Annotated in this window: 55 protein-coding genes and 2 pseudogenes (2 of these 57 only partly in view); 22 read left to right on the forward strand and 35 right to left on the reverse strand. The window is 52.4% G+C overall.

What is annotated here, in order from left to right:
• Both QFW87_RS21500 and QFW87_RS21505 read left to right on the forward strand, forming a co-directional pair.
• Window positions 1-703, forward strand: the 3' portion of a protein-coding gene (locus tag QFW87_RS21500) for an MFS transporter (protein ID WP_283188812.1). 503 nt of this gene lie to the left of the window's left edge; only the last 703 of its 1,206 coding nucleotides appear in the window; its start codon lies off the left edge, out of view; it ends in the stop codon at window positions 701-703.
• Between the two features lie 102 nt (window positions 704-805).
• Window positions 806-1,060 carry a hypothetical protein gene (locus QFW87_RS21505; RefSeq protein ID WP_283188813.1) on the forward strand — a complete coding sequence of 85 codons (255 nt, stop codon included), beginning with the start codon at window positions 806-808 and terminating at the stop codon, window positions 1,058-1,060.
• Between the two features lie 99 nt (window positions 1,061-1,159).
• Here the strand turns inward: QFW87_RS21505 and QFW87_RS21510 are convergent, their stop codons facing one another.
• From QFW87_RS21510 to QFW87_RS21555, 10 genes are all read right to left on the reverse strand, one after another.
• Entirely contained in the window at window positions 1,160-2,089 is a 930-nt protein-coding gene (locus tag QFW87_RS21510; RefSeq protein ID WP_283188814.1) for a PfkB family carbohydrate kinase, read from the reverse strand.
• Window positions 2,082-3,548, reverse strand: a complete 1,467-nt coding sequence (locus QFW87_RS21515; RefSeq protein ID WP_283188815.1) for a cytosine permease — start codon at window positions 3,546-3,548, stop codon at window positions 2,082-2,084. Before QFW87_RS21515 ends, QFW87_RS21510 begins: the two co-directional genes overlap by 8 nt.
• 159 nt (window positions 3,549-3,707) lie before the next feature.
• Window positions 3,708-4,706: an ADP-ribosylglycohydrolase family protein gene (locus QFW87_RS21520; protein ID WP_283188816.1), complete on the reverse strand. Its 999-nt coding sequence runs from the start codon at window positions 4,704-4,706 to the stop codon at window positions 3,708-3,710.
• On the reverse strand, window positions 4,703-5,416 hold the full coding sequence (locus tag QFW87_RS21525; protein WP_283181201.1) for a GntR family transcriptional regulator: 714 nt from the start codon (window positions 5,414-5,416) through the stop codon (window positions 4,703-4,705). The genes QFW87_RS21520 and QFW87_RS21525 overlap by 4 nt, the downstream gene beginning before the upstream one ends.
• A 301-nt stretch (window positions 5,417-5,717) precedes the next feature.
• The gene (araH, locus tag QFW87_RS21530; protein WP_283181202.1) at window positions 5,718-6,686 is read right to left on the reverse strand and encodes an L-arabinose ABC transporter permease AraH; all 969 of its coding nucleotides are present in this window, start codon (window positions 6,684-6,686) and stop codon (window positions 5,718-5,720) included.
• Window positions 6,687-6,695: 9 nt separating this feature from the next.
• Window positions 6,696-8,240 (reverse strand): L-arabinose ABC transporter ATP-binding protein AraG, encoded by a 1,545-nt coding sequence (gene araG / locus QFW87_RS21535; RefSeq protein ID WP_283188817.1) that lies wholly within the window; start codon window positions 8,238-8,240, stop codon window positions 6,696-6,698.
• A 64-nt stretch (window positions 8,241-8,304) separates the two neighbouring features.
• Window positions 8,305-9,309: a substrate-binding domain-containing protein gene (locus QFW87_RS21540; RefSeq protein WP_283181204.1), complete on the reverse strand. Its 1,005-nt coding sequence runs from the start codon at window positions 9,307-9,309 to the stop codon at window positions 8,305-8,307.
• A 122-nt stretch (window positions 9,310-9,431) separates the two neighbouring features.
• Entirely contained in the window at window positions 9,432-10,250 is an 819-nt protein-coding gene (locus QFW87_RS21545) for an SDR family oxidoreductase (protein WP_283188818.1), read from the reverse strand.
• A 198-nt stretch (window positions 10,251-10,448) separates the two neighbouring features.
• On the reverse strand, window positions 10,449-11,324 hold the full coding sequence (locus QFW87_RS21550; RefSeq protein WP_283188819.1) for an SMP-30/gluconolactonase/LRE family protein: 876 nt from the start codon (window positions 11,322-11,324) through the stop codon (window positions 10,449-10,451).
• A 24-nt stretch (window positions 11,325-11,348) separates the two neighbouring features.
• Window positions 11,349-12,065: a FadR/GntR family transcriptional regulator gene (locus QFW87_RS21555; RefSeq protein ID WP_283188820.1), complete on the reverse strand. Its 717-nt coding sequence runs from the start codon at window positions 12,063-12,065 to the stop codon at window positions 11,349-11,351.
• A 209-nt stretch (window positions 12,066-12,274) separates the two neighbouring features.
• Here QFW87_RS21555 and QFW87_RS21560 point away from each other — a divergent pair, with 209 nt between their 5' ends.
• Window positions 12,275-13,147, forward strand: coding sequence for a triacylglycerol lipase (locus QFW87_RS21560; RefSeq protein WP_283181208.1), 873 nt, complete (start codon window positions 12,275-12,277; stop codon window positions 13,145-13,147).
• A 58-nt stretch (window positions 13,148-13,205) separates the two neighbouring features.
• Here the strand turns inward: QFW87_RS21560 and QFW87_RS21565 are convergent, their stop codons facing one another.
• The 8 genes and pseudogenes from QFW87_RS21565 to QFW87_RS21600 form a co-directional block, all read right to left on the reverse strand.
• Entirely contained in the window at window positions 13,206-13,766 is a 561-nt protein-coding gene (locus QFW87_RS21565; RefSeq protein WP_283188821.1) for a DUF1285 domain-containing protein, read from the reverse strand.
• Between the two features lie 17 nt (window positions 13,767-13,783).
• Window positions 13,784-14,392 (reverse strand): DUF4823 domain-containing protein, encoded by a 609-nt coding sequence (locus QFW87_RS21570; RefSeq protein ID WP_102614828.1) that lies wholly within the window; start codon window positions 14,390-14,392, stop codon window positions 13,784-13,786.
• 87 nt (window positions 14,393-14,479) lie between these two features.
• Window positions 14,480-15,448 carry a radical SAM protein gene (locus QFW87_RS21575; protein ID WP_283181210.1) on the reverse strand — a complete coding sequence of 323 codons (969 nt, stop codon included), beginning with the start codon at window positions 15,446-15,448 and terminating at the stop codon, window positions 14,480-14,482.
• Between the two features lie 142 nt (window positions 15,449-15,590).
• Window positions 15,591-16,229: a TetR/AcrR family transcriptional regulator gene (locus QFW87_RS21580; RefSeq protein WP_008152317.1), complete on the reverse strand. Its 639-nt coding sequence runs from the start codon at window positions 16,227-16,229 to the stop codon at window positions 15,591-15,593.
• Window positions 16,230-16,571: 342 nt separating this feature from the next.
• Window positions 16,572-17,357: a TatD family hydrolase gene (locus tag QFW87_RS21585; RefSeq protein WP_283181211.1), complete on the reverse strand. Its 786-nt coding sequence runs from the start codon at window positions 17,355-17,357 to the stop codon at window positions 16,572-16,574.
• Between the two features lie 14 nt (window positions 17,358-17,371).
• Complete coding sequence (locus QFW87_RS21590) at window positions 17,372-17,728, reverse strand: PilZ domain-containing protein (protein WP_033056958.1); 357 nt, start codon at window positions 17,726-17,728, stop codon at window positions 17,372-17,374.
• An 83-nt stretch (window positions 17,729-17,811) separates the two neighbouring features.
• Entirely contained in the window at window positions 17,812-18,801 is a 990-nt protein-coding gene (locus QFW87_RS21595; protein WP_283181212.1) for a DNA polymerase III subunit delta', read from the reverse strand.
• Window positions 18,794-19,132 (reverse strand): annotated as a pseudogene (locus QFW87_RS21600) (dTMP kinase); the annotation flags it as partial. The gene QFW87_RS21595 and the pseudogene QFW87_RS21600, both read right to left, overlap by 8 nt.
• 96 nt (window positions 19,133-19,228) lie before the next feature.
• Here QFW87_RS21600 and QFW87_RS21605 point away from each other — a divergent pair.
• From QFW87_RS21605 to QFW87_RS21625, 5 genes are all read left to right on the forward strand, one after another.
• The gene (locus tag QFW87_RS21605) at window positions 19,229-20,083 is read left to right on the forward strand and encodes a deoxynucleotide monophosphate kinase (protein ID WP_283188822.1); all 855 of its coding nucleotides are present in this window, start codon (window positions 19,229-19,231) and stop codon (window positions 20,081-20,083) included.
• Window positions 20,084-20,484: 401 nt separating this feature from the next.
• Window positions 20,485-22,437, forward strand: coding sequence for a hypothetical protein (locus QFW87_RS21610; RefSeq protein ID WP_283188823.1), 1,953 nt, complete (start codon window positions 20,485-20,487; stop codon window positions 22,435-22,437).
• Entirely contained in the window at window positions 22,434-24,608 is a 2,175-nt protein-coding gene (locus tag QFW87_RS21615; protein ID WP_283188824.1) for a tyrosine-type recombinase/integrase, read from the forward strand. Before QFW87_RS21610 ends, QFW87_RS21615 begins: the two co-directional genes overlap by 4 nt.
• Window positions 24,605-25,594 (forward strand): TetR/AcrR family transcriptional regulator, encoded by a 990-nt coding sequence (locus QFW87_RS21620; RefSeq protein ID WP_283188825.1) that lies wholly within the window; start codon window positions 24,605-24,607, stop codon window positions 25,592-25,594. Before QFW87_RS21615 ends, QFW87_RS21620 begins: the two co-directional genes overlap by 4 nt.
• Before the next feature lie 8 nt (window positions 25,595-25,602).
• Window positions 25,603-26,877 carry a site-specific integrase gene (locus QFW87_RS21625; RefSeq protein ID WP_283188826.1) on the forward strand — a complete coding sequence of 425 codons (1,275 nt, stop codon included), beginning with the start codon at window positions 25,603-25,605 and terminating at the stop codon, window positions 26,875-26,877.
• A gap of 235 nt (window positions 26,878-27,112) precedes the next feature.
• Here the strand turns inward: QFW87_RS21625 and QFW87_RS21630 are convergent, their stop codons facing one another.
• Both QFW87_RS21630 and QFW87_RS21635 read right to left on the reverse strand, forming a co-directional pair.
• On the reverse strand, window positions 27,113-27,571 hold the full coding sequence (locus QFW87_RS21630; RefSeq protein ID WP_283188827.1) for a hypothetical protein: 459 nt from the start codon (window positions 27,569-27,571) through the stop codon (window positions 27,113-27,115).
• Between the two features lie 39 nt (window positions 27,572-27,610).
• Window positions 27,611-28,609: a hypothetical protein gene (locus QFW87_RS21635; RefSeq protein ID WP_283188828.1), complete on the reverse strand. Its 999-nt coding sequence runs from the start codon at window positions 28,607-28,609 to the stop codon at window positions 27,611-27,613.
• Between QFW87_RS21635 and QFW87_RS21640 the strand changes: the two genes are divergently transcribed.
• Together QFW87_RS21640 and QFW87_RS21645 are read left to right on the forward strand one after the other, a co-directional pair.
• Complete coding sequence (locus QFW87_RS21640) at window positions 28,601-29,008, forward strand: helix-turn-helix transcriptional regulator (RefSeq protein ID WP_283188829.1); 408 nt, start codon at window positions 28,601-28,603, stop codon at window positions 29,006-29,008. The genes QFW87_RS21635 and QFW87_RS21640 overlap by 9 nt on opposite strands.
• Before the next feature lie 240 nt (window positions 29,009-29,248).
• On the forward strand, window positions 29,249-30,202 hold the full coding sequence (locus QFW87_RS21645; RefSeq protein WP_283188830.1) for an HNH endonuclease: 954 nt from the start codon (window positions 29,249-29,251) through the stop codon (window positions 30,200-30,202).
• A gap of 151 nt (window positions 30,203-30,353) precedes the next feature.
• Here QFW87_RS21645 and QFW87_RS21650 read toward each other — a convergent pair whose 3' ends face one another.
• Together QFW87_RS21650 and QFW87_RS21655 are read right to left on the reverse strand one after the other, a co-directional pair.
• Window positions 30,354-30,716 carry a hypothetical protein gene (locus QFW87_RS21650; RefSeq protein ID WP_283188831.1) on the reverse strand — a complete coding sequence of 121 codons (363 nt, stop codon included), beginning with the start codon at window positions 30,714-30,716 and terminating at the stop codon, window positions 30,354-30,356.
• Window positions 30,717-30,771: 55 nt separating this feature from the next.
• Window positions 30,772-31,308 (reverse strand): hypothetical protein, encoded by a 537-nt coding sequence (locus QFW87_RS21655; protein ID WP_283188832.1) that lies wholly within the window; start codon window positions 31,306-31,308, stop codon window positions 30,772-30,774.
• A gap of 159 nt (window positions 31,309-31,467) precedes the next feature.
• Here QFW87_RS21655 and QFW87_RS21660 point away from each other — a divergent pair, with 159 nt between their 5' ends.
• Complete coding sequence (locus QFW87_RS21660) at window positions 31,468-31,917, forward strand: antitoxin Xre/MbcA/ParS toxin-binding domain-containing protein (RefSeq protein WP_283188833.1); 450 nt, start codon at window positions 31,468-31,470, stop codon at window positions 31,915-31,917.
• Between the two features lie 476 nt (window positions 31,918-32,393).
• On the opposite strand, the gene QFW87_RS21665 is transcribed toward QFW87_RS21660, so the two are convergent.
• The gene (locus QFW87_RS21665) at window positions 32,394-32,714 is read right to left on the reverse strand and encodes a helix-turn-helix transcriptional regulator (protein WP_283188834.1); all 321 of its coding nucleotides are present in this window, start codon (window positions 32,712-32,714) and stop codon (window positions 32,394-32,396) included.
• Window positions 32,715-33,056: 342 nt separating this feature from the next.
• On the opposite strand from QFW87_RS21665, the gene QFW87_RS21670 reads away from it, so the two are divergent.
• The 3 genes from QFW87_RS21670 to QFW87_RS21680 all read left to right on the forward strand — a co-directional run bounded on the left by QFW87_RS21670 (window position 33,057) and on the right by QFW87_RS21680 (window position 34,428).
• Window positions 33,057-33,431, forward strand: a complete 375-nt coding sequence (locus QFW87_RS21670; RefSeq protein ID WP_283188835.1) for a hypothetical protein — start codon at window positions 33,057-33,059, stop codon at window positions 33,429-33,431.
• 2 nt (window positions 33,432-33,433) lie between these two features.
• On the forward strand, window positions 33,434-33,913 hold the full coding sequence (locus QFW87_RS21675) for a hypothetical protein (protein ID WP_283188836.1): 480 nt from the start codon (window positions 33,434-33,436) through the stop codon (window positions 33,911-33,913).
• A 143-nt stretch (window positions 33,914-34,056) separates the two neighbouring features.
• The gene (locus tag QFW87_RS21680) at window positions 34,057-34,428 is read left to right on the forward strand and encodes a hypothetical protein (RefSeq protein ID WP_283188837.1); all 372 of its coding nucleotides are present in this window, start codon (window positions 34,057-34,059) and stop codon (window positions 34,426-34,428) included.
• A gap of 113 nt (window positions 34,429-34,541) precedes the next feature.
• Here QFW87_RS21680 and QFW87_RS21685 read toward each other — a convergent pair whose 3' ends face one another.
• From QFW87_RS21685 to QFW87_RS21715, 7 genes are all read right to left on the reverse strand, one after another.
• The gene (locus QFW87_RS21685) at window positions 34,542-34,904 is read right to left on the reverse strand and encodes a histone-like nucleoid-structuring protein, MvaT/MvaU family (RefSeq protein WP_283188838.1); all 363 of its coding nucleotides are present in this window, start codon (window positions 34,902-34,904) and stop codon (window positions 34,542-34,544) included.
• Window positions 34,905-35,197: 293 nt separating this feature from the next.
• Window positions 35,198-36,238: a diguanylate cyclase gene (locus QFW87_RS21690; RefSeq protein ID WP_283188839.1), complete on the reverse strand. Its 1,041-nt coding sequence runs from the start codon at window positions 36,236-36,238 to the stop codon at window positions 35,198-35,200.
• Window positions 36,239-36,500: 262 nt separating this feature from the next.
• Window positions 36,501-36,818, reverse strand: coding sequence for a hypothetical protein (locus tag QFW87_RS21695; RefSeq protein ID WP_283188840.1), 318 nt, complete (start codon window positions 36,816-36,818; stop codon window positions 36,501-36,503).
• A gap of 268 nt (window positions 36,819-37,086) precedes the next feature.
• The gene (locus QFW87_RS21700; RefSeq protein ID WP_283188841.1) at window positions 37,087-37,992 is read right to left on the reverse strand and encodes a DUF4352 domain-containing protein; all 906 of its coding nucleotides are present in this window, start codon (window positions 37,990-37,992) and stop codon (window positions 37,087-37,089) included.
• Between the two features lie 39 nt (window positions 37,993-38,031).
• On the reverse strand, window positions 38,032-38,469 hold the full coding sequence (locus QFW87_RS21705) for a hypothetical protein (RefSeq protein WP_283188842.1): 438 nt from the start codon (window positions 38,467-38,469) through the stop codon (window positions 38,032-38,034).
• A 280-nt stretch (window positions 38,470-38,749) separates the two neighbouring features.
• Window positions 38,750-41,860: a DEAD/DEAH box helicase gene (locus QFW87_RS21710; RefSeq protein ID WP_283188843.1), complete on the reverse strand. Its 3,111-nt coding sequence runs from the start codon at window positions 41,858-41,860 to the stop codon at window positions 38,750-38,752.
• A complete protein-coding gene (locus tag QFW87_RS21715) occupies window positions 41,850-42,662 on the reverse strand; it encodes a Hachiman antiphage defense system protein HamA (protein WP_283188844.1) in 813 nt (270 codons plus the stop codon). The genes QFW87_RS21710 and QFW87_RS21715 overlap by 11 nt, the downstream gene beginning before the upstream one ends.
• Before the next feature lie 385 nt (window positions 42,663-43,047).
• Here QFW87_RS21715 and QFW87_RS21720 point away from each other — a divergent pair, with 385 nt between their 5' ends.
• Both QFW87_RS21720 and QFW87_RS21725 read left to right on the forward strand, forming a co-directional pair.
• A complete protein-coding gene (locus QFW87_RS21720) occupies window positions 43,048-43,662 on the forward strand; it encodes a hypothetical protein (protein ID WP_283188845.1) in 615 nt (204 codons plus the stop codon).
• 262 nt (window positions 43,663-43,924) lie between these two features.
• On the forward strand, window positions 43,925-44,074 hold the full coding sequence (locus QFW87_RS21725) for a type II toxin-antitoxin system prevent-host-death family antitoxin (RefSeq protein WP_283188846.1): 150 nt from the start codon (window positions 43,925-43,927) through the stop codon (window positions 44,072-44,074).
• A 212-nt stretch (window positions 44,075-44,286) separates the two neighbouring features.
• Here QFW87_RS21725 and QFW87_RS21730 read toward each other — a convergent pair whose 3' ends face one another.
• Both QFW87_RS21730 and QFW87_RS21735 read right to left on the reverse strand, forming a co-directional pair.
• Window positions 44,287-44,655, reverse strand: a complete 369-nt coding sequence (locus QFW87_RS21730) for an antibiotic biosynthesis monooxygenase (RefSeq protein WP_283188847.1) — start codon at window positions 44,653-44,655, stop codon at window positions 44,287-44,289.
• 55 nt (window positions 44,656-44,710) lie between these two features.
• Window positions 44,711-44,866, reverse strand: a pseudogene (locus QFW87_RS21735) (NADPH:quinone oxidoreductase); the annotation flags it as partial.
• A gap of 81 nt (window positions 44,867-44,947) precedes the next feature.
• Here QFW87_RS21735 and QFW87_RS21740 point away from each other — a divergent pair.
• From QFW87_RS21740 to QFW87_RS21750, 3 genes are all read left to right on the forward strand, one after another.
• A complete protein-coding gene (locus QFW87_RS21740) occupies window positions 44,948-45,172 on the forward strand; it encodes a hypothetical protein (protein WP_283188848.1) in 225 nt (74 codons plus the stop codon).
• A gap of 295 nt (window positions 45,173-45,467) precedes the next feature.
• Window positions 45,468-47,381 carry an AAA family ATPase gene (locus QFW87_RS21745; RefSeq protein WP_283188849.1) on the forward strand — a complete coding sequence of 638 codons (1,914 nt, stop codon included), beginning with the start codon at window positions 45,468-45,470 and terminating at the stop codon, window positions 47,379-47,381.
• A 109-nt stretch (window positions 47,382-47,490) separates the two neighbouring features.
• Window positions 47,491-48,468 (forward strand): hypothetical protein, encoded by a 978-nt coding sequence (locus tag QFW87_RS21750; protein ID WP_283188850.1) that lies wholly within the window; start codon window positions 47,491-47,493, stop codon window positions 48,466-48,468.
• 136 nt (window positions 48,469-48,604) lie between these two features.
• Here QFW87_RS21750 and QFW87_RS21755 read toward each other — a convergent pair whose 3' ends face one another.
• Window positions 48,605-49,414: a hypothetical protein gene (locus tag QFW87_RS21755; RefSeq protein WP_283188851.1), complete on the reverse strand. Its 810-nt coding sequence runs from the start codon at window positions 49,412-49,414 to the stop codon at window positions 48,605-48,607.
• Between the two features lie 655 nt (window positions 49,415-50,069).
• Here QFW87_RS21755 and QFW87_RS21760 point away from each other — a divergent pair.
• A complete protein-coding gene (locus QFW87_RS21760) occupies window positions 50,070-51,407 on the forward strand; it encodes a DUF4041 domain-containing protein (protein ID WP_283188852.1) in 1,338 nt (445 codons plus the stop codon).
• Window positions 51,408-53,033: 1,626 nt separating this feature from the next.
• Entirely contained in the window at window positions 53,034-53,897 is an 864-nt protein-coding gene (locus tag QFW87_RS21765; RefSeq protein ID WP_283188853.1) for a hypothetical protein, read from the forward strand.
• 184 nt (window positions 53,898-54,081) lie between these two features.
• Here QFW87_RS21765 and QFW87_RS21770 read toward each other — a convergent pair whose 3' ends face one another.
• A complete protein-coding gene (locus tag QFW87_RS21770) occupies window positions 54,082-54,297 on the reverse strand; it encodes a DUF1214 domain-containing protein (protein ID WP_283188854.1) in 216 nt (71 codons plus the stop codon).
• 142 nt (window positions 54,298-54,439) lie between these two features.
• The gene (locus QFW87_RS21775) at window positions 54,440-54,904 is read right to left on the reverse strand and encodes a DUF1254 domain-containing protein (RefSeq protein WP_283188855.1); all 465 of its coding nucleotides are present in this window, start codon (window positions 54,902-54,904) and stop codon (window positions 54,440-54,442) included.
• Between the two features lie 511 nt (window positions 54,905-55,415).
• Here QFW87_RS21775 and QFW87_RS21780 point away from each other — a divergent pair.
• Window positions 55,416-56,785, forward strand: the 5' portion of a protein-coding gene (locus tag QFW87_RS21780) for a hypothetical protein (protein ID WP_283188856.1). 361 nt of this gene lie beyond the right edge of the window; the window shows 1,370 of its 1,731 coding nt (coding positions 1-1,370); its start codon is at window positions 55,416-55,418; its stop codon lies beyond the right edge, outside the window.

A 56,785-nucleotide genomic window follows, 5' to 3' on the forward strand; every position in this document is an offset into this window, starting at 1 on the left:
GTTTTACCTCGCGGCGCTGGCCAGCCTGATCGGCGTATTGCTGTTCTGGCGGTTGGATTCGCAGCTGAAAAAAGCGTCGGCCCACTCGGCAGCGGTGTCGCGAATTTCCTGGCGTGCAGCGGCGCAAGTGCTGTCGTCCAGAGCGGTGTTTCCGATCATCATGGTCGGGCTTGGCGGGTGCGTTTTCGGCGGTCTGTCGAGTTTTCAAACCAGCTACGCGGCGGCGCGTTCACTCGACTATTCATTGTTCTTCCTCGGCTTCATGAGCGCAGCGATCAGCAGCCGCATGCTGATCGCCGGTTTCGTGGTCAAGCGCGACCCGTTCCGGGCGTCCTGCCTGTTGTCGGGCTTGATGATGGGCTCAATCCTGATGTTCGCTTTTGTGGTCAATGACGGGTTCAGCTACGTGCTGGCGGCGGTGATGCTCGGGGTCGGTTACGGGCTGACCTATTCGGTGATCAATGGCCTGGCGGCCAACGAGGCGCCGAACGGCACCACCGCGCAATCCTTGCTGCTGTTCAGCCTGTCCTACTTTATCGGTGTGTTTGGTTTTCCGTTGCTGGCCGGAAAAATCATCGTGAAACAGGGGATGGCGTCGTTGTTGCTCACGGTGTTGGCGGTTGCTGTATTGAATTGGCTGATCAGCGTCGGCCGGCTGGTCTGGCGCCGAAGCGTTACCAGCAAAGCGCTGCAGCAGGCCTAGACCGTTCGTCGTTCATCAGGCACCAATCCAAATCGGGGGCGGACCAACATCAGGTAAGGATTCTAATTAAATGGACCTATCCACATCCATGAAGAGGTAACCATGAACGTCGATAAAAACCTTGAGAAAGAAGTCCTGACCCGTCTGCTGCATGCCCACCCAACCGGTTTGGGTAAAGAGGTCCTGGACAATTACCGGGGGGAGAGAGTCGTGGCCAGCACCCTCGCCACGCTGCAGGATCGTGGATTGATCCAGCACGGTCATGTGATCTGCAACGAGGCCGGTGAGCACTCGTTGAACTTGCCGATCAAACTCAGTGCCGCAGGGGTGGAGGCGGCGCGCAAGCTGGATATTTAAACAGCTGAGGACCCTTTCGCGAGCAGGGCTCGCTCCCACAGGGATCTGCGTACGCTGCAGATTCAATGTGGGAGCGAGCCTGCTCGCGAAGACGTCAGATCAGCCACCAAAGGTCTTGCGGATTAACGCATCCACCTCAGCAGTCCCCGGCGAAGTCGCCGGCCCCCACCGAGTGACCGCCAACGCAGCCGCCGCATTAGCCCGCCGCGCCGCCTCACTCGCCGACAATCCTTGCGCCAACCCGGCCACAAATACCCCGGCATGCGCATCCCCCGCGCCGTTGCTGTCCACCGCCTCAACCTTGAAACCCGGCACATGCTGGCGGTCTCCACGCTGGCTGATCCAGCACCCTTGCGGGCCGTCACGAACCACCATCAAGACGTCGGCTGGCAGATGATCGGCCAACCGGTTCAAGGCCTCGGCAATGTCCGCCGCACCGGTAAACGTCAACGCCTCGACGCTGTTGCTGGTCCACAGATCGATGCGCGCCAGCAAGGCTTGCATCAACGGCTCATCCGGCGAATCCACCAGCGGGCCCGGATCGAAAACCACGTTGATTCCTCGCGGTAAATCCAGCACCCAATCCACCAGCGCCTGGGCTTTGCCGCCATGCAGCAGGCTGTAGCCGCTGACGTAGACATAATCACCCGCCTCGGCCGGCACGCTGGCCAAATCCTCGGCCGTCAGCTCACCTTCGGCACCGATATAGGAAATGAAACTGCGCTCGGCCGAGGCTTCGGTCAACGCGACGCACAATCCCGTATCCCGTTCGGCGCGGTGAGTGATGCCGATCCGAATGCCTTCAGCCTTCATCGCTTCACGGGCAAGATCACCGAAACGCCCGGTGCCGTGGCGCCCGAGGTAAACCACCGGCAAGCCATTGCGCTGGGCGGCAGCCATCACATTGAAGCCGCCGCCAGCCTCAAAACTGGCGGATTGCGCCAGCACGTCGCCGCCCGAATGCGGCAGTTTATCCACGGCCATGACCAGGTCGATCATGACTTGGCCGGTGTGCAGCAATCTAGGCATGAGCGTTCTCGGTCAACGCGGCACGGCGATCCCTGGCGCCACCCAGTACAAAGTAAATCCCGCCGGCCACCAGGAACGTCACGATCCAGCCGAGGCCGTTATGGCCCAGCCAGGAGTCGGACAGGAAACCTCGGAACCACACGGTTTGTTCGGTCGTACCGATGGTAGTGAAGCTGAAGCCCAGCACGATCGCCAACGCCCACGCACCGAAGGCGCGCCACTCGAGACCGCCGCTGTACCAGTAAGCGCTGCTCGGGCTGACGTCCAGTAGGTCTTTAGGGCTGTAGTAATGACGATGGATCAGGTCGACGACGAAGATCCCGACCCATGCGGTGATCGGCACTGCCAGCAGCGAAATGAAGGTAATGAACGGGCCATAGAAACTGTCGGCGATCAGCATGAAATAAATCGAACCGGCGAAGATCGCGACGATGTCCACCACCACCGCGTAGACGCGTTTGACCTTCAAACCGAGGGTCAGCGTGGTCAAACCGGCGGAGTACACCGACAGGTTGTTCGACAGCAGCAGCCCGCCGAACGCGGTGATCAGGTACGGCACGGCCATCCAGGTCGGCAGCATGTCGCGGATCGCGATGATCGGGTCGGTGGCGGAGGCCAGGTCATTGTTGCCCACTGAAAGCAGGCCGCCGAGGGTGATCAGCAACACCAGCGGAATCCCCGCACCGAACGCTGCCGACGCCACCAGGCGTGCGGCTTTGACGCTGCGGTGCTGGTAGCGCGACATGTCGGCACCGGCATTGGCCCAACCAATCCCGGTGCCGGCAGCCATGGTGCCGACGCCGATGATCATCGCGCTAAGCGGTGCCGGTGTGGCATTGAACACCGCGCTCCAGTCGATGGTGGCGCAGAGGAAACCGCCGACCAGAATGTTCAGCGCACCGAACACGTAGGTTGCCCACTTCTGGATCACCAGCAAGGTGGCGTGACCGAGGCCCGACACCGACAGGGTCAGCAGCACGAAAATCGCAATGAAAATCAACGTCAGCACGGGTGCGCTTTTGGCTTCCACCGGCGAGCCGAACAGGATCGAGCACAGCGACAACAGCACGAACGCGGCGGTGGTGGTGTTGACGGTTTCCCAGCCCAGACGCGACATCAGCGAGACCAGGGTCGGACCGATGTTGCCGCGTACACCGAAGATCGCTCGCGACAACGTCAGGCTCGGTGCGCGACCACGGCGACCGGCAATGGAGATGATCCCGACCACTGCGAAGGAACCGGCGGCACCCAGGATCGCGACGATGATCGCCTGCCAGATCGCCAAGCCGCGAAAGGCTACAAGGGTCGCACCCAGCGGCAGGCCGAGAATGGAGATGTTGGCAGCAAACCAGACCCAGAACAGCTGCAGCGGATGACCGTTGCACTCCGCTTCCGGCACGGGCTCGATGCCACGGGTTTCCAGTTGCCCGGCGCTTGGCCCGGCGTTCGATGAACTCATGTGAAATGCTCCTGTTGCCTTTGTTGTGGTTGTGGGCAATGACGGAAGACAAAACGACATCCCGGCTGTCCTGGCCAAGTCAGTGCGATCCATTGCGGATGAAAAATTCAAGTAGGCGGCGCGCCTATCGCGAGCAAGCTCGCGAAGACGTCAGTACTGTCAGCGCAAGGCCAACAGCCCTTGCACCAACGGTTCCAGCTCCAGATCGTTAACGGTTTTGACCTTGTCGATCATCGCCGTCGGCCAACTCTCAAGGCCCAGGCAGGCCCCGAGCATGGCGCCGAGAATCGCCGCGATGGTGTCAGTGTCGCCGCCAAGGCTCGCCGCCATGCACAGCGCTTCGAACGCGTTCATTTCACCAATGGCCACTTGCTGGGCCAGGGCAAACGAGACCACCACCGATTCCTGTGAAGCCACCGAAGTGCCGATCACGTCGTACATCAAGTCCGCCAGCAATGCCTTGTCGCTGTCGACACTGATGGTCCGCGCCCAGCTGATGCGCGAGGCGATGCGTCCGCCAGCCACCCAGTAACCGTGGCTTTCAGCTTGTTGAGCGATTTGCTGGCCGAGGTTCAACGCTTCGCCCAGGTCCATGCCGTTGATACCGGCCGAGACCACCGCCGCCACCGCCGCCGCGCTGGAGATGCCCAGCGTGGTGTTGTGGGTAACCTGGCAAGCCTGCACGACAGCGTTGATGAAACGCTCAGGGTTGGCGACATCCGCCGCAATCCCCACCGGCGTGATGCGCATCGCCGCGCCATTGGTGGTGCCGTAGCGCCCCGCTTCTTCCGGCGAGTGGCCGGCGAGGATCATCTCGATGGCACGTTTGGTCGAAGGGCCCAGCAAGTCTTGCGAGCCCTTGGCCTGCATCTCGGATTCCCATTCGATCAGCCGCTGGGCGAGCATCGCCGGTTCGATCCGGCCCTCGCCTTCAACCAACAATTGTCCGACCAGAATCGCCTGTTCGGTGTCATCGGTGATCGAGCCTTTGGGCATGTTCGCGGCGATCGGTTGATCCGGGCCGGCGTCCTCCAGATCAGTAATCTCGCCGAAGCGCACCTTGATCTCGGCACGACTCAAGGATTGGGTCGGCATGCCCAGCGCGTCGCCCAGGGCCAGTCCGTAGAACGCGCCGAGGGCACGGTTGAGCGCGGTCATTTTGACTCTCCAAACTGCAGGTGCAGGCGAAAATGCACCGGGTCGAGCAAGCTTTCGACCTGCTCCATGAATCGGTTTTGCCGGTCGTAGGTGGTGCGCAAGGCCTTGAGGAAAACCGTGCCTTGCGGACGACCGAGCAGTTCGGCGTCTTCGGCGTTCAACGGTTCGGCGCCGATCCATTGATCGCCGCGCTCGCCGATATAGCCGTAAGCGGCCAGGGTGATGGTCAGGGAATTGTCGATAAGGCCGACCCGCGGCAGGCTTTCCAGGCCTCCGGTGGCGGGCATCAATGAGCGTTCAAGGGAGACCAGCTTGCCTTCGTTGGAACGGCGGCGACGGTCGAGGGTGATGAATTGGTCGGTGCCGAAACGCGGCAACAGGTCAGGACGGGTGACCGCCTCCAGCCGCAGCACTTCGGTATTGATCAGCGCCCCGCTGTCGGCCAGGGCCTGGGCCCAGCCGCTGCGTTGATCGAGCACCACACCGTCGAAGGTGACGATGGAACCCACCCCGCTTTGCGTCGCGATGTAATTGCGCCGTTTCAACTCAGCCAGGGCTTCGCGCAGCGTGCCGCGGCTGACTTTGAATTCTTGAGCCAATTGATGCTCGCCCGGCAACAGTAAGCCGTCCTCCATGAGGCCGCTTTCGATGCGCCGGATGAGTTCGTCGACCACCCGTTGTTTCTTGTCAAATCGTACCTGTCTAATCATGTACAACGTGATAACCGAAACGGGGTTGGGCGGGCAAGGGATATTTAGGGGAAGTGACGGGAGGTGGGATGTTCGGAGGTGTGTGGTGTCAGGTGAATCCACCCCTCACCCCAACCCTCCCGAAACGTCGGACCGCCCCAAGGGGTAGAGGGGGCTGACCGTGGGGAATTTTGAATTTATTGCGACCTGGAAGTCCAAGTCGAACTCAGGTTTTGAAAGGCTTGAAGATCTGCCCCCTTTCCCCCTCTCCCCACTGGGGAGAGGGCTGGGGTGAGGGGTGGTTCTTGAATCCCCCCAAATCTCAACGCTGTTTTAGTCGGTCGATGACAACGGCCAACAGCAAAATCGAACCCCGAATCACATACTGGTAAAACGTATCGATATTCTTCAGGTTCATAGCATTCTCAATGATCGCCAGAATCAAAACCCCGGCAATCACATGCCGGATCATGCCGATCCCGCCGCTCAACGACACCCCGCCCAACACGCAGGCAGAAATCACCGTCAGCTCAAAACCCTGGCCAATCATCGGCTGACCGGAGGTCATGCGCGACGCCAGAATCACCCCGGCCAACGCCCCGATCACGCCGTGCACGGCGAAGATGATGATCTTGGTCCGGTCAACGTTCACTCCGGCCAGCAATGCCGCTTCCTGATTACCGCCAATGGCCATGGTGTTGCGCCCGTAGGTGGTGTAATTCAGCAGCCAGCCGAAAAACAGGAAGCAAACGATGGTGATCAGAATCGGCACCGGCACACCCAACAACTGGCCGTTACCGAAGACGAAGAACTGCTCTTGCGACACGCCGACCGCTTTGCCGTTGGCGAAGATGTAAGCCAGGCCGCGAACGATCTGCATGGTCGCCAGTGTGGTAATCAACGCATTGACCCGCAGCTTGGCGATCACGATGCCGTTGATCAACCCGACGATCAGCCCCATGAACAGCGCCGCCACCACACCGAGAAACACGCTGTCGGTGTCGCGCATCACCACCGCGGCGACCACGCCGGCGCAGGCAATCACCGAACCCACCGACAAATCGAAGTGCCCGGACGCCAAGCAATACAACATGGTGCAAGCGGCAATCCCCGTCGTCGAAATCGCCAGGCCCAGGCCGCGCATGTTCAATGGCGAAAGGAAGTTATCGATCAGCACGGTGCAGAGCACGAAGATCCCGACAGCCGCCAGCAACATCACCCAGTCATCGAGAAAGCGCCGCAGGTCCAGAGGTTTGCGCTGGGTGGGCAAAGCGTTGTTTTGGATTGTCATAGTCACCTCTCAGTTCGCTACGCCGTCAGCGCGTTGGCGCGGCAAAGCCAGTTGCAGCAGGTTGGATTCATTGGCCTCTGCGCGAGACAACTCGCCGCGCATGGCGCCTTCGCAGAGCACCAGGATGCGGTCGGAAATCCCCATCACTTCCATCAGGTCGCTAGAGACCACGATCACCGCGATGCCGCTGGCCGCCAGGTTGTGGATGATCTGGTAGATCTCGGCTTTGGCGCCGATGTCGATGCCGCGAGTCGGTTCGTCGAGCAGCAGGACTTTCATCGGCATCGACAGCCAGCGGCCGAGAATGGCCTTCTGTTGATTGCCGCCGGACAGGTACATGATTTTCTGCGCCGCGTTGGGCGTCTTCACTTTCAGCGCTTTGATCTGCTTGTCGGCGTTGTCCTTTTCCCACAGGCCACGCAACAGGCAGCCGAAGGTCGAGTGGGCGCCGCGGGCGCTGATGTTGATGTTCTCGGCGACGCTGGCGAGCGGCAGGATGCCCTCTTTCTTGCGGTCCTCGGGGCACAGCAGAATCCCGGCGGCAATCGCATCGCGGGGTGAACGCAACTTCAGTTCATGACCGCGTAATTCCAGGCGTCCAGCGGTGTTGCGCTCAAGGCCACTGAGCATGCGGAACAGCTCGGTACGCCCCGCGCCAACCAAGCCGAACAGCCCGAGAATTTCACCTTTGTGCACCTCGAAACTCACCGGCTCACGCAAACCCGGCCCCAGCAAACCGTCGACCTTGAGCGCCACCGCGCCACGCTGACGGTGGCGGTAATCGTAGATGTCCTGAATGTCGCGACCGACCATGCAGGTCACCAACTGATCATGAGTCAGCTCGCTCATGTCCTCGAACGTGCGCACAAAGCGACCGTCCTTGAACACCGTCACCGCGTTGCAAATGCGGAACACTTCTTCCATGCGATGGGAGACATAAAGCACCACTTTGCCTTCGTCCCGCAGGCGACCGATGATCGCCATCAAACGATCAATCTCCCGTGCCGACAGGCTGCTGGTCGGTTCGTCAAACGCGATCACATGCGCCCCACGGGACAAGGCCTTGGCGATTTCCACCAGTTGCCGCTGACCGAGGGACAGACGCCCTACTTTCTCTTGCGGATCGATTTCATCGGCCAGCCCCTTGAGGCAGGCCAATGCCTGTTGTCGCAACGCGCTGCGATTGATCAGGCCGAAACTGGCCGGCAGATGACCGAGGAACAGGTTCTCTGCCACGGTCATTTCGGGGACCAAGTGCAGCTCTTGATGGATCACGGCGACGCCACTGCCGATGCTGTCGGCGGTGGACTTGAAGACCCTCTTCTGCTCGCCGATCTGCAGGTCGCCGCTGCTCGGGGTGTAAGCCCCGCCGAGGATTTTCAGCAGGGTCGATTTGCCGGCGCCGTTCTCGCCCATCAAGGCGTGAACCTGCCCCGGGTGGGCGACGAAGCTGATGCTATCCAGCGCCTTCACCCCGGGAAAGGTCTTGCCGATCCCGTTGAAGCGCAAGCTGCCGCCGGCATTGTGTTGTTGTGTTTTTGATTGCGCGTGCATAACCCACCTCTTCACACAGATCAGGCAGCCCCGTCGCCAGGGCCCCGATGAAATCAACCGTGCCTCAGTTCCAGAGGCCGATCTTTTCCAGTTCCTGCTTGAAGTTCTCGCGAGTGATCAGCGTTACGTCGTCCATCGCGGTGTACTTCGGCGGTTCTTTGCCGGTGGTGACCCACTCGTACATCATGCTGGCGGTGTTGTAGCCCTCGATGTGCGGGCTCGGCAGCATCGAGCCGAAGAAGCCGCTGTTGGCCTTTTTCAATTCGCCGATGGCGTCGGTGCCGTTGATGCCGATGCCGATCACATTGGCTGCGGCAAAACCGGCGCTCTCGGTGGCGCGCACGCCGCCCAGCACGGTGTTGTCGTTCATACCGCCGATGATCAGGTTTTTCGCTGCACTCGGCAGTTTCACCAGCGCCGAGTTGGTGGCGTCCATGCTGCCGGGTACGTCGAGGGTTTTCAGCGCCGAGAACAAAATGTGGTCTTTCGGCAGGCCGGCGTCTTCCAGCGCTTTGACCGAACCGTCGGTGCGTTTCTTGCCAGTGTCGAGTTCGTTGAAGGTGTTGATCACCGCGTAGGTGTCTTTCCAGTCCCAGCCACGTTTCTTCGCTTCGGTGGCCATGGCGCTGCCTTGTTTCTGGCCGACTTCGAACGCGGCCATGCCGAGGTAAGGAACGTCTTCCATGAACTTGCCGCTGGCATCGACGAAGCGGTCATCGACGGCGATGACTTTCAAACCGTTGAGCTTGGCCTTGGCCATGATCGCAGGTCCCAGGGATACGTCTGGCGGGCAGATCACAAAGCCCTTGGCACCGTTGGCGGCGAGGCTGTCGATGGCCGAGAGGGTTTTCTCGCCGTCCGGCACGGCGATCTTGATGACGGTGAAACCCTTCTCTTTCCCGGCCTTTTCGGCAAATGCCCATTCGGTCTGGAACCAGGGCTCTTCCGCCTGCTTGACCAGAAAACCGATCTTCACTTCCTCGGCCGCCAGCAACGAACTGCTCAGGCTGACCGCGGTGACCGCCAAAGCGGCACAGCACAGGGAACGGATCCCACGACGACGATTCATAAGCTGACTCCTTGTTATTTTTTTTGAGCGTTATTTGAAAGCCAATCAAACTGTGCAGCTAATAGTCATATCGTATGATGATTGGATTTCAGGCGTAATTCCGCGCCTGAAACCCGCTTGGCTCAGTCGTGGTACATGACCGAGCGACCGCCATCGATGGTGATGCACGAGGCATTGATGAACGGCGCTTCATCGCTGGCCAGGAAAACAGCGGTCATGGCCACTTCAATCGGCTGGCCGATGCGACGTGGCGGATGCAGATCGAAAGCGCGCTGACGCTCGGCATGCGGGTCGGCAAAACCGTTCCAGTAATCGACGTTCAGCTGGGTTTCGATGTAACCCGGCGCGATGGCGTTGACGCGAATGCCCTTCGGTGCATATTCGATGCCCAAAGCGCGGGTCAGTCCGAGCAGGCCATGTTTGGCCACCGGGTACGGGAAGCAGCCGGGAATGATGTGAGTGGAATGGGTCGAGGCGATGTTGATGATGCTGCCGATGCCCTGCTCGATCATCTGCGGCAGCACCGCTTTGCAGCCATACCAGGCACCGTCCAGGTCGATGGCGAAACAGCGACGCCAGTCTTCCTCGGTCATTTCCAGCGGATCGCGGAACACATTGACCCCGGCGCAATTGACCAGCACGTCGATCCGTCCGTGAAGCTCGATCGCCAGTCTGGCCATGCCGTGCAGGTCTTGTTGGTTGGAAACGTCAGCCTTGATTGCCTGAACGTCGAAGCCTTTGTCCCGCCAGTACGCCGCGACTTTTTCGACTTTCTCCCCCTGGATATCGCTGATGACCAGCTTGGCCTGCTGGGAAGCGAACGTTGCGACAATCGCCTCGCCAATACCCTGCGCGGCACCGGTCAGCAGCACGACCTTGTTTTTCAGGCGCTCACCCTTCGGCGGTTCGGGCACCGGTGGCAAGGAAAGAGGTTCAGCCATGGATCAAGACTCCTTTTCGAAGGCACGACAAAAACCGGGCATCTGTCGATGTCCGGTCAAAAGGCTTTTTGGAAAATCGCTGCATCACTTCACCTGTTTTGTTTTTTTAAGTGTGAGTGTGTGTAACTGATGGAGTCGACTATAAACCCGACCGCCAAATAATCTCAATATATAATTTTACATCCCATATTTTGGGATTTATCCCGCAAACCGAGTACAGGTTTTTCCGGGCACATCGACTCGAATCGACAGCAACGCACCGTCCAGCGGATGGTCGAGTGGGCTCGCAGCGCTGGTGATGTAAAGCGTTTGGAGGTCTTCACCGCCGAATACGCAACTGGTGGGGCGGCTGATTGGCAGCTCGATCGCGCGATCAACCTGCCCGTCCGGGGTCAGCCTGAGCAGACAGCTGCCATTCCAACGGGCGTTCCAGATGTAACCTTCGGCATCCATCGCCGAACCATCAGGCCCGCCGCGTTCATGGGGGCCAAACCAGACGTGGGCCGGGTCGAGATTGCCGTCGGTGCGGATGAAATGCTGGTAGAGCGTGTTGTCGAGGGTGTCGGCGAAATACACGGTGGTCGCGTCGTCGCTCCACAGCAACGTGTTCGGGATGCCCAACCCGCGAAGCAACGGCGTGACCCGAGCATCGCGATCAATGCGAAACAGGCCACCGGAACGCCGCACAACGGGCACGTCTTCGCCCTGCTCGCCGATGTTGTTCTGCATGGTGCCGAGCCAGAGCCGACCCTGAGCATCGCAGCGGGCTTCATTGGCGCGATTGCCGGGTTGCGGATCGGCGACGCAGAGCAAAGTCAGTCGAGGTTCCAGGCCCGGGGAATCCAGATCGAGTCGATACACGCCGCTGTTCAACGTCACCAGCGCATCGCCGCTTTCGCAGGGGATGAAGGCAGACACGTGCTCGGGCATCTGCCAGATCTGCACGTTGGCGCCAATCAGCCGCAGTGCCTGTTGACCGGCGATATCAACCCAGTACAGCGCCTGGGTCGGCGCGTCCCAGAACGGACCTTCACCCAGCCGTGCCCGGTGTTCGGTAACCGCAGTCCACGTCATGAAACCTCCTGCTTTTTATGGTTGTCAGTTGGCCTTCTTGTCGGCCATGACTTGCGGGTAAAAGCGCTTGATGGCCAGGTCGGCGTTATCGATCAGGGTCATGCAGGCCCAGACACCCCGCGCGGCATCCCGGGCGGCGATGGCCTCGGCCATTTCTTTGTGAATCGGTAGCGTGCGGCGCAGTTCGTCCGGGTCGGCGGCGGACACTTCGAACGACACCGCCAGCAGCGCGCCGAGGGCCGGAACCATTTGTTCGATGAATTGATTGTGGCTGGCAGCGAGAATGCACTCGTGGAAGAACTGGTCGGCGCGGTTGTAATCGACGCCGCTGTCCACTGCCCGCTCCAATGCGTTGTAAGCCTGAAGGATGGCGTGAACCTGCTCGCCGGTAGCGCGCTCGCAAGCCCAGCGCACGGCCATTGGTTCGATGGTGCGGCGCAGGTCGAGCAAGTCGTCGACGAAGTTTTCCGGCAAGCCACTGCGCGACAGCCAGCCTACGACTTGCGGATCGAAGAGGTTCCAGCGGCGCACCGGCAACACCCGCGTGCCGACCTTGGGACCGACTTCGAGCATGCCCTTGGCGACCAGGGTTTTGATGGCTTCGCGGATAACGGTGCGGCTGACACCGAGTTGCTCGCCCAGGTCGGCTTCGACCTTGAGCGTCTCACCCGGTTTGACCTGCCCCGTAGCGATCCAGCAACCCAGCCAATCGACCGTCGACGCATGAAAACTGCTGGACATGGACACCTCGATACAGGGACGGCACAAAGCCGTTTGCGATGGGTGCCTACGCTAATCATCATATGATTGAGTGTCAATTTGATTTTTTTCTGTCTGACGGCAGATGGGGCGATTTGAACGAACTCGCTTTGTGACCTACGGTTAGCCGCGACAGATCAAGCAGTCCATAGCATCTGTTCCACTAAAGTCCGCTATCGACAGGTATAAGCATGAACATGGATGCGTCTACGCAATACCCGATTGTTTTGGTCCACGGCCTTTTTGGCTTCGATAAAATTGCCGGTTATCCCTACTTCTTCGAGATCAAGGAAGCTCTGGAGCGCGCCGGGGCCAAGGTGTTTGCCGTTAACATTCCAGCCGTGAACGGAAACGAGGAGCGCGGTAAAAAACTGCTCGAACACGTCAATCGCATATTGCGGGAAACGGGAGCTGCCAAGGTCAACCTGATCGGCCACAGCCAAGGTCCATTGGCTGCGCGCTACGTAGCGGCGCTACACCCGGAAAAGGTCGCATCAGTCACGTCTGTCAGCTGCCCCAATCATGGCTCCGAGATTGCCGACCAGCTGCATAAGGCGCTGACGCCTGGGGAGTTGCCCGAAACGCTCGTACTCGCCCTATTCAAAGCAGTCGGCACCTTCATTTCGTTGATCAGCGACCATCCGGAAAACCCTCAGGACCCTCAAGCGGCTTTCGAATCTCTGACCAGCGCAGGAATGGCCGCTTTCAATCTCAAGTACCCGCAAGGGCTACCGGAGCATTGGGGTGGGGAAGGTAACGAAATTGAAAACGGCGTGCACTACTACTCCTGGAGCGGGATCCTGCAAAACTTTCAAAGTCTGCAACCCCTCGATCCGTCCCACTTGAACTGTATCGTGCTGTCGAAGTTATTTTATAAAGAGAAACACGCCAACGATGGGCTAGTCGGACAGTACAGCTCGCACCTGGGCAAAGTCATTCGTTCGGATTACCCGATGGACCATTTCGACGCAGTCAATCAAATGGCCGGGATCACGAGTTGGAACGTAAGCCCGGTCCACCTCTATCTTGAACATGCTGCTCGGCTAAAGGACAAAGGTTTGTAGGCAAAAAAATGGCCTACTTGATAGCGGGCCATTTTCCAGAACACAGCAACTCGGCGCGTTACGGCTCAAGTCCAATGGGGAAGAACTCGCCACCGCTCCACACGCCTAACCAACGTTGCCCGTCGATCTCGCGGGTGACGGCCAGCTCCACCAGTTGGTAGAACACGTTGCGGTGGATCAGGGCTTCGAGGTTGGTGCGCACATGCACGTAGGGCGCAGGCTCCTGCGTGACCGGGTCGATCTCCACGCGCATGGGGTGTTCGGTGCCGACCTCGGCGGTCTCGTCAACATTGGTGGTGAAGCGCAAGACCTGGGTTTCACCTTCGCCTTCGACATCCACGGCAATCGCGACGAAGGGCGCATCGTCAACCTTGATGCCAACCTTCTCGACCGGGGTAATGAGGAAGTAATCGTCACCATCGCGGCGAATGATGGTGGAGAACAGCTTGACCATCGGCTTGCGCCCGATCGGTGTGCCCAGGTAATACCAGGTGCCGTCACGGGCGATACGCATGTCGATGTCGCCGCAGAAGTCGGGGTTCCACAGGTGGACCGGCGGTAAGCCTTTGGTTTTGGGGATTTGCCCCAACAGATCGTTGGCTTTTTGCGGACCACTCATGGCGTTCTCCTTTTGAATTACTGGTCGCTGAGCCCCAGCAGACTGCGCGCGTATTGTTCCAGCGGCGGGCCCATCAGGTCTTCTGGCTTTTTGTCGTGGAACGTCAGTAAACCGCCACGACTCTTGATGCGTGCAGTATCAATCAAATACTGGGTGCTGGTCTCGATCAACATGATTTGAATCACGCCGCCGTCGATACCGAGGCGATCCAGGGCTTCCTGATCGAGCCACTCGTCCGAGTTGCCGATACGGTCGTCAGATTTGGCGAATCGGGTATATAGCAGGTAATGGGCACCGGCGGCACGGGCTTCGCCCATGGCTTGATCAAGGCCTTCCGGGGCACGGGCGCGGCGGACCATAGGGAAGTATTCGACAAAGCCATCGAAGGCGACTTCGGCTATCACGTTAGGTCGTGGGTAGACAGTACTGCCTGGCGGCACAAAGGCGCCCTGGGCGATATAGACGAATGAGTCCGGTTGAATGCGCAGGTTATTCACACGACGGCTGTCGCTATGGTCGAGCAACCCCGCGTCGCTCATGTGGTAGCGAGTCCCTTCAGCCAGATCGCTGACATTCATGCAGCCACCAAGCGCCAAAACGGCCAGCAGCAAAACCAGGCTACGCATCCTATCCTCCAGAGGCCGGTGACGGAAAACCGGCGAATGGCCATGGAATGCAGCTTCCGCGCCAGCTCGGTGTGGCAGGAACAGAGTTTAGCCGCCGATGATTTTCATCACGGTCGCGCCACCGGAAAATGCCACTTCCTGCTTATCGCCCAAGGCTTTCACCAAGAGTCTCTGCAAGGCGGGCAAAGCTTGATGACGGGGCTTGTCCAGCAGGTCGCCGACATAGTGGCGGTTGCTCGACGACAGGCAGCCGTGCAGCCAGCCCGTGGAGGACAGACGCAGCCGCGAACAAGTGCGGCAGAAAGGAACGCTTTCGTTGGCGATAACGCCGAAATAGCCCTGCCCCGGAATCTCGTAACGCACGGCGGTGGCGTCTACCGGCGCATCGGCCTGAAGGTATTCGTAGCGCTCGCCGATCAGACTGAGCAACTGCTGGAGGCTGACAAACTGTTGCAGGAAAGCATTGGAGTCGCTGGCCAGGTGACCCATGCGCATCAACTCGATGAAGCGAAGCTCATAGCCGCGCTCCAGACAGTAATCAAGTAGCGGCATCACCTGATCGAGGTTCTGCCCACGCAGCGGCACCATATTGACCTTGATCTTCAGGCCGGCGGCGCTGGCCTGATCCATACCGTCGAGCACAGTCGCCAGATCGCCGCCACGGGCAATACTGCGAAAGGCGCTGGCATCCAGGGTATCGAGGGAAACGTTAATGCGACGAATGCCGGCATCCACCAACAGTGGCAGCTTCTTCGCCAGCAGCTGACCGTTGGTGGTGAGGCTGATGTCCGCCAGGCCCATCTGCCCGACGGCAGCCATAAAAGTTTCGAGTTTGGGGCTGACCAGAGGTTCGCCGCCGGTGATGCGCAAACGCTCAATGCCCGCCGCTTCAATCAGATAGGCCACGCCACGCGCCATGGCCTCGGCCGACAACTCATCCTGCGCAGCCACCAACCGCTTGCCGTTGGGCACGCAGTAGGTACAAGCGTAATTGCAGGCTGAAGTCAGACTGATTCGTAAATTGCGAAAACGCCTGCCTTGACGGTCAACGATCATGGACTACTCCGGCGGAAGAATATTCGGACCGCTAAAACTTGACTCACAAATCAAGTTTTAGCAAGTCCTATGCCTGAGTATATTCCTGCGGTACTGCGTCATGGTGTGAATATCATGGCGCAATAAGGCGAACTGTATGGACTCAGCTGCTCGGGGTGTCGGTATCACGCTTGCGTTTGTTGCCCATGCGCACGCCGATGTCCATCAGGAACTGGAAGAAGCCTTCCTGATCTTCCAGCACATTGCTCCAGAACGGCGAGTGATACAGCGCCACGGCGCCGTGCACCAGCGCCCAGGATGCGCAGTAATGGAAATAAGGCGGTACGTCTTCAAGTTTGCCTTCGCTGATCCGGCCCTTGATCAGCAGGGTCAGGCGTTCGAAGTTCGAGGCACGGATCTTGTGCAGCTCCTCGACCATCTCCGGCACCTGATTGCCCTTGACCACCTTTTCCTCCAGGCGATCGAACAACCGATAGCGTTGAGGATCGCGCATGCGGAATTCGAAGTAGGCCCGGGACAGGGCTTCCTTGTCCTTGTCGACATCGGCCGAATGCAACAGCTCGTTCAAATCGCGCTCGTAATCGAGCATCAGGCGCAGATAGATCTCGGCCTTGGATTTGAAGTGCTTGTAGATCGTGCCTTTGCCGATACCGACGGCATCAGCAATCATCTCGACGGTGACACTGTCTTCACCTTGATCGAGGAACAGCTTGAGCGCGGTATCGAGAATTTCTTGCTCGCGGCGACGAAACTCACGGACCTTACGAGGTTCTTTATGCATAAGAAAAGGTCTGTAGGGGTCAAAATTCGAAGCCGCGTATTATGCCTAACTTGCGCAAAAATGCACGGATCATCCGACCATATATGTGTTTCTTGATGAATTCCGGCAGTCTCGCAGATTAGTGAGAACTCAACCGAAGCGCCCGTATTCCAAATTTGTTTAAAAACCGGGGCCGGCAAACTGGACTCGGCGCAATACTGATCAATACTTCAACTGTCGGCGGGACATCTCCCCCAAGTGTTGCGCCGATATAGGTACCAACGGACCGCGTGCCTTTGTTTTACTCCTAATGGTCTTAACCCGGATTCACCCCCCAGAACCCGGGTTTTTTTTGCCTGCGATTTAACCTTTCACATGCGCCAGCGGAAACAGTCGCTTGAAATTCTCGGTGGTTTGCTCGGCAAACCGCTCGTAAGGTTCACCTCGCAACATTGCCAGAAATTCCGCTACGTCGCGCACGTACTGCGGCAGGTTCGGCTTACCGCGATGAGGGATCGGCGCCAGGTAAGGCGAGTCGGTTTCCACCAGCAATCGATCAGCCGGCACTTTACTGGCCACGTCACGCAGAGCGTCGGCATTGCGGAAAGTGACAATCCCGGACAAGGAAATGTAATACCCCATGTCCAATGCTGCTTTGGCCATGTCCCAGTCTTCGGTGAAGCAGTGCAGCACGCCTGCCTGGGGCAGCGCCGCTTCACGCAGGAGGTTCAACGTATCGGCGCGGGCACCACGGGTGTGGATGATCACCGGTTTGCCCGTCTGCTGTGCCGCTTGCAGATGCAGGCGAAACGACTCCTGCTGCAACTCCGCTGCTTCCGGCTCGTAGTGGTAATCCAGACCGGTTTCACCGATCGCCACCACACGCGGGTGGTTGAGCTCACGCAACAGCCAATCAAGTGCTGGCGCGGCGCCCGGCTGCACGTCCAGCGGATGCACGCCCACCGAACAGTCGACGTCGTCGTAACGTTCGGCCAGGGCTTTGACGTCGGCGGCATTCTCGACGCTGACGCCAATACACAGAAAGTGCCCTACCCCGCGCAGACGGGCCGCATCAAGTGCGGCATCCAGGGAGCCGTCGTGGGCGGTGAGGTCGAGGCGATCAAGGTGGCAATGGGAATCTACGAGCATAAAAGGGCTGCAACTTACATCGTATGAGTGGGACGGTCGGACTTCAGGGCTCCGGCCAGATGGGTTTCGATTCGACTGCGCGCGGTATTGTCGCCATCGTTGAATTGTACGCCGACCCCGGCGGCCCGGTTGCCCTGCGCACCTTTGGGGGTGATCCAGGTGACCTTGCCGGCGACCGGAATCTTCTCCGGCTCGTCCATCAGGTTCAACAGCATGAATACCTCATCGCCCAACTTGTAACTCTTGTTGGTCGGGATAAACAGGCCACCGTTCTTGATAAACGGCATGTAGGCCGCGTAAAGCACGGACTTGTCCTTGATCGTCAGGGACAAAATGCCGTTGCGCGGCCCCGGATTGACGAGTTCATTCATGCTGACCTCCGTTGCTGATGCTCAGAGTCTAGTGTCCCGTCTCACAAACAGTATTTGCGACACAGGATACTAAGCACAGACGATCACTTCTGGGTAGGCAAACCCACCCATTGCACCAACAGCGCCTCCAGCAACAACACCCGATTGAGGTTGGCTTTGCTCATCACTTTCTGGCGCTGGGCGAGGATCCAGTCCTGAATATTCAGGACTTTGTCCTGGCCAGCTTTCTGCGCCAGATACTGAATCACCTTGCGCATGTCCGTCAGTCCCAGGCCTTCTTCGTCCTGAGTCAGCTGATAGCGCAGGATCAGGCTCGACCAGTCGCAGAACCAGTCGAACAACAGCAACAGCGGAATCGCATTCCAGCCTTCGGCCAGTTGTGTCGGTGACTGTTGCTGCTTGAGCAACTTCTTCACGCCATCGACCACCAGCGCCCGCTGCTCGCGCACGCCCTGGGCCTGCAAGTTGACGGCGGCCAGTGGCGAACCGGCGGCCAGGGTCAGTAACTCGATGCGCTCTTCTTCCAAGCAGTCCGGCAAAGCCTTCGCCAGCCACGCAAGACTCATGGCTTCGCTCGGTAGTGGACAGGCCTGCTGCACACAGCGGCTCTTGATGGTCGGCAACAAACGACTGGTCTGGTGGCTGACCAACAGCAAAACGGTATCGCCGGAAGGTTCTTCAAGGCTTTTGAGCAAAGCGTTGGCGGCGTTGATGTTCATCGACTCGACCGGCTCGATCAGCACCACTTTGCGACCGCCCATCTGAGCGGTCTGAACCACGAAGCTGACCAGATCACGAACCTGATCAACCTTGATCGCCTTATCGGCTTCTTCCGGTTCCAGAATGTAGTTGTCAGGGTGACTGCCGGCCTTGAGCAACAAACAGGATTTGCATTCGCCGCAAGCATCGTGGGCGGCGCTCGGACGCTGACACAACAAACTGGCCATCAAGCGCTCGGCCAGTGCACGCTTGCCGATTCCGGCCGGGCCATGCAACAGATAGGCGTGAGCATGTTGCTTGCGACCGGCCAACTGCTGCCAGAGACTGTCCTGCCACGGATAGGCTTCAGCCACGGGTCAACTCCAGCAGGCGCGGCAACAAGGCATCCAGTGACTGCTGAACCTGCGCCAACGGCTGGGCGGCATCAACCAGGACATAACGCGCAGGATCCGCTTCGGCACGCTTGAGGAAAGCACTGCGCACCGCATCAAAAAAGGTTCGGCCTTCGAGTTCGAAGCGATCCAGACGACCGCGAGCGCTGGCGCGGGCCAGGCCCACTTCCACCGGCAGATCGAAAATTAACGTCAGGTCCGGGCGCAGATCGCCCTGGACGAAGGCTTCCAGGGTCGCGATGCGCTCCAGCGACAGGCCGCGACCGCCCCCCTGATAGGCGTAGGTCGAATCTTGTTGCTGAAGACTTGAAAATGTTACGCTCATGGTATACTTCTTAAGAGTAAGAAATGTAACGCTAGAAAATTCACAAAAAGACCTTACAAATCAATGACCGAGCGCCGCTTGATGAAAAAAATAATTGGCCTAGCTGCAAAGGCTCGATCAGGAAAAGACACCGCAGCAGCCATTTTATTGGCTCATCCAGAGGTTGTCGCCTTCGCGTTGGCCGACCCTCTGAAGGCTGGTTGCAAGGCTCTCTTCGGCCTCACCGATTCTCAAGCGTGGGATGATACCGCGAAAGAGAAGCAGCTGGATGCTTGGGGAATGTCGCCTCGCGAATTCTTCCAGCACGTTGGAACGGAGTGGTTCCGCGACTACGATCCTCTGCATTGGTTGAAGCGAGCCGATCGTGAAATCAACAGCCCACTGCCCTCCCCTCGGCAGCTGACTCCCCAAGAAGCTGCGAACCCTGAGACCCCCTTCGCTCTCGCCGCCCAATCTTTTTTTGGCCTGACCGACGACCAAATCTGGACGGACGAAGGTCGAGATCGGGACGATGAATTCTGGAATCTGTCACCGGACTCGATGATCCAGCTGGTCAAAAGTATGACTATGCGCGACTTCCTAGATTTCCAGAATCAACGTAAAGCCCACCTTCAAAGCACCAACGCAGCGCCAAACAACCAATTCATAAAGCCAAAAATCGATCTGAAAAATAAAGACATCACCATTATCAAAGACATCCGCTTTGAAAATGAAGCCGAGTACATTAGAAACTTAGGCGGCGAGATCTGGCACATTGTTCGCGACAATACCGAGCAAGTTAAAAAACACTCTTCAGAAGCCGGAATAAAATTTCAAACCGGTGATATTCTCATCGAAAACAATGGTACGCTAAAAGAATATAAAAACTCTGTTCACAGTGCATATTCAAACTTGAAAGAAAAGCTAACAGCGCGATAAAAAAACACCCAACTTAAAATAGCAAAAAAATTAGCAACAAATCGACACGACAGCGCCACAACACATATCCAAACCAAGCAAAGTCGAATACCAATAAATTACTAAAGCTAAAAATTTACACATATGTAACTACAACAACAGGAAGACGACTTTGACTTTATTCGTGACCGCTATCGAGAGCCCATACGAACTCGCCAGCACTACAGACTCGCAACCAGTTCCTTGCGAATACCAGGGTCATGAATTCTGGAAAAGGGATTCACATCTGTGTCTGTCACTCCACGTTATTTTCTTGAAGTACGCGGCAACGCACCGCCGAATCTCGGGGGTATGCCCTGAGACAAGCCATTATTCTTTTCTTCGACTTTGCTGTTGAGCACAATGCTCGCCACCCCGAGCAGTTGCAACTGCATAAGTTGACGGACATTACAGCTGAAACTTTCAACAACTTTCAGACCTGGCTTCTAAACAAAAATGAGAGGAAGGGTAACGCTGCCAAACTGAAGGGAGCGATCGCCCAGATTTCCAAGCTTACTGACGTCATTCCGGACATATCCCTTCCTGGGATTTCTGCCCCTATACAAAAGAAGACTGAACCTCTAATCGGCCAAACATACACTGATCTCGTTGGGGCTCTTACAGCCCATGCCGACATAATGTACGGCAAGCTTGAGTTTAGAAAGAAGGTGATGGAGGCCGAGCCCTACACTATGGAAGAGGTGTTGGAGAAATACGCGGCGGAGTACACGCGCTCTAACATCTTTGAATGGGCTCAGAACCGCATTGATAACAAGCAGAAGGTTCACTCTAAAAACTTAGAGTTCAAGCTCAAGCACTCGACTGATCCCGAGCTGCTTGCCCTGCTCGACTATCCCGACTACTACCTGCGGTTCAAGCAGATCTACAACGATCGGCCTGACTGTTATAGATCTGAGAAACCTAGGGACCCGTTCCTGCTCAGCTTGTGGTACTGGGATCCGGATGAAGCTCGCGCGATAAAAACGTTGCTTGTGAACGGCTATCCGATGGATGTTCCCTTTGAGACTTTGGGGACGACGAACGCCTCAAAACCCTTGATCTCCAAAAAAGACTGCAAAACCATTGTCCAGTTGATGCTGTTTCGCTGGAATCGGTTGGGCGATGCGAAGTTGATCAAGTACCCGGTGAGGCCATGGGATGACCTTCTGGGCCAGTACTTCCCGACCATGGTGGATATGTCGTGCATCATCATGTTCATCATGCTCCAAAGCAACTGGAACAAAGAGACTGTCCTCACCGTTGATGAGGACAACTTCGAGCATCCGCTGACAGGTGCGATGTCGGAAGCCCAGGTCATCATCCAGTCGGAGAAGAATCGTTCACAGGGTAACGACAAGCCCTACTACGCGCCAAAGGCGATCGTCGCTGTCAGCAGTAAGACGGATCGGTACTCGAGCTACAACCTCATCCAGCTTGCTGATCAGCTTGCCGAGCCGCTTAAAGGATACGCATTCGATGTTGTTCCTTTTGGGCAAGAAAACCTCGTCTACAACCCATTGTTTTTGTGCCTCAGGTATTACGGTTCCTGGGCCAGTAAAGGCGGCCGTCACACGTCGGCGACAAATCTGAAAGCGTTCCTGCGAGGCGTCAAAGACTTCCTTACTGCGTATCCGGTTTATGAAAACGGCGCCCGGCTGACCACAGCAAAACACATCACGAAACGTCTGCGCCCGACTTGGATGCTCGTTCAAAGGGAAAAGCATGGGTCGGGCCTGGGTCTGCTTTCAATGCTGATGAGCCACGTTGGTAGCATTGTCACGGATGTGCACTACGACAGCTCGGGAGCAGCAGTACAAGATCGTTACAACCGCCTGCGCTCTGAGCTTGAGGCGATCATGGATCTTCTGCGCCGGCGCGAATACAAGGGCCTTCTCGGCAAACGCGAGGAGCGCCAGGTCGAGCTTCCGTTGAAGATCTTTCACATCCCGGGGATGGAGAAGCCTTTGTGGGGCTGCTCGAACCAGCTCAAGCCAACATGGTACGGCGCTCGGACCTACGTCAAACAGGGCGAGCGCTGCTACTCGATCAAAAATTGTCTCTTCTGCGAGCAGTGCAATTTGTACGAGGACTCCCTGCCGTATCTCATCCAGCGCCGGATTCACGTGGTGGAACTGGTCGAAGAGCAGCCTGAAAACGAGTCGGATTACAGCAGTTCGCTTGAATCGGAACTCACCATCCTGAATTCCATTTTGGATAACTGGGAGGACCCTGACGCTCTCAAGGAAGCGGTTCGCTATCAACGCCGGAACGACTCACTTCTCCCGCACGACCTGGATTTCCTACAACTGATTTTAGAAGAAGAGGACATGAAATGAGCACCAATAAGAAGCCTCGAAAAGCATCCAACGACGATGAACAAGCTGAGCTTGATTTCCTTGACGCCGAACGCACCGCTGATCGCGAAGGTGACCGGAGTGGGCGGGAGGATGGCTTGGACGCCGATGATGAGGACGATAACGACGAGGATTTCGCCGATGAGATGGAATCTGAATTTCAGAGCGATGTAGAGGAGGCGGCGGAAGCCGAGTTGGAGGCGTTGCTGCAAGAGACAGGTGGGCACGTCAAGCAACGCGTCGGCAACCTGACGACAAAGCTCGAACTTTACCCCGATGGATCATTCCCGATTTCCCCGCACTCGCTGTACGTACAGGACACTTGGACGCTGTTCAAAAACCGATATGGGTCGGCCAAGACAATCTACTTCGAGGGAATGACTCAGCCCTTGAAAGAGTTGAAAAAGGCCATTTCTTACTATGTTCTTCCTGATTTCGCCCCCTTTGGAACGATCCGAAGCTATGTGACCAGCTACTCACTCGCGAGCCTTTTCTGGTTAATGGAGAAATATCTACTAGGGCCTAATTTCCTCGACGGCAGTCCAGAGTCGATCGCATTGATCAACCACAGAATGATCAACAAAGCTCTGGATGAGGCAAAAAACGGCGGAGGGGTTGCTCGCCACTATCACTCCCTCTTCTACATGGTGCGACTCTGGAACTCACTTAGCACGCAAGGCCTCATGCCGCCGGGCTTTGGCTTGAACATCGACATCCGCAAAGTCGACAGCATTGAACGGCGTAGAGACGTGATTCAACATTTCACCGGGAGCATGAGCACTTGGCAACCGTACTCTGAGGAAGATCTAGGAGAATTGGTTGACTACGCGCTTTTCTGGACGGAGAAAGCAACGCCACGACTTTTAGAAGTCGTTTCTTACGTCAAAGAGCAGCAGCTAGAGCAGTCGCCAAAGCCCGGGATAACTCGGTATTTTGTAGACCAAGAAATTGAGGCAAACCTCAACGTCGAAGTTGATGGAAAAATGCTTGTTAAAGCTACACGGATAGATCAAGGGTACGAATATGCGACCGGCGAAAAGTATATGTATAGCTGGCTGCGCTCATACACCGTCAGCGTCGACAAGGTGCGCAACAGCATCTATATCCTGCTTGCGCTGATCACTGGCTTACGTGTAGGCGAGCTTATCAGCCTGAAATTCGACGATCTCATCAAGCAGGCAGATGGCGATTACGTTCTTCGAGTCATCCGCTATAAAACTGCCGACGACCCAAACGTTAAAGGTGAAATTGACTATCTCCCGATCCCAAAATTCATCGGTCAAAAAATTGAAGAACTGAAACAGCTGCGCTCTATCTACACGCTGGCGGCACAAGGCTTTATCTTTCAGGCTTCGAAGGGACGCAAGGCACTTACGAAGCCTTCTTACGCAATCGTCAGGAAAATTTGCCGGGAGATCTCAAAAGACACCAACGTCGATAGGATCCATACGCACCGATTCCGTAAAACGATTGCGGAGATCCTGATTAACCGCAACGAAAGGAACATCGATCTCATCAGGCATTTGTTCGGGCACAAGAGCTTCGACATGACATTGCGGTACATCGGACGCAACCCGTACCTAGTGCGCAGCGTGGCGCAGTCCATCGAGCAGAATTACACGGCTGAATTCACGGAGCTGGTCAGTGCCGTCAAGAGCGGTGCTTCGTCTGGCCCCAATGCCGCAAGGTTGCTGGACCGCATCAAAGCTCGTCCGGACGCGTTCAGCGGCAAGCAGCTGAAGGTCACGATCTTCGTTTACATCTCGCACCTGCTGTCCTCGGGGGAGCCTCTGTTTATCCATCGCACCGCGATGGGCAGCTACTGCATCAGCACCGAAACCTACTCGTCACCAGACCTCCCGCCGTGCCTGGAGCACATGACTGGCACCGTCATCAATATGCTGCCCAATCCGACGCGCTGCGACATCAGTTGCAAGCATGCCGTCGTGGTGGAGAAGGCAAAACATGCGATCCAGGACAACGTGAAGTTCTACAGCAACATGCTGGAAAAGGCGGCGGACACCCTGAGCGAACGGGCGAAGAAGATGATTCTCAAGAAGATCGCCAGCAACAACGAGCACCTGAGCAACCTTGAGACCAACAAGCTCGAAAACATTGACCAACGAATCCCAGTCAAGCAGGTCACGGCATGACGAAACAAGAAACACGCGACCGCCTAATCGAGTTGATCAAGGAGCATCAACTCGAACACGGGCTCACCAAGCTTGCGATTGGCAAAATCTCCGAGATGGCGGGAATCTCTCGCCAGACTTTTTTCCGCTCTTACGCCGACCTGAAGCCTTACTGCCTCGGGCAGTCCATCACGAGTCTGCTTGGCGACGATGCCGAGTCGACTCGGGATTTCCTGGCTAAACGCGAGGAAGAAGTCGCAGCCTTGCAAAGCGAAATCGAGGCACTCAAGAAGAAGCACAAGAAGGAGCTGGAGCAGGCGATCACTAATCGCGTCACCTCGCTGATGAACAGCGACATTCTTGCGTTCGAAGCGAACGAGGTGAACTCATTATTGATCAACCAGAGTCAGAATAATGAAATGCTCAAACGCAAGCTCACGGAGATGGAGCTGAAACAAACACGTTCGCAGATGGCATCGGCAGCGGCCGACCTATCGACTGGAAACGGCGACGCGCACGCCATTAAGAACGCAAAAAATTTCTTAGTCTTTGCGCTGGACATGACGAAAGCAAATCTGGCGTACAAGAAAGACCAAAATTTCGACAACTATGAAAATGCTAAGGATCTAGCGATCCAATCGGTAGTAGACAATGTAAAGAAATTTCCTAACCCATCAAATATTGAAGTCCATCTATTTCAAGAACGCTATATTTCCACTTTTGATGATTTCGTTGAGGAACTACCCGCGAAGCCGGGCAAGGTTGTCATAGCGATCCAGCTTCCCGTATTTTCGCAGGAAGAGCTGGGGCAGTTACTCTCTCAACTGAAACTCATCAGCAAGGTAGCAATTCATATTCCGTTCAATACTTCAGGAGCAATCGTTGCGGCTAACAAAAAATTTCTCTTCAGAGACGTTCCCGAGGAAGAGTTCATTGACGCCGCAAAGGCCAAAACCCCACAAATAACTTGGGGCTTCGATGAAATCAGACTATTTGGGACGAGGTAGGAGGAATCATGCTTAATATCGAACTCAAAAGCATCTCCTACGTATCAACTGCACTAGAAGTGAAGGTAGAACACTATTCGCTCATTGCTAACTACAAGCAAAAGTATGTATTGCTTTCGGTACCCAACCTTTATCTCTACGAGCGGACTCGCTCGTCACTGCAAACGTCTAGAAGGTACGCGACAATCATTTCGATGTTCTACCGTTATATTGAAACTCAAAAAAAATATAAAGATGTCGATCCAGGCGATTATCACGCGGTTGTAACGAACCAAGACATTCGGAGATGGCAGGTCTCACGGCAGGTGGCAAGGGTAACAGCCAATTCGATCAGCCCTACGTCGGAAACGATTTTCCGTGATGCCAAAATTCTACAAATGTTCTTCGCGTGGCTTTCAAAATCCGGTTTTACCACTAACGTCAGAATTGACTTAGAGGACTGGGCAGCCAATTTCAAAAGCAACACAATGCTCAATTATGTCAAAAAAGCGGCTGGAACAAGAGTTAGCTCTGACCCTATTTTGGTATTGGACCGGGAAGCGAGCCAGAAAAGGCCTCACGAGTTGATCTTCAATGAGGAGATAAAAACCCTTCTGAGCGTTTTTCCAGACAAGGTTTACTCCGTGATTTTTCTTTTTGCGCTGGCGACGGCCATGCGTCCGATGGAGCTATGCAAATTCCCACTATATGGCGAGGGGAAGAACAGGCATATTCTCAACTATTCCTCAATGCCCCAGGACCAGACGAAGTTCACCTATAACGTGTTCGGAAAAGGCAACAAGTACCGCGATATCGTAATCCCTGCGTACGCACTGAAGGATTTGGAGGAAAACTACATAAGGACGGAATATGCGGCACGAAAAAAGAAATACAAAGATAGATATGGAAGGCCCTGCCCTCCTTCGATTTTATTTTTAAACTCAGAAGGCGAGCCGGTTACGGAGAAAATGATTTCTAACGCTTGCGGTTATGCCTGCAAGTTGGCCCATAAAAAAGATCCAGAATTCCGAATCAACAACAATTTCTATCAGTCCCGTCATTGGTGGCCGACGATGATGATGATCCAGCACCGAGGGTCCCAGCTGCTATCGCCCGCAGCGGATGTTCTTGATGCGGCATTTGCGCAGGTGCTCACGAACCAGCTCGGGCATTCAAGCATTACCACAACCTACAAGCATTACTTGGACCTGGCGCGGGTGCTCATCATGGCGAAGGACGGGCGTGTGAATGAGATCATCACTGAGGACTTCAACATTCACGCCCAGATTGCCGAGTATGGATGAGTTTTCTGACGAGGCTGCGCTTTGCTTCTTATGTTTTTCTGATGCCCCGCTTCTCAGCTTTGCTGGCTTCTGGTAGCGCGACATGGGTCGCGCTACCAGAGGTTTTGGAGGTGACGGGTTTTCTAGAGGGAGTTCATCACTGCCTGTAAGGATACGGCCCCAAATAGAGTGGCAAAGCTATATCGCTAATATCACTGAGCCATTTGAACCGCACGATTTTCCAAGAAGAGTGTATCTAGCACTGAGATACTATTTTTTTTGTGAAAATTTTTCGAGCCCTGAAATGATCCTTCATGACAAAGTAAGAAATCCCCATCCCCGTTCCTACCAATATTATTAGGGAAACTAGGATTGAGTGTGTCACCTTCAAAACACCAATAAACACTGGGCTCAATAGTAGCGAAAATGCGAACCCAAGCATCAGGACCCATACGACTGGAACGGCTTTGTCTTTGTAAACAACTTCACCATCCTCAAGCTGTGCCGAGTATAAAATGTTGTGCCCTAACAAGCGCCGCACCAAGGCTAGCTTTACTTTTCTCCCCACAACAAGGAACGACCGCATGTAGTCATCACAAATGACGTCTTTTACTCGTACGCCGTTTATTTTTACGAATGAAATCACTCGCTGCCCGTCGACGTACGAACCAAAACCTATTTCTTGAATGACGCCATCCAGAATTACGAGAGCCATATCCGTACCGCCTTCAAGGAAGATATTAAATGGTCAATATTAAATATTTTTTGTGTAGATGATTTTCCCCGTCGTACCGTCTTTTAGATCGATACGTTGTGGAGCAATCAGGACAAATCGCTGAGGGCCGAATTCACCAGCGAAGCGTTCGCGCTCAACTGACTTCACAAAGCCGTAGATATCCATCCGGATGGTGTCGCGATGCGCCTCAATCTCACGTGCGAGCGCTTGATCCGGGACGTCGAGCAATACCTCCGAGCCACCCTGGAAACCGATGAAGTAGGTTGTGGGGCCTGGGTTCAAATAGCAGCGCAGCTTTGGCGCCGCATCCATGGTCGTAGCGTTGCGCTTCTCTGCGTCGGTGTACTCCAACTTATCGGAGAACAGGCAGTTATCGATGCGAAAGCCCTTTGCTTGCTGGTCGTACGATCCGAGCGAGATCGGCGTCCATTGATCCGAACTCAATTTCACCAAGTTATGTGGGTTCGCTTTTCCTGCTTCCTCGGCTACCAAAGCACTCAGTGCTGTAGCCAACTCTTTTTTCTTAAATGAGTCCTGCGTGGATTGTCTTTCGGAGGCCAAGCGATACAGCTCCGGACTGGCTTCCCGAATCTTAAATGGATCAGCAAGGGACTCGGCAATGTCCTCTCCCGACTCGTCCCAGTCACGCTTACTGTTGTAGAGATTGAACGTCGTCATTGGTTGCTTAGCATCTAAATAAGCACCGAGATCTGACATTCCAGGGTTCTTGAAAGAAACTGTTCGAGGCGCGTTTTCTTGTGCCAACTGCTGCATCACCGCTTCATCCGCGACTTTTGTATCTGCCGATCCTGATTTATCCGAAACCTGTTTTGCCTGCGGATCCTTGGCACTTGAGGTACCGCTTTCTGCACCACAACCTGCCAGTAACAAGCTGCCTACAGGGACCGCGAGTGCCAGCATCAGTCGCCCCAGCACCAATTTTTGCCCCACAACCATGAAAAATATCCCTATGAGTTTTCTGTCTGATTGACGTCGCCTGAAGTGGTGTTGAGCCATTCATTTGCCATTCCTTGGCAAAACTACCGAATCGGTAGTATTTCGACAAGCGGCAAATCGCAACATGACGCCATCGATTTATTAGAAGACGTCATGACGAGTAGCACGCTATCCATAAGGCTCAAGCACGCTCGATTAGCTGCTGGGCTATCTCAGGAAGAGCTAGGGATCCGAATAGGTCTTGAGCCGGCGTCTGCCAGTACCCGCATGAATAGATACGAGTTGGGGAAGCGCATTCCGGCCCCTGAACTAATTGAACGTGTCGCCGCCGAGCTTGAATTGCCTGCGGCTTATTTCTATGCGTACAGGCATGATGAAGCTGAGCTGCTGGAGCGGTATTTCAGGCTGAGCGATGCTGGGAAGGCGCGACTGATGAAGTTTCTCCAGGATCTGAAATAAGGGTTCACTCGCTCAATCCGAAGCTGGCCCTTGATCGTTTCTAAGCTGTCCTATTGCTTCTTGCTACCCCAAGCCAGCTCACCCTGAGCCCATCGAAACGCACTCAGCCCAGCAGCCAGGTTCGCCATCCAATCGCCACTCCTGAGGCACTGGACGCTCGCTAATAAATTCGATGTTTGAAACACAAAGGGTCTACCTCAGATAAGATACCAACCCTCATCACACTTTCAGGAGCCCTAAATGCTTGATAAGTTTCTCGCAGCCAATATGAACAGGCATGAGGCTTTCGCTGAAAGGTATTATATTCGGAGGATTGAGATTGGATCTGCGACCCAAAAAAAACATCAATTAGGGTTCGGTGAGTCAAAGGTCTGTCGATATTGCGGAGATGACGAGTCAGCGACCACATTCAAAGAAGAGTCTCATGCAATACCAATCTTTCTTGGAAATAAAACTGTTACTGACTTGTTAGAGTGCGATCGTTGCAATCACCACTTCGGTGATCATTTTGAAAACAGCTTTGCTGCTTACACTCTCCCTCACCGACCATTCCAGAGAATCAGAGGAAGGAATGGCATCCCAAAATATAAAGACCAAGAGTTCCGCATAACAGCGTCTGACCAATCAAATTTAGAAATTTGCGCATTGGGAGAACGAGGGTTGGAGGCGTTTGAAGTCGAGGGCAAAAACCAGCTAAGGTTCCCGCTTACTCGACAACCTTACTACCCTACGGCTATTCATAAATCCTTGGTTAAAATAGCTTTAGCCATGATGCCTGCTCAAGATCATGCATTGTTTGAGCCCCTGAAAAAATGGCTTCTTCGTAAGGATCACTCGCCAGCGTTCAGTGGGTCTGCTCCCATAATTGAATGGATGATTAGTGGTCCCGTAGATCCTAATCAAATTACATGCATACTCGCCAAAGCTAAAAAATCTTACGAAAAATCCACATTCAAATTTCAGCTGATTTTAAGATACGGTAATTTTCAGTATCAGCTAGTCATTCCTCTTCCCGAGGAAAACGGCAAAAACAAAATACGCGTATTTGCACCGCTCCTGATGCCGGATAGCCATTTTCGAGAATATGGAATACCCGATTATTGTGAAAAATCTTTTAATTCAGGTGATAGGGTCGTAGGAGAAATGTCTGAGGTATTGATTCAATATGAAGGGATAGAACTGTCCAACAGATGAGATTTCTAAAGGAAATTCTTACGAACCTCCCTTTCCTGCAATGCTGGTCATCTCCTAGATTCTTTCAGGCGATTGCATGAATTTGTTAAGTCTTGGTGCCGCTACAACAACAGGGTGGCCCATTGGGCCACCTTGCTAGATTTGACCAAGATTACCCCGCGCGGAGCGCTGGCTGTGCGACCACTTCGATTATCGCGGGCTGAAGACGAAGGCGGAGATAGTCGCAGTTGCAATCATCGCCCCCGCCTCCTGGTAGATGGTCTGGAGCATAGACGGGAATGAATTCGACGCGACAGATACCGGCATCTACCAGTACGCGGACCTTGTTGTTTCCGCAGTTGCAGTACTTCAGGCCGGCCAGATAGGCGCAGGGGCCGCAGACGACAACGTGCTCATCCGGGTCGTGTTCACGATCACGGGAAAGCTCGATATGTGTCGCGTTTAGATCCCGGCAATGCTCACAGCGGACAGCTCCGGCTGAATCCAGGTCAGCCGTAATGGAAATGATAGGCATGATGGCCCTTCCTCAAAAAAAGATGACGTAATGGCGTTTTTTTGTTTGAGGGGGATTAGCGGAGTCGGTGGCGGAACGCGCTTAGCTCGGGGCCGTAGGCGAAGAGAGGTATTCTGAAGCAGGCGGAATCAGAAGCTTTTTTAAGTTTAAGAAGCAGGTTTGCTGCTGATCGTGCAGCCTTTTCGAGAAGGCCGATAGCAAGAGCAGCCTTTAGCCCATTACATAATGCGAATAGGTGGCTCCGATGCGAATATAGTCCCATCTCGCGCTGAGAGGCGTCACGGAGAAATCCTACGGCTTCGTGCGGTGAGAGGGCTCGCCCGACTATTACGGACATCGCGTAATCGAGATATTGCTGTTTGAGTTCGTCCTCTATGTTTACGGGAAGTATGTTTCCTGCCAGCTCTCCAGTGGCTCCTGCTCGGTCTAAAGATTCAAGTGCTTCGACGGTACGGGTAATGGTGTCCCGGTGAACACTCGCTTCGAGAAGCGCGATTTCGCGAGATACCTCTTTCTCGCCCCAGGACTCAGCCTCGGCGACACTAGAAGTGTCCTCCTTGCTGATTGTCATGATGGGTTCAGGGCGGTTCATGGTGCTCGGTTCCTATGAAAAATGCTGTATTCCTTCCTACAGCGCATCCACTATATATTTTGGATCCCGAATGCTTCAACCCTTTTTCCTTGGAGTTATGCGGCAGCGCAACCGCGGGGCTGTCGACCTGTTCAAAATGTTGAGGATGGGAGATGTACCATGCACAAAACCACCGGAAATGCCCCGTCCCCTCGGCCCCCATCTAGAAAATTTATTGATGCCCTCGCCTTGCGACCTGACTTGCACGCCTGCGCAGGTCTCATTCGGGGCCGGCTCGATGTGGGCTTCTATGACGATTTGGCGCTGCTCTTGCGCCTATCACCCAAAGGGCTCTTTTCCTTGCTCGGCGTTTCTCTCGCGGTTCAACGTCGATGGAAAAAGGCGCAGCAGCTGACCATCAGCGAGAGCGATTACGCTTTTCGCCAGGCGCTAGTCATACAAGACGCCTTGGGGCTGTTCGAGGGCGATAGCGAAGCAGCGGTGGACTGGCTAACCCAGCCGACCATCGCGTTGGGCAGAGCAACGCCGGCAAGCCTGCTCTCTACATTCGTAGGGATGAGCACCGTCGAGTCGCTGATATGGAAAATTGAGAACGGCGTGTACCTATGACAGGTTCTCACGCCTCACCCTCGTGCTCCTCAGGTGACCAGGAGAAGACCGTATGAGGCTCTCACTTCACTCGATCATCAGGCTCCATGGAGTTCTCCATAAGGGAACTGCTCGCAGGGTTTGACGCATCATGTGTGCGTCCTCAGAACTTCGCATGAGATCCCTCAAGACGTCCTTCGATGCCTCCGACGTGATCTCGATTTCAATATCAGGGAAAACTTTGTCAGCGAATGCTCGGACCAGCATTTCGACCTCGGCGGCTTTCGCAGCCTCAATAAAAGCGTCGACATCATCCTGACATTCCGCCCTGCAAGAAAATACAATCACTCATTGTTCCAGTTGTGATCGTCCGAAAACAGGGCTCGCAACGGTTTCGATGTCCGTTACCTGGCCACGTCTCGTATAGGTTCATTCCACACTTTACCCTTCAGCCACAGGTCAGCACCGACAAGCAGTTCGCTGGGCTAAAGGGCAGCTTACTCAGACTCTTGCTCGGTAACCGCGGCCGGAACCGGCTCGGAATATTCGTAAGTCAGGTCCTGTTTTATTTTTTCCAAAAGGCTGTCGAGGTCCATTTCTGGATTTTTTTGCAGATAGCACTCAACGACCATGCTCGCAGGATGCACATCCAAAACGGCGGCTAAATCTTCGATTTTCGCCAGCCCCGGGCATCTGCGCCCTTGCTCCAAATGCGTCATATAAGCACGGCTCGTTCTTCCGAAAAACCTCTGCTGTGGCATGTGGCGGAGCGTCCGCATCCCCTTTAATGCCGCCGCGAAAGCATCATTCAGCTCCATTGATCACCCCTTGCAAAGGGAATGATAAAGCCATAAAGTCAGTTTTTTAGCGCCCTACAATAGTAGGGTCTAGTTAAAATCACTCAATATAATAATGCAAAAACTATCGCGGCCATTCAGCCACCGAACGACTGTCAGTACGATTGACGCAGAGAGCTTTAGAGAAATGTCGCAACCCAAGTTTCATCGTGATGCAGGAAAGCATGCATTCGAGCACGACGATCACAATGATCTGGGCGCCGGGCTTTGGCGATCGATGAGGGTTTCGTCATCGGAACGAAAGCCCTCGCGGACAAGAAACGTGCGCAGTGGTAATCCCCATTCATGCATGAGGAGTTCCCCATGAGCCCTGAACACGAAGAGATGCTTTGCAAACCAAATTTGAATTTGTTCCCAGACGCAACATTCGTTAACGGAAGATTCTTTTGGGGGTTCGAATGTCTAGACGGCTGGTATGACCTTCTGAACAACGCTCTTTCACTGGTTTCTGCTCGGTGTGAGATTGCCCCCGATTGCGAACCGGTTACCGTCCTGGAGGTGAAAGAAAAATTCGGTGGCTTGAGAATTTACTACCGCGGTGGCGACGATTATGTGTGCGGCGTCTTCAATTTGGCGGAAGTGATGTCGGTGAACATTTGCGCTATCTGTGGCTCACGTGTTGGGAATAGACGTATGCACTACCACCATCCGCGCTGCGATTTGCATTACGAGGATTGACCATGAAATTCGCCATGGCGAATCAACCTGGATTGCTAAACGCATTGCGCAAACATCTAGCAACCGACAAAAAGCTCATCGACATCGAAACCCTTCGTAGCTATGTGTCGTCCCCTCGGCTGATGGATTTCAGCGTACGAAATTTTCCGACTGAAAAATTTGCGGTCGTTGGGGATACGTTTTTAGATCAGCGAACAATGTTGGCTGACGCGCCCCAAAAAACTTATGGGATTTTCTTAGGTGATTGGGAGGTACTGAAGCCGCAATTTGAGATGGTGGACGACTACCCTCACAACGACAACAGCGTCATAAATATCCAGGTTTGGGCCTTCGATCCCTGCTTGCTCGACGAGCACCAGGCGAGGCTTGCAATCGCGCTTTCCTACACACGATTAGAGCTATACGCAGAGCCCAGAATCGTTGGTGCGCTGAATGACATTTTGGAAGACGTCGGCTTCTTTGTGGATTGTGAACGCTACTGATAATTTTCTTCGCAGGGCAGCGCCGGTATGTCCTCAGTGCTCGACCGCGGTAGCAAAATGACCCAGTTATCTACGCTGACAGAATGGGCTCTTCACCTCTTGGTCTCCTTCCTTCGATAGAAGGGAGATGACCGCTTACGCGAATGCAGCCTGGCGGTGGGCGGGTGGTAGGATGGGGCGGTGCGATTCTCGACGATACGGGCGGTACCGCAATGGGAAAAATCACTACCGATTCCGATACCCCAGAAGAAGATCAATACGGATTCGAGCGCTTAATGAAAATCAAGGCATTGAAGAATGAGCGCCTGGCGTTGCAGAGAGCGGGATCGCAAGCTGCGTACGAAGCGTTGAGCCCAGAGGAAAAAATTCTCGTCGATGAGAAATTTCGAGAGGCGGCTCAAATAATCGCGGCGCAATTTGGCAGGAGCCGGCCATTCAAATGTGAGAGCGAAAAATCGTTATTGGATAGCTCGAAAACAGCTAACGCCCAGGACCCAACCGACAGTCGCGGCTAGCACCTTTCTCAAGGCTAGCTTCAACCAAGTTGGGAGTATTACCGGGGACGCTGATGGGAATTACAGCAAATGAAAAAGGCCCCGCAGGGCCTTCATCACTACAAAAAAGCTTATTATTTGAGCCAAGACTCAACAGTCGCAGCGCCGTATTTCGTCTTCCACTCTTTCAGGACTTTATGGTTGCCACCTTTGGTTTCGACCGTTTCCCCATTGTGAGGGTTTGTGTAAACCTTCACTTGGCGTGCTCTACGCGAAACACCTTTAGGTTCGGTAGCTGCGCCGCTACGGCCGTGCTTAGGGTCTAGAAGATTGACGACGTCTTTAAGGCTGTAGCTGTATTCTTCGAGCAACGCTCTCAGCTTGGTTTCGAATTCGATTTCTTTCTTGAGCCCAGCATCACCTTTCAGCGCCTCAAGCGCCTGCAACTGCTCTGCTAAATGCTTTTCCAACTGACGAAATTCGGCAAGTTTAGACATCGATCTCTCCTAAGGTTGAGGGGGGAACGGGCAACCATACCTATGGTGAATTTAAATAACTTGCTCCATTCCCAACATCTAGCATCAAGTTACATTAGCAGATTCTGTTGGTTTTATTTTGTGAGCGTCTTGAGATATTACATCTCAGAATCCCGGAACGCATGGCGCGGGCGAATCAACTCCTATGACAGACAGCACTGTGATTAGCGACGTCAAAGTAGACTGCGGTACGTGAAAAACTGCCTGCAATAGGCATTACAAAAATGCTTTTGGCACCGTTGAAAAATCCCAAGCTATTCACCGTCTACGAGATGAACTGCAACCTGGTTACGTCCGCCTCTCTTCGCTAAATACAGCCCTTTGTCAGCCAACTCGATCAGCATTTTGCAATCGTCGGACCGCTTGGGAGACAGGGTTGCGAGCCCGATACTCACTGTTACTACAGATGTTGGCTCAGGCGAATCATGAGGGATTTTCAGTGCCTCTACTTTTTCGCGCAGACTTTCCGCAATCACCATGGCGTCTGCTGATGACGTAGCTGGCAAGATCACTGCGAATTCCTCTCCGCCGTATCGCGCCGGTAAAAAAGCTTCATCTGTCACCGCATCACGCATTGCACCAGCAACCTTCTTTAGCGTGTCGTCGCCCGCTAAATGCCCGAAGCTATCGTTGAAGAGCTTGAAGAAATCGACATCGACCATCAGTAACGAGATCTCGGAGCCTGCTTCGTTAGCGCTCTGCCATTCGGCTTGTAGAAATTCGTCAAAATGTCTGCGGTTTGCTAAATCTGTCAGCCCATCAGAATTAACGAGTCGCTTCAATTCACCCAATGCTCGCTGCAACGTCAGATTGGAATCGAGTAACTGCTGCTGGCTCGTCCTCAATGCTCGGTATGCGTGATCTAATTTCCTGGCAGTAACGAAGGAGCGTGAGTGATAGCGAATCCGAGCTATCAGCTCGATGGGATCGGGCAGCTTTACCAAATAGTCGTCTGCCCCCGCTTCAAAGGCCCGACTTTTCACGCTCGCATCTTCTTTAATTGAAAGCGCGATTATCGGTATGCCGCTAGTGAGCGCGTTTTTTCGATATTCCTTTATAAGCGATAGCCCGTCCGACCCAGGCATGACCAGATCCTGAAGAATCACCGTAGGTTTTACCCTCAGAGCTTCAATTACCGCTTGGTCCGAATCTGTGCAGTAGTGAAATTCAAGATCACTTTCACTGGTCAATTGGCGGCGTACAGCCTCAACAATCATTTGTTGGTCATCGACTAGCAAAAGGATGACGGTCTCGTTTGAGGCCTCGTAAAACTCCTGAAGCTGCAACTCATTCATGCTGCGGACCGCCTGATTGCCAAACCAAGGAAAAAAAAGCCTGGATTCTTTGCTTCGCTGTTCAAAAATACGAAAGACAAAATAATAGGAAGCAAGTATCTGTTTTTCTGCCGTCTTTCGAACCGCAATGACTCCGCGTCTAGAGCAAAGGTATCGGTATAAGTCGACTAGCCACTCAAGGCGAACAGATCAGGGTCCCTCGTTGAGGTGCATTCAACTCTGCAAAATTTAGATGTGGATGGGATTCCGGACAAGAGAATCACTAGATTGTTTCGATCGATATCAGCTCAAAATACTTAAATTTTTTCTTCTTTGCTTCAGCCTTTGCTTCCTGTTCCGCGATAAGGCTACTAAGCGTGTTCGCCTCGTAGACGAACGTGTCAGCTTTGCCCTCGAACTCTGTCGTAACACGCAGTGTCACCCTCAGCTTGGGTGACCGAGAGGTGGCAACCTTGCGAGGTTTTGACACGTGTTGCGAGTCTGCGGTGATGAGCGAATCCTGAACTGTTGGAATTGTCTCATTGCTGCCCAAGCCAAAAAGCGCCTGGCGCATTTCTTCCTCGCTAAGATTTTCTTTCATTGAGGTGCCTCGTTGCACGTTCGTTGATTGGCCAGTTTTTCAAATTCTCAAAAAAAGCACTGGCATCCAAGCTTAAAGACAATGACCCAGACCTTCCACTCATGGTCGATAACGTGTCACAAAAGGCCTTATACGTACTAGTGGAGGGTGTACTTCACTGTCTGCTTTGGGTCGGATCGAGCCCTTCGCGACCGGCAGTAAATCGGTCAAAAACGGAGACAGTGAGATTCTGCCTGGCTTGGCCACAACCGAATACAAATTTATCGGCCTATGCTGCCGGTAGGTGGGTACACCAAAGCTTCTTGTCTTCGGCGTTCCTGCCTGGCTTCCAATACACGTCGCCACTAAGCTCATTTGGCACCTTGTAAACGATCTTGGTAGTGAGCTTGATGAGAGGGTTCAGTGACCGTAAACGGATGCCATACCCCTCACTCATGACTGATTCGGTGGTATCGAATTTATAGTCTTTGCCATCTTCCGAGATGAAAAGGCTTCCTTCGAGTGGTAGCCGTCCCTCATTGTCAGTGTTTTTGAATGTAGCGTTCACAGTGAGGTAACGGGCGTCAGGATCTGGTTTCACAGTCGTGTATCGGTTCCCGGTGTCGATAGATTTGCTGATGGTGCAGTCATTGACTGTCACGTCGAAATACCCGACCTGACCACGCATGCTGTCCCGCTTTTCTTGAAGCCCTTTGAGGTAGCTGGTGGCGTACATGTTGTAAGCATTTGTGGAGTTGCTACCAATGGCACCTACGCGACAGGAGAGGATGTCGTAACCATCCTGGGCAAGCTTGCGTTCCTTGAGTGCTTGACCCAATGCAGCATTGGCTTCATCGAAGTCATGATCCATCAGGCGGTTCATGGATTGCTGCTTTGCGTAGTCCTTGAGTTTCATCACGTCAGTATTGAACTCTTTGCCCTTGCGCTGAGCGTAGAAGTCGCCAAGAACTGTGTCGTTACCAAGGGCGAACCCTAGCGTCTCGGCAGTCATCAGGGACTTCTGGATGGAGAAAAGGAACTCGTTTTCTTCTGCGGATAGACTGGAGCCATCGACTTGTAACTTTTCACAGTCTGGTAGCTCCCGCTTCTTGGTGTCCTTCTTCGCGGCTGCAAAAACGAAAGAGGGTGTTGCGAGACATATCATCAGAGCCAAGGCGAAGCGGCTGGTACGCATTTCAAATCTCTTTGTATAGATCGTGTGATGGAGCGAAGCCTAACCGTTGAAGCGTTGTAGGAAGTCGTGAAGGTCACGTTCTGGACTCATGCCCTTCATGGATACGAGCATCAACACTCCAATCATTCGAGCTTCTGATTTTGCGATCTCTGCATCACCAAATTCGCGTCTTACGACTGGCAAGGCGTGTTCAAGCCAGCCGTTAAGCAGCTCTATAGGATTTTCCTTCATCGAGCCTGCATCAAGTTCTTGCTTTTCCAGTGCGGTGATCGCGCCGAACTCTGCCGCTAGATGGAAGGTTTGGAGAATCAGCGCACGCGCCATGCCGATGTTTTCAGGCATTTGGCAATTGGCATACAAGACGAACCAGTTGGGAAAATGCATACGTGAAAGCTTATTGAATTTGTCAGTCTTGGATTTCACCATGACGAAAAAAATGACAAGTCCAGCGACTACGGCTCCGATCAGAAACTCCATTTAATTTGTACCTTTTCAGTCCGTCTATATGTGAACAAGTGCTGCTTATGCCCGGTGGCGTCACAGCAAGCTCCAGGGTGTGCCACGTCAGATGTGCATCGGGCGTACATCATACGTTGCGTGGGCACGGTGGCCAATGTGGCGGACGCGACGCAGGTCGATTAGTTGCAACAATTGGCTGCTGTCTGTCGCCACCGGCAGCTATGGGTTGGTTGTCGCCCTTGGTCACAGGCAGAAATCGGCCAAAAGCGCACTTTCACCTAGAAAGCACGGTTGAGTCTTATCGAACCTTTACCTCGGAAAAAACAGTAGGCAGGTGAGATAGCGCATCAGCCAGAAGTCCTTGATTATTTCTCAGTAGTTTATGATCAATAATATTGTTTCCGCTCATAACCTTTCTCAGACTTTCTGCTATGTATTTAGATACTTCTCTATCCGAGTAGCCTTGACCATGCAACCACATATGAAATTCGTCCGATAGACCGATTTTTAGCTGATTTTGAAGCGATCTAGCATTAGTTAGGATTAGGTCGTTGATGGATTTACCTTCGACTATATCGGCTAAACCACCCACTAGCATCATCCCGTCATAGGAAAGGGCAGAGCAGAAATCTACAACATGCTCTTGAGTGATAGCGCGAATTTTTGTTTTTGCCTGCACCTTGACGGCGCTTTTTTTCGCATAGGCCAATAGGCTGTGATAGCTATCGCCGCTGCACCAACGCTTCGCAATTTCTACAGCATGATTTTCTGGACGTATATTAGAAATAATTTTACTGATGGCGAATTTTTCGATTAGTGGCCAGCACACTTCGAGCAACTCTTGCGGTGATTCACTTAACTCAAGATCCCATAGATTTTCATCAATCCAGCCCTCAATAAACCTAAGTTGATCGAGACCTAATAAAGTTTTTCCATAATATTGGAATTTATCAGGCGGCACGGATTGTAGTCGTGCATGAATTATTTCGAATATTGCTAGCAAGCGCTCTTTCTCATCGTCTTCAGCGAGGTAATAAGCAAGCGTTTCTTGGGCCAGACCTAAGAATGTATCCAGCTGAAGAAGAGAGTCGTCGTCCTTGAGCATTGACAGGAAATAGCTTTCGATTGCATTAAGCGTCTGTGCTTTTAGATCCATTTCCTTCATGAGGTCAACGACATCATTATTACTGTCGAGCCCCCACTGCCACCATTCAGCTCGCCGAGCGGCAGGCCTTTTAATAAACTCTAGAAGATCATCCTTGGCTCGTTCAAACGTAAAAGGCTTTATAATATCAATTAAGCTACTTAGGCAAGCCTCCGAATTGTTGAAATCTAACAATTTTAGAGTGTTGTCCCACTTAAACTTACCTTTCCAACTATGGCGACCATCGTAAATTTTCGGATCGGTAAAAATTATCCCTCCCTCTGTGTGATACCCAGATCGCCCTGCCCTCCCGATTAAATTTTGAAACTCTCTCGTGGAGATCCGCCGCCCTGCCTGCATCACGCTTGATACAAGCAAGTATTTAATTGGAAGATTTACACCTTGCGCCAGGGTTGAAGTACATATGACAAGGTGGGCACATTTTTTATCCATTGCCCATTCGATAGCAATTTTCAGACCATTAGGCACGGCGGAACTGTGCGGCAGAACTCCTAGGGGGATCGCTTCTGAAAAAATATGCTTATCAGAAAAGTGAAGTTTTGACAGAAACGCGATTTTCGCTAGTTCATTCACGTCGGATATTTCGCTGGGCTTTGGAGTCGGCAACCCACGGTCAAAAACTTTCACTACCGTTTTGCAAAGAGTGACAATTGACCTTTTGTCACCACAGAAAATAGCTACAGGCCCTTGATGGCAAAGTTTTAAACCTAGGTAACAAGAAATGGTTTGGGTTTTCTCTCTGACTGGAAATATAAAATCCTTTTTCTCGCGTCCACGCCGACCGAGGTTTATCTGCTGAATAATTTTCGGAACATAGAGTCCGCTGTCGTATTTGTTATCTCGCCCGAGATAGCTGAGTTGCCCCATGTCCGTGATCCAACTGAGGAACGCCACACTCTTAATGGATGGGAGCCAGTTGCTGCCTTGAATGTTTACACCAGATTCGCCATTAAGCCACTCGCCAATAGTTTCTGCGTTAGACATAACGGCAGAGATTAGTACTTTTTGAGCGTTTGATGGAATAGTCTCTTTAAGGGAAGCGATAAGTAGTTCGTAGGTTACCCCACGTTTACCGCTGTCAAACTGGTGACCTTCGTCGAATATAAGAAGATCGATTTTATCAGCTAGAGATGGCTCATGGCGAAGCAAATAGACTAACTTCTCAGGTGTGGATACGATTATGGTGTGGTCATGCTTTCCTCTATAAGCTTCGCCCAAGAGAAATTTAAGAAACTCCTGCTCGTCGTCATCAACGTTGGTGATATCTCTAAGCTCGTTGACGTTGACTGAGTCATATTCAAAGGTGTGCACGAACCCCTGAGTTATTTCACGGCACAGCGCTCGGAATGGGGCCACTACAATTGCGAGTTTCGCTCGTCCTGAAAGGAAGGCGCTTCGAATAATCAGTTCCGCTGATTTAGTCTTTCCAGCGCTAGTAGGCATCTGCATGACTGCTGAAGCGCCTTTCAATACTCCTAACTCTCCAACGAGGCGCTGCCCTGGCCAGAACTCTTTCATGAAGCGATCATTTGCAAGTGTTTGCTTCCAACGATCTATCTGAAGTCCGGTGTATTTCGGGAGACATACAAGGGAGGAGTTATCTATCTTCCTTTTAATCAATGCTACGATGGTATCAGCGAGCAATAGTTCGCGATCTGTTCCGCTGGAGTAAACCAACCTTCGAATGTTTGAAAGTTCATCTTCCACATCGGCCAAATCAGCGTCCAAGTTAGTAAAAGCTCGATAAGTTAAGGCAGTGCTTCGTATCTGATTGTTATAGGCGCCAGTCGGAGCCAGGCTGAAGTTACTGCTCACGTCCGACTTCAACAACCAAGTCAGGAGGCGCTCCAACTTGCTATTAGTTAAGTCTTCAGGGGTGTCTGATACCGAACGGGCCAATATTAGTGAGCTGCCCGGCATATCTGCAAGATAATAGGATGCGGAGCTTAGAATTCTTAGATATTCGTCTATTTCAGGAGTCAGCCTTGCCGTACTCATCGACTCAAAATACTGCCCTGCTAGTACTAACTGCTCTTTGAGTGATTGACCGAGGTCGTGTCGATCATCGCCCTCTCTGGACTCAAGGGCAGTTAACTCACCAAGAATGCCAACGGTAGATACAAGTAACCGCTTTGGATCTTGCGGGAGTTCAATATGATATTTTTCCTCGACACCAAACTCGTACTGCTTCGCTTTGGCACGAGTCACGTCAAGAATAACACGCGCTTTAACCTCAAGCTTCATCTGCGGCTCTCCGGTAAAGCTCGTGAATAAGGGCCATCAATTGGCTTCCGCTTATGATAAGCAGTTCCAATTTTTCCGAATTTGGGTGCTGGCTAGTAGTAGAAGTCGCCACCACGGTTTCGTGCATTGATGACTCTGTATATACCGCTGCCGCCCCGTATCTACGTTTACAGGGATGGTCCGGCTCTCTTTGAAAACGATCGACTATTTGCAATCCGTCGAAATCTTTTCTATCGAACAATTTTTGTCGCATTGCATTCAAGGATTCTGCTAGGCGCATCTCATCTTTGACAGAATGATCAATGGCATCCTGAAGCACATTATGCCTGGACTTTTCACTCGCCTTGGCTTTAACTTCAAAAATCAACAGTTCATCATTATCGCTAATTACGCCTGGTGTTTTTTTAAAAGCAATTACATCAGAGCCTTTGGTTGATTCATTGGCTATACCCTTGCGATCATACCGTGTTCGAGGAACATGATAGCTTCGAAGATATTGGAGATAATCTGCTATCAATATTTCGGCAAAATCACCTGCTCGCGTGCTCGGACCGGGAGCAACTGACTGGTGTGGAAATTTTTCAGTCAGCAAATACTCGGAATTTGTTTTTAACGGGTTTTTAAGAAACTGAAGTTCTTCATCTTGACAGTAGTGGTTTCTGAAGTGCCTCGCCCATACTGACATAACTTTGTTATCTAATGCATCATGCTCCAACTTGTAAACTGGGATAGACCGACCACACGCTGAAGTATACGTATTGATTTGCTTGAGCCAAGTAAGATGAGCTACCGCTAATGTCATTTCACATCCTATGTGTACTTAGACAAATTGGGCCAATCAATTTCTTAAATAAGCATTTTGGCTTTGATGAGAAACCACCTCGCCCGAGCGATAATGCCTTACGAGATCCCTTTTAGCTAGAAGCTGAGAGGTACCCGGTTTCCGTCGCTTCACTCCTGAGCACTCGATATGTAGGCACGACGCTACGGTATAAATCGGTCCACAGTGCGCGTCTATGCTTTCCAATTGCCCGCAGGACTCGATCCAGCTCTGTGTCTTAGCAAATAACACGAGTTTTGGTCAGGGGTAAACAAAGCCGTAGATGCGTGCCACCGCTGGGGGACTTTCGTGGACGACCGAAGCGGTATCGTGCACGCTCACTGATTTTGAATGTTGGGAGCAAGGCATGCTGGAGAGAGAGATCATCATCAGGTTCACCGGAATAAGCGTGGTGAAGGCTCTCTTTCTCTCACCTATAGTGGTGGTCCCCGTCTGCCTCTTGCTTTACTTACCATGGGACAGCCCGAACGCTCCAGCTTGGGTTCAGGCTGTCGGCTCTATCGCCGCGATTATTGCTGCTTGGCTAATTCCTTATCAGCACGAACAGATGCGGATACGAAAGCAAAAGGAGGACTTGATTGCCTCTGTTGCTTGGTTGGCATTGCGGGTGAAGAACTCCTTCGACCACATGGCGGACGTGATCCAAAGATCGGAACCTGAAGCCCGGGATGGTTGGTTGTTCCTGTCTGCACCCGCTGGTTGGGCGATACATCGAGACGCTGCTCGTGAATTTCCACTCGCTGGCTTCACACGCGATGAAATATCTTGGTTGCTTTCTATCCGTTCAGTAACGGAATTTGGGTTGTTGTGTGCCGAAACGCTTCGAGTGTGGGACTTCGATGAATGTCCAAATCTGGCCCAAGACTTTCCCCATAACGACGGTATCGTATTCCACCGACCGAAGATTGATTGGGTTTTGGAGCAACTCCCTCTGGGTAGTCCGCGCCGAGACTCTGTCTGAAAGAATGGAAAAGGTCTGTGTTCTCTACCTCTGAATGTCCGCTTCAGCCGCTCTCTGCCGGTCATGACCACGAAGCGCGTTGGCGAAAACGGAAGGTAGCGCGGCTTAAGCGGGAGGGAGCTGGTGCGCTGTAGCTACCTGACGGCAGTGATCTTTGGCTCATGTGTATGACAGCAAGAGCCGAAAGCAAGTGCTTGTGAGCCGGCGCTGGTGCAGGATGGATGAGACCGCGACCTAGATCAATTTACGAGGTGCATTAGCCATGACCACAACCCTCAGTGTTAGCCAAGCTCGCCGTCGACTGCGTCGTCTGATCGTACTGGTCGTCCAAGGTCATACCTTTGTCTTAACTAAAAATGGCAAGGAAATGTGCCGGCTCGTAAGCGCCGAGGAGAAGACCAGAACACACTGAAAGTAGATCGAGGCCGATGCATACTCGTTAATTCAACCCCAACGTGTACAGGAAAAACGGTTCTTGCGTCAGTATTGACGAGGCTCCATGCGTACCGACACATTGAAGCTAGTGACTTTATGCGGTGTGCTCTATAACTGTCAGTTCAAATCGCAATCACTACAAATTGGGCGGTAACTAGATTACAAATTTCCAACAACGGCCCAATTGCTTTAAAGCCACAAATTTTTTAAAGCACCAGCATTACCCATGCCAACGGCGCTGTTCGGTTCATCATGTTCGCCTGTAGCAAAAGCTGCCCCCTCAATATGGTAGACCTTCGGTTCCCCCGAAAAATGTTCCTCTAAGCCCATCATGAACATCCGATGGTCTTCACTCTCTTCAAAGCCCGGCGTGTGATCTTCGAGTGATTGCCATCGCACTATCAGGTTAAATAGATGGGGGGTTTCAATCCCTTGCGCGAGCAAGTGACCGCCATAACCCTTTGCGCGGCTGAGCAAAGGAGATACTTCGGCAAATGCACGTCTGAACTTTTCAATGTGTTCTTTGTGAACAGGGAGCAGAGCGATCTCATAAATCATGGCGTTCCTTTAAAATGAGTTTAACGGTTAAAAAATACGCACCTATGCGATGAGCCTATGGCTCGACTGCAATCGCGATTTTTCCCTGGATACCGTTGTTGGGACTCTCCAGCCGGGCATGGGCGAGCGGAATGTCGGCCAGCGAATAGACGGCGCCAACATGTGGCCGTAACCGCTGTACGATGCTCATTACGAATTGAAGTTCTAGACGTCCGAACCGTCGATGGGGTTATTGCCGAGGACTTTGTCCCTAAAGTCGCGTTATACAACCGTGACCAAAGAGGTCCTATAGATGCAATCCGTATTGGAAAAGGCAATGGAGCGTTTTGCACAGCAAAACTGGAAGATCAAAGGGATATCCCTCCCCTCCAGTCCTGAAATCTCTACGCCCGAAAATTCCCGACAAGCTTCGCGCAGAGTGAAGCTCGACCTCATGACGCTCTTAGCTGAAACGCCTGAGCAAAGCATTGACTTCAATTGGGAAAATATACCGCCTGCTGGCCGTGAGTCTCGATGAACTGCTACCCCCGAGGTCCGATCTCTGCCTAGTAATCTTTGGCAATCAGCCCTGGACCGCCTTCTTGCAAATAGAAAAACGCAGGCCCCTCCCTCTCCACGAAACACAACCCTTGGCTGAATTACGGCAGAGCCGGGTATGGCAAGTTTCGGGAAGGACCACAGCACTCGGGCACTGTCTCCCCCTCTTAGCTCTCACCACCAATCGCAATTCGATAACAGAACATCAGGACACTTGGTGATGGCCAAAGCATGGCATTATGCAAAGCATATTTTGCCTTTGATGATCAAATTCGATGACAAAACCAAGCTGGTATCTACCGATCAGTGAAGACCTGAGCGCCGCGCTTTCTCGGGGCAACAGTCCGGATATCGCGCTGCTATCGCGCTACGAAATCGCGGCGATATTGTATCTGCACCAGCTACCCAGGCTGCCGGTGCGCTTTCCGCTGGAGATGGAACGGTCGTTCGCCAACCTTTTGCCTCGGGACATAGAATTGCTGAAATCGGCGTTGACCAGCCATTTCGATCGAAGTGCATTTACTGCTGGCCTCATGCTCGCACCAGAATTAGGCATTGGCCTAATGAGCCAAGAAGCAATTGGTAGTCGCAAATACGTTCGCCATGACGGCTCATGGGATTTTGACTACGCCAAACGGCAGCACATTGTCGTAGGAGCGTTAAGCCATGAGCATGTGCGTCCTAACGGCAAGATCATAAGGGTGAGCGATCACCAGCTTCGTATGATCCATACCATCCGAGCTAACCAAGAGGACTCTATCGAAGCGCAGGCTCACGCGGGAACAGGAAAGACTTTCGTTATTGGCGAGATTTTGGAGCTGATGCCAGAACGACGATTCATGCTTCTCGCCGACACAAGGCCCAAGCTTCAGCCAATAGAAAATAGATTTTCAAAAGATCAAATAAAAACAAATACCTTCAAAGACCTGGCGGTTGAGTTGTTGGCTCGGGGAAACAGAGAACTCCAGAGTAAAATGACTGCGGCGTCGAGGATCCAAATCCCATACTCAATGCTCGCGGAGCAGGTAGGACTTGGCTCGATCGGTAAGCGCAATGCTTATCAAGTCGCGGCGCTGTGCTGGGCGGTGCTCACAAAGTTTTGCTCATCCCCTGACCCGTACATTACAAAAACACACATCCCTCGCAACCAGATCCAATGGCTATCGTCGATTGAGCAAGAGGCAGTCGCAGCGGCAGCGGCCAAGCTATGGTTGAGAATGACATGCCTTGAGATCGACTCGGAGCCGCTTCCCGTTCGCGGGTATCACCGAATCAAGCAGGTGGCTCTGGCAGGACTTTCAATACCTGAATACGCGGATACGATCATTGTCGATGAAGCGCAGGATCTAACCGGTCCAGTGGTTCAGTTGCTGGATGAATCGGGGCACACAGTAATATCGTTAGGTGACAGATTTCAAAATTTACAGGGTCACTACGTTCGTCACAAAGCTACCATTCGCCATAACGATATGGCTATTTCACTAAGAGCTGGACCTGCCCTGGCAGACTTTGTAAATCCGCTAATAGCTGCGTTCCCCGAAGCGAGTGCTTTACCCTTTGTCGCTGACAAATCGAAAGAAACGGTAGTCGCAGAGTACCCATCTGACTCCTTCCCTCCTGAGCCCACAATAATCTTGGTCGCTGACGAGTGGGGGCAGTTCGACTGGTTGATTCGTAACCGCGAAATGCAGCAAGGGGCCGCGGTCGTCGACTGGATGAAAAACTTTGAATTGTTCTTAAATGGATGCCTCGGGTTGTTTCAACATAACGATCGCCCTGAGCACAATGCAATTTCTCAATTCCGAACTTGGGAAGATTTGCGCAAAGTAATGAGCTGGAACGAATCTTTCAACAGAGTTGAGCATTGGCTGGAAACGGTTGGGGTCAAATATGGGGTGATGGAACTCTACCAACACGCTCCTCGTAGCGAATTGAGCCACGAGGTGCCATCGCGTACTCTGGTGGCTACAGTATTTACAGCGAAGAACTTTGAATTCAAACGGATGGCAATCTCAGAGGACCTTTACTATTTTTCAGATTTGCGCGGAAGAACAGCACTGTCGAAGCAGCTAGCATTTTTGTACACGGCAATCACAAGGGCATCAGGAAAAATTTACTTTCCCGACACACATAAAGATCGGCTTTCGGTGATATTAAATTTCGAAAAAAACAACTCTCGCCAATCATGACTAGTGCGATTTTCTAGGTCCCGCAATTCAGCGACAACCAAAAATCAAAAAACTGAAATTAAAATCCAGGATTGCTTCAAGTGAAAAACACAGTAGAGATTGAGAAAAAATGCTAGAGATTTTATTGAACTGGTTAGCTGAGCCAAAAAACTGGATTCCATCGCCCATCACAACGGTAATAGCATTGCTGGCGCTAGCAGTAGCCAACAGTAACTACAGACGGAAGTCTGGCATAGATATCGCCGGATCTTACCGATGGGAAGTTGACTTTCGCACCGACCAACCATACATCAAAGAACTAAGATTGGAAAATCGAAAAGATAAAGCCATTACTATATACTTTATCTTTCTTAAGATAGGAAACAATATATATCTAGAGTTGCAGAATCATGAAGACAACCCTCTCATATTAAAAGCATTTGAAAGTTACCGCTCCGAACTAGATCTAATCGCCGGCTATACCAGCAAGGCAATATTTGTTAACATTTCCAGAGCATTATTGGACGACTCTATCAGCAAGGAAATTGTATTAGCTACCGGCTCAGGAAAGTTTCACATCAAAAAGAAAATCAAGCATTGGCATGCGCGCGAAGCTTTCTTCCAGAAACCTGAAGTATCACTTATCACTCCATTTGTGGTAGCTCACCGAGGAACTATAGTAGGCAATCGCACAAAGTACATAGTGGAGATCCGCGACACACATACCGATCAGGTTACGTCACTACTAACTTTCCCCAACACACTTTCCGAGCTTCCGGAAGACGTAGGCCTTACAATATTGCCATATGATTTGGAGTCAATAGAAAATCTCGAATTATTTCTCCTGAACAGCCAGAAAAAAGGCATTTTTAGTAACTCCTCAAATTTTAATATAATATTGAATCCACATTATAATGATCCAAGCCATGGCATCAAGGGAAGTCATATTGCAGCTAAAAATCTAATTAATTTCTGGCATGCTTGTTTTTTAGGAAAAATAAAACGCTTATTTGGAACATCAAACACACTGATAGTTTCTAAATCTAAATCCCCACACCAGCTAGTTAGCAAGGTGCGAAGCCTAAGCATCTGGCTTAACAACAAGTAAATATATAAATACGCGATCATTCGTAACGAAGACGTGTCCTAAGCCCTACTGGATTTTGTCAATCAAGGTGATTCCTGCGGCACGACGCAGGAATCGCAGACAATAGTGAGCTTTCCCACGTTCAGTAATAAACCACTTACATCGGAGCGTGCATCACGCCAGCCCCGTCAAGACCAGAGCTGTCTATGCCGAAAAACTCCGCCATCCAAGATTTTTCATTCGCGGATGGATCGTAACAGTATGGTGTCTGATCCTGCGCATCTGAGGGAACTTCACTCCAATATCTGGGCTGCGCAACTACATCAAAAAAAACCAGTTCACACGCCACATAGCACATCCACACACCCGACATTATAAACTGTAGGTTCAGGCCTAGCGGCTCGTAGGAGCTGGTGTACTCGCAGATTGGCGTGAACTGCTTATAAAGCTGACCTATGTGAGTAAACTCTTTACTGAGAAGACCATAGAATTGGCCAAATGGTGGGAACACGCGCTTAGCACTGGCAATAGCCCGTGTGGAATCGAACTTGTGCTCTCGATGCTTCGTAAGGTCTTTTTGAAATTGCATAAGGTGTAGAGCGACGGCCATTGACTCTATGGCGGAACGAATGACAGGCCCAGGCTGTAAAACAAATCCGCCACGAAGCATATAGGCTGCGGCAGCTATTGAGTTGAGTGAATTTGATAGAAGCTCCCCGCAAGCGATCCGAAGGTCATCTCCCTCTTCTGTCGCCTTAAGCATCCCCGATGTAAGAACTCCGAAACAGTGCGCAAATTGGCTGCTTACCTTCTCAAGGTCACCAGCGTGCAACGCATCGAAGGATTTTGCGATCCTGTCAGCATCGCGTGTTATCTGGTTCACGAGCATCGATTTGCGAATCTCAATGATGCGCCTATTTGCTTGATCGATGATTACCGCACAAGTATCTGGATGCCGTTCTTCCATGTTAGCCCCTAACTCCTTGATGGCGGGTTGCTTCTGCCGACTGGCAAGGCTCAGATGGACTGAAGGATTTCCTTGCGGCGCGCTGCGTACTCGCTCTCGTTAACGAGGTTGCAGTCTTTGAGGGACACGAGCTTCTCCAGGCGCGCTTCGACATTGTCGGGAGAGCTGTGATAGCTGGCTTCTTAACCTGAACCTCTGATGCACCAGCGCAAGCTGCGCTGATGTCGTTCATAAGCGCCACTTCGTCGAAAACGGTTTGTCCTTTATTGTCGCGCATGAGGTTTGAGTAGATACGCCCCAACGCGAGCGTATGTTTACGCAGATCTGCATTTCGAGGGTCAGCTTTAAGTCTGGCGAGGGATATCCGATACGCCTCAAGAGCTTCAGCTTTCCCCTTTTCGGTAGCCCTCGCCCACCAGAGGCCAATGGCAACCACGACAACCACGATGACCCAAAACATACCTTTCATACCCATAGCCCCTTATTAGAGCTGCCACCTGCGGTCGTGATCATACTATAGTGCCATCACTGCTATGGTCATTACAAAGGCCGCCATCGGATTACTAAACAGTCCAACCGTATGCTTTGCGCTATAAGGCGTCTAGGTTGGTTTAGAGCTGACCAACGATTCGATTCAGAAACGAGGAAGGAACCTATGTCCCTTAGTGACTACTGGAAAGGCCCCGCCCACCGGCAACGTGCGGAGGGTTTGGAAGCACAGCTTACGGAACTTCAAGTGCAATACGCGCAGCTACAAGCGCTCACCACGAAGATCGGCGCCATGGACGTCTTGGACGTTCAGAGGCTGATCGAACAAGAGAAAGAGAAGCTTGCCGCCGTCCGCCTAGAAACTCAGCGCGCTGAGCGAGAGGTGGCAGCGCTAGCGCAAAGCTCCTCTGATTTGCAAGGGCAGATACTCGTGTGGGAAGAGACGTTACTCCTAGAAAGCTTTGCGCTCTATGAACCCAAGTTCAAGTTAATCACCAGCCAAGAATACAAGTCCCGCTTGGACAGTGTCCGCGACCGTCAGAAGGCATTGATTAAGAGTGGAGAGGCGGCGACCGGAAATATGGACTGGACTGTCAACGACAGTAAGGCCCAAGGTCGCAAGCTCGTAAACGACATGATCAAGCTGGTGATTCGCTCGTTCAACAACGAAGCCGATGCCTGCGTGGACAACGTGAAATTCGACAACGTCGAACTGGGCGAGAAACGAATTCTCAAATCGTTCGAAACCTGCAATCGCCTTGGCAAGATCATGAGCGTAGAAATATCGCGCACTTACCTGTGTCTGAAGCTCGATGAGCTGCACCTTGCTTACGAGTTTCAAATCAAGAAACAAGAGGAAAAGGAAGAAGCTAAGCGCGCCCGAGAAGAGCTTCGGGAACAACAGAAGCTGGAGCAGGAGATTCGCGCAGAGCGCAAACACTTTACGACCGCCATGCGTGACCTCCAGGCTCGCCTGGACAAAGTAGAATCTGAAGAAGAGCGTGCCGCCCTGCTGGCGAAGCTAGCCGAGGTTGAAGCGGGCCGAGCCGAACTGGAGAGCGAAGAAAAACTCATTGACTATCGCGAACAGAATGCCAAAGCCGGCTATGTGTATGTGATCTCCAATCTAGGGGCGTTCGGGGAAGGGATTTACAAGATCGGTATGACCCGCCGCCTGGAGCCCATGGATCGCGTTGATGAGCTGGGTGACGCGTCGGTACCGTTTTGGTTTGACGTGCATGCAATGGTCTTCTCGAATAACGCTCCCGCATTGGAAGCAAAATTGCACGAACGTTTCGCCGTAGGTCGCCTCAACAAGGTCAACGGACGCAAGGAATTCTTCCGTGCGGACATTGCTGAAATCGAGTCGGTCATTCGAGAAAACTACGATGCTGTCGTCGAGGTCACCCACGAGGCGCCGGCCGAACAGTATCGCGAAAGCCTGCGCATGGCATTGCCTAAGCCAGCTATCCAGCAATCTGAGCGAATGGCGGCACAAAGCTAAAAATTAATGATTGAGTGCGTATGCTTGTTGATTGGCCTCGGGTTGATAGAGGCCTATTTAACGCCTGCGATATAAGCGAAAACGCCCACGCATGGCCGATCGCAGTCTATGGGGATAGTCAGCTTTTAGACGTGAATACAGACGCTAACCGGGCTGTGGAGGCAGATGAGGTAGGTCTCAGGATGCGTCTCTATAACCGCTCTATAATCCCCTATAAACGTGTTCGAATTGCCCGTCACACCGTGAGCCACCTCCTCATGACCTTCCTTGCAGAAAAAAGCCAGGTGGTGATGGTGGGCCAATCCGCAGGGCGTGACGTGCAAGTAAATCAGGGTCGAAAAGCCCTTTGTTCAGTATGCTTAAGACACTACTCTAACAATCCTACCATCCCTTATGAATAGATCTTCTCTTCCAATTGTGTGAGCACTGTCTACAAATGAAGCCCTCAGTTACTTCATGGTCTGTTACTGAAACCTGCCTAGACTCATTCGCGCCGGTCATCTTATTCGCGACAATTTTTTCCACCGACCGAACGGCATGTATTGTTTCCTGAGAGCTAGTCAATCGAATTGCCGTGCTGTGACACGCAGGGCACTCTTTACTTATTAGATATCGAATCCAAACCATTTCAACATGCGGTATCAGCCAAGCAGTTAGGGCCATTAAGAATAGTATCTGCTCACGATTGATCAGGCTTCTGTCTGTGGTCCGAGGGTTTAAGACAAAAGTAAACAACACCAAGTACGCAACTCCTAAAAGTATCAGGGATATGCGAATTTTAGAAAGTGAACGGTATTTTGCAGCGCGTTTTTTTGACTCGGGTCTCGTCGTGGGATGAAACCTTGAATTCACTTTGCGCCATGTCGCCTCCGTTGCGGGTTCATATCGAGGGTTTGTCAGATTTCCGTTAAACATCTGTCGGCAGCCCTAGTGGATTCTTTAGTCTGAATTTCCAGATAAATGAGTCGAGTGTTCTACCCCATAGAGGGGTCGCTTTGTATGGCTACGTATATCAACTTAACCAATGACATTAGGACAATGTGAGTACCGGACACTGATGGTAATTCCATCGCCGCGATGTGCATCGGAGATATCGCGGATAAGTCCAAATAACGCTAACGCCTCGTGTCACTCGCCCAGGCTAGATCGGACGCATAGTGCAACGCCTTAAGCCGTTGCTGAAATGGACGGAATCCCTGTATCTGTCCCAACCTCAATGAAGGAAGGCTGGCCGATTCTTTCGTAGGCGATCGACAGGGTCAGTCAAATTAACCCCCGTGGGTTTGTACAGGTTGACGCTTGACGAGGCTCTCTCATGACAGCTCCACCTGCGTTCGATGAAATAGCAGTTGGCTTTATTTTGGCCTTTTGCGAGCATCTGTGACAGGACGATTTCTAACCGTCGCTACAGGCAGCAGAAGGTAAAAAAGGGGACCATGTTCATGTAAGCTGCCTAGAACGTTGGTGACAACCCAGAACACCTAAATTACGAAATTATCTAGCCCAGCTAAAAACCATTGGACTGCTACAAACTAGTTTTAATCGGTCATTTTCCTCACCAGGGACGGTCTATAGCCCGCCCCTTAACCAAGCGTTGCGCGCAAAAAAATTAAGGATCGGTGTCAAATGACGGACGAGCATTACAAGTGGATGAGAAAGGCAGTTGATCTTGCAGCTCAGTCAATTTCGGAGCAAGGCCGTGTCGACCCTCCGCCAGCAGTAGCGGCGGTAATTGTCAAGAATGGTACCGAGGTGGCGTCCGCCTTTCGAGGTCAGTGCGCCGCCGGAAATCATGCAGAAAAATGCGCCATTGAATCTGCCGGAGGAAAAGACCTTGTAGGCGCCGTGGTTTACACAACTCTTGAGCCATGCAGCCGGAGAAACGCTCCAAAGATTGCGTGCGCTCAGCGATTGATCGATCAGGGTGTAGGTACTGTCTACATCGGCCTTTACGACCCCAATCCCAAAATTTTTAGAGAGGGCTGGAAGATGCTGCGAGATGCTGGTATCTCGTTGCGCGATTTTCCTACGGACCTCCGCAACGAGCTACGGGAAATGAATGCCGCGTTTCTCAGCCAGTATCGATCAAATGGAAACGCCATCGGGTCAGCGACCTTCGACTATGTGCACTCTCCCATTTTTACTATTGGGGAACCTTCTGTTGCCATTGATACGAAATGGTCGCACGGAGCATCGGGAGTGATACACGCGTATGCGGAGGCTGGCCACATAGCCTTAGCACGGTACGCGGAGTCGCTAGACGAAATTGACGACCCCTCGGCGATGGATTTCAATCTGGATAAGCAATCTGTCACCGCAAACGACGGCAATATCATCATCTTTCGTGGTCCCAGAGAGAACGTATATGCCATTGTGAAAGTCGAGCAGGTGCTTTCTCTTGACCGCGGGGACGATCGAAACGAAGTTACTTTCACCTATGAAATTCGAACGATAAATGTCAAGGGTCCCTTGGACGAATTTTTGGAGTAAGAATGATGATGCTGGGGGTATTGGCCGCCCAATAATCGTCAACGCGGGCATTTGACCCGCCACCCATTTTTGCTGCCAAAAAAAACGCTGTCGCCTCAAATTCCGTTGAACTCAGGCGTTAGTCTGCGTCTGCTTTGGGTCGTTTTAGAGTCGGTCGCGATAGCCAAAACGATCCAGGGCAGACTCATAGTGCCAAAGTGATTTCACTCGGCCGCCAAGTTTTATCCAGCCAGGCTTGTTCAGGCCCGTAAAGTCTCAGGAACGCAAACCAGCCCTTGCCAGGCATCGTCTGAATCCAGTTGCCTTCTTTTCCTTCGACCGGTTTGGCGGCGAAGTAGGCATCGACCGAGCCATCTGGATTGGCCTTTACCGTTTTCTGTTCACTGCTGATGCCTTGCACTGTTGATCAGTTTGCAGCAATGAGCGGGTCTGAGGATCGTAAATTATGACTGACCAGAACGTTTTGGCCGGAATATTCGGCGGCAGATGCAAACGGTGGTTGGTGTCACCCATCAGTAATTCACCTTTGGCATCCACGGCATTCACAGCGTACCGCGAACCCTGGCCCAACCATCGTGTGCCATCGCGGGCGTAACCCCAGTCGTGGTGTTGTAGAAAGCGGTTTGTTGCCCCTTGTCCGGACCGACCATGCCCATATCGACGATGCAGCGCATCCAAGCGTCATCGGCCAATCCTTGGACTTTAGGCGGAATCACTACGACCACCGGGCCGTTGCGCATATCGGGCTGAGCGGCGAGGCTGACGGTTTGAGTGTTGAGTGTTGAGTGTTGAGTGTTGAGTGTTGAGTGTTGAGTGTTGAGTGTTGAGTGTTGAGTGTTGAGGTTAATGCGAGGTTTTTTTGAGTCAACCCGCCCTTCGAAAATACCGTCCGTATGATCATCGATGCCAATGCTGCGCATCCCTTGGATGTTCATCAGGAAAGAAGGCGCCGATTGTGCATTGAGAAATACATCGACACCCCGCTGAAAATCGAGATTGTCGTACACCTTCTGCACCGTTGCCCATCGGGATAGCCATCGGTGAACTTTAAGGTTCCAAGCCTCGTTTCAACGGTGTCGTGAGCGATGAGGTTCGAGGGTATCTGGGTAGTCATCTTGTAGGGCTGTGCTCGGGCAAGCTAAAGAGTCTCGATGGGTAGCTGCCCTCGCTACCAGTCGCCCGCCAACCTGGCCCTTCTCGCCAGAGGTACGCCTGACCTCATATGATATAGCTCTTCGTCGCTCCACGAATGACTCGCTCATCATCCAACGCTAGAGGCAGCGGACAGGTAAGCCGCATCTCATCGAAAGCGTTCAAATCGTTAAGCCATTCTTGTTTTCGGGTGGTTACATCATTCTGAACTTTATTACGTCGATTGAGGATTATGAGTCTTGAGAGTACGGTGCCAGCTAGGACACGCAGGGGGGTTTGCTGCAAATCCTGAAGCTTCCACAGGAGGTCCCTCAGGAGTAACGATACACGAGTACAACTAGGGACAATGGACATGAGGCCTACTGTATGACTATTAACGTTGACCAGATTCTTGATCCTATTACCAATCACCTACTATTCCCTGGTATTTTTGATCTAGCAGTGAGAGATAACCAAAAAGAAGAGTTGATTCGTCTTATCGCGGACTTGCACAAAATTTATTCTATTGATGTTTTGGCGGAGTACGCGTCAATCGATCAAAAAGTACTTGGTTTTAAACTATATACAATCGTAGAAGTTTTGGCCGGTGTCATAGAGCTGATTGATGCGCCTGTGGCTGATGTAATGTTTCGTATAAAACAGCTTGAGGGCGCGGGCGGTGCTGACTCCCTTCTTTTATCTTCTTTTGAAAAGTTTTGCTTGTCAGATCCAACAAGGCTAAATGAGGCTTTTCAATTAGCGAAAGATGTATATCCTGAGACCAACCTGCTATCCGCAATTTTAATAGCCGGCTCTAAATTTGATTTTGAAACATTTCAGCTTAAGGCTTTTGAGTTAATTGCCTCGAAAGAACCACGCTTACGAGTTTCAGCAATGCACGCCCTTTCTCGATTTCAATATGGGAAGGATGTAATCCGATCGAGAGCTACATTGGACTCAATAAGTGTCGGAATACATAAATACGACGAACTATTCTTCTCAGCGGCCCTAACCACAGTATTTGCTCTAAACAGTGCAGGGTCAATTTTTGTAGAAGAACGCTTGGAGCTAGTTAACAAAATTCTTGAACACCAAAATGATCTAGTCATTCGTACCGCCGCTCGATTATTCATGATGGAAAAATTTAATATACCTGAATCTATCGTTTCGGTTTTACTAGAGAAATTTAGAGAAATCTCCCCAGTCGATAAAGAGGCAATCAAATTCCTTGATCTGGGACTAGAAGCCTTTTTAGTCGGAGGCAACACGTTAGAAACTCTTGGCCTCATCGAGTATTTGCTGGAACGAAATTCTGCTGATTTATCCGTGTCCGACTTCGATCATTTGATGTGGTGCCTTGAAAAAGCTGAAAATGCCAATTTGCGTCAGCAAATAATCACTCGCTGGCTATTGTCTGGTAAAAACAAACTTTGTTCGTCTGCCGGCAAGTTAGTATCAGAAAGTCGCGGATCAAATATAATGTTGTCTGCGGATCTGAATTTGTTAAATAAAACTCCGCCCAACGCTAGTTTGTTGTTGGCTATGAGAGCGTGTGGCTGGTTGTTTGCGAGCCAGGTAAGCGCTGCCAGTCTTATAGTTTCGACGATCGAATCCGCCTCCGACGCTGAGCAAAATGAGATAGAGGAAATTCTTTTTAATCCCTTGCTGATTAGTTATAGCGGAAGCGTTGGTAGGTATTTAGAGTCTGCCCGTAGTGAGCTGCCCCAAGAAACAAGTCAAATGATCGACCGGCTATT

This window comes from Pseudomonas sp. PMCC200344, assembly GCF_030053095.1.
Lineage (GTDB): Bacteria > Pseudomonadota > Gammaproteobacteria > Pseudomonadales > Pseudomonadaceae > Aquipseudomonas > Aquipseudomonas svalbardensis.

What these genes read in the sequence shown, in the direction of transcription:
- QFW87_RS21505 (WP_283188813.1), top strand. Translation starts at nt 806, where the DNA reads ATGAACGTCGATAAAAACCTTGAGAAAGAAGTCCTGACCCGTCTGCTG.
- QFW87_RS21510 (WP_283188814.1), bottom strand. Translation starts at nt 2,089, where the DNA reads ATGCCTAGATTGCTGCACACCGGCCAAGTCATGATCGACCTGGTCATG.
- QFW87_RS21515 (WP_283188815.1), bottom strand. Translation starts at nt 3,548, where the DNA reads ATGAGTTCATCGAACGCCGGGCCAAGCGCCGGGCAACTGGAAACCCGT.
- QFW87_RS21520 (WP_283188816.1), bottom strand. Translation starts at nt 4,706, where the DNA reads ATGACCGCGCTCAACCGTGCCCTCGGCGCGTTCTACGGACTGGCCCTG.
- QFW87_RS21525 (WP_283181201.1), bottom strand. Translation starts at nt 5,416, where the DNA reads ATGATTAGACAGGTACGATTTGACAAGAAACAACGGGTGGTCGACGAA.
- araH (WP_283181202.1), bottom strand. Translation starts at nt 6,686, where the DNA reads ATGACAATCCAAAACAACGCTTTGCCCACCCAGCGCAAACCTCTGGAC.
- araG (WP_283188817.1), bottom strand. Translation starts at nt 8,240, where the DNA reads ATGCACGCGCAATCAAAAACACAACAACACAATGCCGGCGGCAGCTTG.
- QFW87_RS21540 (WP_283181204.1), bottom strand. Translation starts at nt 9,309, where the DNA reads ATGAATCGTCGTCGTGGGATCCGTTCCCTGTGCTGTGCCGCTTTGGCG.
- QFW87_RS21545 (WP_283188818.1), bottom strand. Translation starts at nt 10,250, where the DNA reads ATGGCTGAACCTCTTTCCTTGCCACCGGTGCCCGAACCGCCGAAGGGT.
- QFW87_RS21550 (WP_283188819.1), bottom strand. Translation starts at nt 11,324, where the DNA reads ATGACGTGGACTGCGGTTACCGAACACCGGGCACGGCTGGGTGAAGGT.
- QFW87_RS21555 (WP_283188820.1), bottom strand. Translation starts at nt 12,065, where the DNA reads ATGTCCAGCAGTTTTCATGCGTCGACGGTCGATTGGCTGGGTTGCTGG.
- QFW87_RS21560 (WP_283181208.1), top strand. Translation starts at nt 12,275, where the DNA reads ATGAACATGGATGCGTCTACGCAATACCCGATTGTTTTGGTCCACGGC.
- QFW87_RS21565 (WP_283188821.1), bottom strand. Translation starts at nt 13,766, where the DNA reads ATGAGTGGTCCGCAAAAAGCCAACGATCTGTTGGGGCAAATCCCCAAA.
- QFW87_RS21570 (WP_102614828.1), bottom strand. Translation starts at nt 14,392, where the DNA reads ATGCGTAGCCTGGTTTTGCTGCTGGCCGTTTTGGCGCTTGGTGGCTGC.
- QFW87_RS21575 (WP_283181210.1), bottom strand. Translation starts at nt 15,448, where the DNA reads ATGATCGTTGACCGTCAAGGCAGGCGTTTTCGCAATTTACGAATCAGT.
- QFW87_RS21580 (WP_008152317.1), bottom strand. Translation starts at nt 16,229, where the DNA reads ATGCATAAAGAACCTCGTAAGGTCCGTGAGTTTCGTCGCCGCGAGCAA.
- QFW87_RS21585 (WP_283181211.1), bottom strand. Translation starts at nt 17,357, where the DNA reads ATGCTCGTAGATTCCCATTGCCACCTTGATCGCCTCGACCTCACCGCC.
- QFW87_RS21590 (WP_033056958.1), bottom strand. Translation starts at nt 17,728, where the DNA reads ATGAATGAACTCGTCAATCCGGGGCCGCGCAACGGCATTTTGTCCCTG.
- QFW87_RS21605 (WP_283188822.1), top strand. Translation starts at nt 19,229, where the DNA reads ATGACCGAGCGCCGCTTGATGAAAAAAATAATTGGCCTAGCTGCAAAG.
- QFW87_RS21615 (WP_283188824.1), top strand. Translation starts at nt 22,434, where the DNA reads ATGAGCACCAATAAGAAGCCTCGAAAAGCATCCAACGACGATGAACAA.
- QFW87_RS21620 (WP_283188825.1), top strand. Translation starts at nt 24,605, where the DNA reads ATGACGAAACAAGAAACACGCGACCGCCTAATCGAGTTGATCAAGGAG.
- QFW87_RS21625 (WP_283188826.1), top strand. Translation starts at nt 25,603, where the DNA reads ATGCTTAATATCGAACTCAAAAGCATCTCCTACGTATCAACTGCACTA.
- QFW87_RS21630 (WP_283188827.1), bottom strand. Translation starts at nt 27,571, where the DNA reads ATGGCTCTCGTAATTCTGGATGGCGTCATTCAAGAAATAGGTTTTGGT.
- QFW87_RS21635 (WP_283188828.1), bottom strand. Translation starts at nt 28,609, where the DNA reads ATGGCTCAACACCACTTCAGGCGACGTCAATCAGACAGAAAACTCATA.
- QFW87_RS21645 (WP_283188830.1), top strand. Translation starts at nt 29,249, where the DNA reads ATGCTTGATAAGTTTCTCGCAGCCAATATGAACAGGCATGAGGCTTTC.
- QFW87_RS21650 (WP_283188831.1), bottom strand. Translation starts at nt 30,716, where the DNA reads ATGCCTATCATTTCCATTACGGCTGACCTGGATTCAGCCGGAGCTGTC.
- QFW87_RS21655 (WP_283188832.1), bottom strand. Translation starts at nt 31,308, where the DNA reads ATGAACCGCCCTGAACCCATCATGACAATCAGCAAGGAGGACACTTCT.
- QFW87_RS21660 (WP_283188833.1), top strand. Translation starts at nt 31,468, where the DNA reads ATGCACAAAACCACCGGAAATGCCCCGTCCCCTCGGCCCCCATCTAGA.
- QFW87_RS21665 (WP_283188834.1), bottom strand. Translation starts at nt 32,714, where the DNA reads ATGGAGCTGAATGATGCTTTCGCGGCGGCATTAAAGGGGATGCGGACG.
- QFW87_RS21670 (WP_283188835.1), top strand. Translation starts at nt 33,057, where the DNA reads ATGAGCCCTGAACACGAAGAGATGCTTTGCAAACCAAATTTGAATTTG.
- QFW87_RS21675 (WP_283188836.1), top strand. Translation starts at nt 33,434, where the DNA reads ATGAAATTCGCCATGGCGAATCAACCTGGATTGCTAAACGCATTGCGC.
- QFW87_RS21680 (WP_283188837.1), top strand. Translation starts at nt 34,057, where the DNA reads ATGCAGCCTGGCGGTGGGCGGGTGGTAGGATGGGGCGGTGCGATTCTC.
- QFW87_RS21685 (WP_283188838.1), bottom strand. Translation starts at nt 34,904, where the DNA reads ATGTCTAAACTTGCCGAATTTCGTCAGTTGGAAAAGCATTTAGCAGAG.
- QFW87_RS21690 (WP_283188839.1), bottom strand. Translation starts at nt 36,238, where the DNA reads ATGAATGAGTTGCAGCTTCAGGAGTTTTACGAGGCCTCAAACGAGACC.
- QFW87_RS21695 (WP_283188840.1), bottom strand. Translation starts at nt 36,818, where the DNA reads ATGAAAGAAAATCTTAGCGAGGAAGAAATGCGCCAGGCGCTTTTTGGC.
- QFW87_RS21700 (WP_283188841.1), bottom strand. Translation starts at nt 37,992, where the DNA reads ATGCGTACCAGCCGCTTCGCCTTGGCTCTGATGATATGTCTCGCAACA.
- QFW87_RS21705 (WP_283188842.1), bottom strand. Translation starts at nt 38,469, where the DNA reads ATGGAGTTTCTGATCGGAGCCGTAGTCGCTGGACTTGTCATTTTTTTC.
- QFW87_RS21710 (WP_283188843.1), bottom strand. Translation starts at nt 41,860, where the DNA reads ATGAAGCTTGAGGTTAAAGCGCGTGTTATTCTTGACGTGACTCGTGCC.
- QFW87_RS21715 (WP_283188844.1), bottom strand. Translation starts at nt 42,662, where the DNA reads ATGACATTAGCGGTAGCTCATCTTACTTGGCTCAAGCAAATCAATACG.
- QFW87_RS21720 (WP_283188845.1), top strand. Translation starts at nt 43,048, where the DNA reads ATGCTGGAGAGAGAGATCATCATCAGGTTCACCGGAATAAGCGTGGTG.
- QFW87_RS21725 (WP_283188846.1), top strand. Translation starts at nt 43,925, where the DNA reads ATGACCACAACCCTCAGTGTTAGCCAAGCTCGCCGTCGACTGCGTCGT.
- QFW87_RS21730 (WP_283188847.1), bottom strand. Translation starts at nt 44,655, where the DNA reads ATGATTTATGAGATCGCTCTGCTCCCTGTTCACAAAGAACACATTGAA.
- QFW87_RS21740 (WP_283188848.1), top strand. Translation starts at nt 44,948, where the DNA reads ATGCAATCCGTATTGGAAAAGGCAATGGAGCGTTTTGCACAGCAAAAC.
- QFW87_RS21745 (WP_283188849.1), top strand. Translation starts at nt 45,468, where the DNA reads ATGACAAAACCAAGCTGGTATCTACCGATCAGTGAAGACCTGAGCGCC.
- QFW87_RS21750 (WP_283188850.1), top strand. Translation starts at nt 47,491, where the DNA reads ATGCTAGAGATTTTATTGAACTGGTTAGCTGAGCCAAAAAACTGGATT.
- QFW87_RS21755 (WP_283188851.1), bottom strand. Translation starts at nt 49,414, where the DNA reads ATGGAAGAACGGCATCCAGATACTTGTGCGGTAATCATCGATCAAGCA.
- QFW87_RS21760 (WP_283188852.1), top strand. Translation starts at nt 50,070, where the DNA reads ATGTCCCTTAGTGACTACTGGAAAGGCCCCGCCCACCGGCAACGTGCG.
- QFW87_RS21765 (WP_283188853.1), top strand. Translation starts at nt 53,034, where the DNA reads ATGACGGACGAGCATTACAAGTGGATGAGAAAGGCAGTTGATCTTGCA.